Source organism: Terrimesophilobacter mesophilus (genome assembly GCF_014200375.1).
Lineage (GTDB): Bacteria > Actinomycetota > Actinomycetes > Actinomycetales > Microbacteriaceae > Terrimesophilobacter > Terrimesophilobacter mesophilus.
Map to the genome: position 1 here is coordinate 739964 of NZ_JACHBP010000001.1, position 57671 is coordinate 797634.

Consider the following 57671-nt stretch of genomic DNA (forward strand, 5'->3'; position numbering starts at 1 on the left):
ATCACCCGGGATGGGTTCTCACCGGGACGATCGCCGCCTCGCAGGTCGCGACGGAGGAGCTGTTCGCAGGCATCCTCTCCGGACGCCTCTTCGACCCGGCCCCCCTGCTCGAGACACTGCCGGTGGACGCCCCTGGCACCGCATTGCCGGAGCCAGGCTACGCACTCGGCCTCATGACCAGTGGGCTTCCGGAGGCCCGGTACGCCGGTCACGGTGGTGGCGGGCCGGGGTTCACGACCTTCGTGCTGGCGACCGCGGATGGTGGAGCGGCGCGTGCATCGTTCTCACCGGGGGCCGTGGACCAGAACGCGCTGATACGGGACTGTCGGGACGCGCTGGAGGCGCTGGAGGCGCTGGAGGCGCGCGACGGTCGTCTGACCGGCTAGGTGTCGTCCTCGTCGGTGTCCTCCGGGAGCGCTTCGAAGAGGCCGGCGGGCGGTGTCACCGTGATGGTTCCCGCCGCGAGGTCGACCGAGGGCACGATCGCCTTGACGAACGGGACCATGACATCACCGGCATCCGTCTCCACGTGCAGGAGATCCTGTGCCGGCAGGTGATCGAGTCGGCTGACGGTGCCCACCTTCACACCGTCGCGGATGACGGCGAGACCGATGAGCTGGTGGTCGTACCAGGCGTCGTCCTCAGCGGGGGCCTCTGCGGGGTCGTGATCGACGAGCAGGATGCCCTTGATGAGGCTCTCGGCCACAGTCCGGTCGTTCACGTCCTTGAAGAACGCCACCGGATGCAGGTTGTACCACTTGAGTTCCACGAGTTCGAGCGTCTTGCCGAACCACGGCGAGGACTCCGGCACCTGCAGGAAGAACACGGCGCCCGGAACGAAACGTCGTTCCGGGTCATCCGTGTACAACTCGATCTTGATCGCTCCCTTGAGGCCGTGCGCCTTGGTGAGTCGACCCACCCGAAGCCGGGTGTTCTCGGAACGGGGTTCGCTAGAAATCGGTGTCCACCACGTCGACCCGAACCTTGCGGCCGTCCGCGAGCGCGGTCACCAGGGTGCGCAGCGCTTTCGCGGTGCGTCCGGCACGACCGATCACCCTGCCGAGATCCTCGGGGTTCACGCGGACTTCGAGCACGTCGCCCCGCTGGGAGCTCTTTGCGACGACCTGCACATCATCCGGGTGGTCGACGATCCCCTTGACCAGGTGTTCGAGAGCGGCAGCGAGCACGATCAGGCCTTGTCTGTGGCGTCGGCGTCAGCCGCGTCTGCCTCTGCAGTCTCCGCCACGGCAGGAGCGTCCTCGGCGGGCGCGGCGTCGGCTGCGGGTGCTTCGGCTGCGGGCGCCTCGGCAGCGGGCGCTTCGGCTGCGGGCTCCTCGGCTGCGGTCACCTCGGCGACGGCGGATGCCTCGGCAGGAGCGTCCTCGGACGGCGCGTCAGCGTCAGCGGTGGCGGTAGCCTCGTCGGCTGTGGCCGACTTCTCCGACTTCTCCGACTTCTCAGCCTTCTCCGTCTTCTCCGCCTTGGCGGGAGTCTCGGACTTCGGCTTGAGCACAGGCTTCTTCTTCTCGTCGGCCTGGAATTCCGCCTTCGCCTCAGCGGACTTGACGGTGCTCTTCGCACCCTTCTCGCCCTTGAAGGTGCCCCAGTCGCCGGTGAGCTTCAGCAGTGCCATGACCTGCTCGGTCGGCTGCGCCCCGACGCCGAGCCAGTACAGCGCGCGGTCGGACTTGATCTCGATGACCGAGGGCTCCTCGGTCGGGTGGTACTTGCCGATCTCCTCGATGACGCGACCGTCGCGCTTGGTGCGCGAGTCGGCGACGACGATGCGGTAGAACGGCGCGCGGATCTTGCCCATGCGCTTCAAACGAATCTTTACAGCCACAATTCTCCGTAGATTTCTTGTATTGGTCGCGAACGGCCGTGCGCGTAGGGGCACACGCGGCGAAAGCAGTGATGGACTCCGCGGCAGCCGATAGAGGGTCGGGCGGGCCGGGACTCGACTGTCTATTGTGACAGATTTTGCGGCGCTGCGGGAACCAGCGGCGTCTCAGGAGTGAGCAGGCCATCCGACGGGTCGCGATCTCGCTGCGAACGCCGCCTCGACACCGCGACACCGATGAGGCAGATCACGCCGCCGACGATCGCGAGCACGGTGGGGATCTCACCGAAGGCAGCGAAGCCGAGCACGACGACGATCGCCGGTACGACATACGTGGTCACCCCGAGCTGCCCCGCCGGCAGCTTCGACAGCGCGTAGCCCCACGTCGTGAACGCGAGGGATGTCGGAACGGCACCGAGGTAGAGCACACCGAGAAGAACGCTCACGGGTGCCGCCTGGAGCTGCACGACGAGGCTGCCGGCGAACGGCAGGCAGACGAGCGCGCCGAGCGCGCATCCGAGCCAGGTCACCTGGGTCGAAGGGATCCGGCGCATGAGGCGCTTCTGGCACAGCACCCCGATCGTGTAGGCGACGGCGGCGATGAGCGCCCAGAGGATGCCGATTCCGTTCCCGAGTCCGGCCATCCCGGACCCGACGCCGATGAGGACGACCCCGCCGAACGCGATGCCCGCCCCGATGGCGAGCCACTTCGGTATGCCCTCACCGAGGAAGATGCCGGCTCCGAGCGCGATGAGGATCGGCCCGATGTTGACGATCATCGACGTGGTCCCCGCATCGAGCGTGTGCTCGGCGATGTTGAGTGTGACGTTGTAGGCGCCGAACCAGGCGACGCCGTACACGACGATCAGGAGCCACTCCCGCCCGGTCGGGCGAATCCACGGGCGGCCGATGAGCAGGAGCGACAGCAGCACAGTCCCGACGAGCAGGCGGCCGAGTGCGAGTTCCCCTCCGCCGAGGTGCGATCCGACACCGCGGATGACGACGAAGGCACTCGCCCAGGCGATCACGGTGACGACGATGGCGACGACGACCCAGGGGGTCATCACGGTGGTGCGGGCAGGTGCGTTCACGTCCTCACGTTACGCGAGACCGACGACATCCGGACGCCGGCCAGGGCTAGGCGGATACCGCCTGCCGTGCACTGCGGTGCTGGTCGCGCCAGGCGATCCAGTCCCGCACCTTCTCGAGGTCGAACTCCGGGCCGCGCAGACCGAGAGTGAACATCGTGACGCCGAGGCCCACGAGCTCGTCCGCCTCGTCGTGGGTGCGCTGGCGGATCTCGGTCGAGAGCTCGATCTCGGACGTGTCGCGTCCGACATCCTCCCCGTGCGCCGCCAGGATGCCGAGCTTGCGTTCGAGGGTCTCCGCGTCGCTGAAACTGTGCCAGATGTCGGCGTGCTCTGCGACGATGCGCAACGTCTTCTTCTCCCCTCCGCCGCCGATCATGATCGGGATGTCACGGGTGGGCGCAGGGTTGAGCTTCGTCCAGCGGTCCCGGATGATCGGCAGGTCGCGGGCGAGGGCGTCGAGCCGCGAACCCTTCGTACCGAACTCGTAACCGTACTCGTCGAAGTCGCGCTCGAACCAACCGGAGCCGGTGCCGAAGATGAACCGGCCCACCCCGCCGTTCGAGACCGAGCTGATGTGGTCGATCGTTCTGGCCATGTCCGCCTGCAGGTTCGGATTGCGGTACGCGTTGCAGTTGACGAGGCAGCCGAGCTCGACCCCGGTGGTCTGCTCGGCGATGGCGGCGAGCATCGTCCAGGCTTCGAAATGCAGCCCATCCGGTTCGCCATCCAGCGGGAAGAAGTGGTCCCAGTTGAACACGATGTCGACGCCGAGTTCCTCGCACGCCGACACCGTGTCCCTGATGTACCGATAGGTGGCGTGCTGGGGAGCGATCTGCACGCCGAGGCGGAGTGGGCGGTTCGTGGTCATCCGTCAAGCCTAGGCGGAGACACCCCGCCGCCGTGCCAGCAGGAGCACCATCGGACCGAAGGTCGCGACGACGGCCACGAGCTGCACGATGCCGGCAGGGATGCCTCCCACGAAGTTCGCCACGACCATGACGATCGCGGCGACGGGAACCCAGACCGGCACGAGTCTCGCCATCCGCAGGCCGATCGTGAGCAGGATCGGGCCGAGCGAGAAGCCGACGAGGAACCCGTAGAGCAGGACGTTCGAGAGGATGCTCGCATCATCGGCCTGCAGGATGGCCCTCCCCGTGTCGCCGTCGAGTCCGGCGCCGGCTGCGTCGGCGATGAGCCCGAAGAAGATGGCGAGGTGGCCGACGCCGCCCACGAGTCCGGCCGCCGTGAGGTAACCGCCGATCGTCGTGAGCGTCCAGCCCTTCGTGCGGACGAGCATCGTCGTCGAGACGATCCCGGCGACCCAGGCGAGCGGGCCGAGTACGGCGAGGAGCCCGACGAGAAGCCACAGGCCGGGGTTCTCCCCGGTGATGTCGATGGGTGTCCCTGCCGGGTCGCTCGGCTGCACGAACCACTGGATGACGGTCGCGGCGATGAGGCTCAGCATCCCGAGCGCCATGCCGACGATTCCGGCCACACGCCACACCCGTTCTGCCGTCGTGGTGATCGCTGCCGATTCTGTCGTTGCTGTCATTGGCCTTGCCCTTCTCTCGTGGCATCGGATGATGCCCTTCGTGTGATGACGCTCACAGCCTCGCTCCGGGACGAGCCCGCCCGCGTCGTCGGGATGGGCTAACCGGGCGGGCTGCGCGGTGGAATCCTGCCCGCGCGGCGTCGCCCATCCGGATGCCGTCATTCATCCGAATGGGTGACGACGCCCGGCGAGCGCCGCAATAGAGTGGGGAAATGTTGGGTCGAGTCGCGCCCTGGCTGCGCGGGCGGCTCTTCGGGTTTCCGCGGGGGGACCTCCTTCTCTCCGCGGCACTCTGCCTCGTCGCCGTCGTGAGCGTGTTGACCGGCAACCCGGACGAGGGCCCTCTCATCGTCACCCTTCCGGTCGCCGTCGCGACGACCATCGCCCTCGCCTGGCGCACCAGGGTGCCGGTCCTGACGGTCGCGATCGTGCTCGCAGCGGATGTCGCCCAGCTCCTGCTCGCGCAGCCGGCCGGATCGCTGTGGTCCCTCGTGGTCTTCGTCATCGCCATGTACTCCGTGGCCGCCAACTACACCGAGGGGATGGCGGCCGTCGTCGGCGTCGTCATGGTCGCGACGATCCTGATCGAGGAGAAGGTCACCGAGGGTCAGGACTACCTCTTCATCATCCTGTTGTTCGGTGGGGTCTGGCTCCTCGGGCGGGCGAGCCGACTGTGGCGCGGACGAGTGACGAGGGCCGAGCAGCATGAGCGGGACCTCGCCCTTCTCGCGGTGTCCGATGAGCGAGTACGCATCGCTCGGGAACTTCACGACATCGTCGCGCACAGCCTGAGCGTCATCGCCGTCCAGGCGGATGCCGCGGATGCGGCGCTCGAACACGACCCGCCACGCGCCAGGGAGCCGCTCCGGGTCATCCGGGAGACCGCGCGCTCGGCGCTCGGAGAGATCAGGGACATGCTGCAGCTCCTGCGGGCGGACGACGGCGAGACCCGCCCCGCGCCCGGGCTCGCCGCTCTCGACGACCTTCTCGCGTCGGCACGGGATGCCGGACTCGCGGTCGACGCGCACGTGCAGCTGGGCGGGCGGAGTCTGCCGCCCGTCGTCGACCTCGCCGCGTACCGCATCCTCCAGGAAGCGCTCACCAATGTCGCACGGCACGCCGGCGCCGTGCCGGTGACACTGACGGCGGAGGTGACAGACGATACCCTCGAGCTTGCGGTCACCAACGCGCAGGGTCAGTCGGCGCGGAGAGTCGCGAGCGCAGGCGTCGGGCTGCTCGGCATCCGGGAGCGGATCACCCTCCTGGGGGGAAGCCTCGAGGCGGGCGAGGTCGCCGGTGGCGGGTTCCGGCTCGTCGCCCGGTTGCCGTTCGAGGGGAGGACACCGTGACGACCGTTCTCCTCGTCGACGACCAGGAACTCGTGCGCACCGGATTCCGTCTCATCCTCGATCTCGAGCCCGGCATCGACGTCGTCGGGGAAGCGGCCAACGGCGCCCAGGGTGTGCAGCTCGTCGCGGAGCTGCATCCGGATGTCGTGCTCATGGACGTGCGGATGCCCGTGCTCGACGGCATCCGGGCGACCGAACGCATCGTGGCCGGCGGATCGGCATCGCGCGTGCTCATCCTCACGACCTTCGACCTCGATGAGTTCGTGTACGACGCCCTGCGCGTCGGGGCGAGCGGCTTCCTCCTGAAGGATGCCCCGCGGGACCAGCTCGTCTCGGCGGTGCGCGTGGTCGCCGGCGGCGAGTCGTTGCTCGCGCCCCCGATCACCCGGCGGCTCATCGAGCGGTTCATCGGCCAGCCGCCGCCGGGGAGGACGTCGGATGCCATGTCCGCTCTCAGCGACCGCGAGCGCGAGGTTCTCGGACTTCTGGCGCGCGGCTCGTCCAATGCGGAGATCGCCGGCCAGCTGTTCCTGAGTGACGCGACCGTGAAGACGCACGTTGCGCGGCTGCTCGCGAAGCTCGGCGTGCGGGACCGGATGCAGGCGGTCATCCTCGCCTACGAGACCGGCTTCATCCTCCCGGGCGGCAACCCCGCGCCGCCGGTCCGCTAGCCGCGCGCGAGACGACCGACCTCGTTGCCCGCGGTTTCGAAGAGCAATAGCCGGCCGTCGGCGTCGATGCCGGCGGTGGCCGCCTGGCCCACCCAGGCCGGAACGGGCGCTCCTTCGCACGCAATGAGGGTCGACGGGCCGGATGTCGCCAGGAATTCACCGTCACGGCCGACGGCCCAGCGCCCCTGGCCCCCGTTGCACCCGTCGGAGCCCGTCCACGTGCCGTCCGACGCGAACACGACGTGTGGGTCGGTCGAGACCGCGTGGGCGACCGGCACCCACTTGCCGTCGAGGGCGGCATCCGTCGCCGGGCTCAGGCCGGATGGCAGGGTCGCCGCGGCATGGAAGTAGTCGCGAACCTGGACGGTGAGCTCCGGTGGCTGCGCGTAGAACTCGGCGGCGGTCGGGATCGGCTCGGGGCCGCCGTCGATCGAGAGCGAGGCGACGGTGGTGCCCGTCGCATCCACGAGGTCGTAGCCTTCGGGCGAGACCGTGAAGCCGGTCGCACTCTCCAGCCAGAAGACCGTGGGCATGGTGTTGGTGACGCAGTCGCCCATCCCGCCGAACGGGGCCGCGATGAAGAGCGTGTCGCTCGCACGCCAGGATCCCGTGATCATCCCGCAGTCTCGCCAGAGCTGGAATTCGCCCGCGTCGAGGCGCAGCCAGGTCGAGTCGGTCTCGCCCGCAGCGCCGCTGACCCGCCAGAGGTTCACGAGGCCGATCGCCTCGGACTCGCCATCGGCCGGGGTGCCGATCATGGGTGGGGCATCGGGGTTCGGGCCGCTCGGTCCGCCGCCGGGCTGCCCGGCGCAGCCGGTCAGTAGGAGCAGAACGGCCAGCGCGGGGAAAGCCAGGGCCGTCGGGGTCCGGGAGGGCACGGCGAATCGTGTCATGCCACCCACGGTGCCAGAGGCATCCGGATGCCGCCACCCAACGTTTCGCACTATTCGCCCGTCAGCGGCCGGTCTGCGGCCGGCACGCCCGGGAGGGGTCAGCGGCCGAGGAACTTCTGCAGGGCGGCGAGCTCTTCCTCGCTCGGTGCGCCCTTCGCGCCCTCACCGGCCGACGCACCGGCACCGAAGCCGAAACCTGCTCCCGCAGCGGCGGATGCCTTCGGCGCGGCCGCGAGCGCCGCGTCCTCCGCCGCCCGCTTCGCCGGGTTTCCGGAGCGGGAACCCTTCTTCTTCGGCTGCTTCTTCGCGCCGCCCGCGTAGCCCGCGCCGGGTATCGGCCCCATGCCCGGTACCTGGGGAACGCCGCCCTTCGCGACGGTCTTCATCATCTTCGCGGCCTGCTCGAAACGGTTCACGAGGGCGTTGACCTCGGTCACCGTCATCCCCGAACCCTTCGCGATGCGCAGGCGCCGTGAACCGTTGAGAAGCCTGGGCTGCCGGCGCTCGGTGGGCGTCATCGACTGGATGATCGCCTCCGTGCGGGTGATCTCGCGCTCGTCGAAGTTGTCCAGCTGCTGGCGCATGCCCTTGGCGCCGGGCAGCATCCCGAGCATGTTCTTGATCGAGCCCATGTTCTTGAGCTGCTGCATCTGGGAGAGGAAGTCCTCGAGCGTGAAGCTGTCCGTGGCGAACTTCTCCGCGGTCTTGCGCGCCTCCTCCTCGTCGAAGGTCTTCTGCGCCTGCTCGATGAGGGTGAGGATGTCGCCGAGATCGAGGATGCGGCTCGCCATCCGGTCCGGGTAGAACGGTTCGAAATCGCCGAGCCCCTCGCCCGTGCTCGCGAACATGATCGGCCGGCCGGTGACCGACGCGACGGAGAGCGCCGCACCGCCGCGTGCGTCTCCGTCGAGTTTCGTGAGCACCACGCCCGTGAAGTCGACGCCGTCCTGGAACGCTTTCGCCGTGGCGACGGCATCCTGCCCGATCATCGCGTCGATGACGAAGAGCACCTCGTCCGGGTCGACGGCCTTGCGGATGTCGGATGCCTGCTTCATGAGCTCTGCGTCGACGCCGAGACGGCCGGCCGTGTCGACGATGACGGTGTCGTACTGGCGGCGCTGGGCCTCCTTCACGCCGTCCCTGGCGACCTTGACCGGGTTGCCGATCCCGTTCCCCGGCTCCGGCGCCCACACCGGGACGCCGGCCTGCTCCCCCACCACCTGAAGCTGGGTCACGGCATTCGGTCGCTGCAGGTCGGCGGCGACGAGGATCGGCGTGTGCCCCTCGCTCACGAGCCACTTCGCGAGCTTGCCGGCGAGCGTGGTCTTGCCTGCGCCCTGAAGCCCCGCGAGCATGATGACGGTCGGCGGATTCTTCGCGAACTCGAGACGACGCTGTTTGCCGCCGAGGATCGTGACGAGCTCGTCGTTGACGATCTGCACGACCTGCTGGGCGGGGTTGAGCGCCTTGTTCACCTCGTCGCCCAGCGCGCGTTCTCGGACGCTCGCGGTGAAGACCTTCACGACGTCGAGGGCGACGTCCGCGTCGAGCAGCGCGCGCCGGATCTCGCGGACTGTGCCGTCGACATCCGCCGGTGTCAGCTTTCCCTTGCCGCGCAGCTTCTTGAACGCGTCGGTCAGACGGTCGGTGAGGTTTCCGAAGGTGGCCATGATCACCCCAGCTTAATCGAGAAGGACGGGCCTCTCCTCCATCGCGCGAGCGGTCACGCGGGCCGTCGAAGCTAGAGTTGCCCCCATGCGGCACGGCATCGTCATCCTCCCCCAACAGCGCTGGGCCGATGCGCGCGCCACGTGGCAACGGGCAGAGGAACTCGGGTTCGACCACGCCTGGACCTACGATCACCTCTCGTGGCGCAGCCTCGCCGGTGAGCCGTGGGGTGCGACGATCCCGACGCTCACGGCGGCGGCCGCCGTCACCTCGACCATCCGGCTCGGAACGTTCGTGTCGTCGCCGAACTTCCGGCATCCCGTTCCGTTCGCGAAGGATCTCGCGACTCTCGACGACGTCTCCGGCGGCCGATTCCTGCTCGGGGTCGGCTCTGGCGGCACCGGTTTCGACGCGTTCGTGCTCGGGCAGGAGCAGCTCTCCGCCCGCGAACGCCACGACCGCTTCATCGAGTTCGTGCGCGGCCTCGACGCGCTCCTGCGCTTCGAGGAGCCCGGCAGCGGTGGCATCAGCTTCAGGGGCGACTGGTTCACCGCACACGAGGCGAGAATGGTGGGCACGCCCGCACAGCATCCGCGCATGCCTTTCGTCGTCGCCGCCGATGGACCGAAAGGTCTTCGGTTCGTTGCCGAGCTGGCGGACGGCTGGGTCACCCTCGGGCGGGAATCGGACAACCTCGACGCGTGGTGGGCGTCGGTCTCGAACCTCTCACGACGCCTCGACGACGCGCTCGCCGCGCGCGGCAGGGACGCCGGCACCCTCGACCGCTACCTGAGCCTCGACTCCCACGGCTATGCGCTCGCGAGCGTCGACGCCTGGGAGGATGCCATCGGTCGGGCCGCTGAGCTCGGCTTCACGGATGTCGTCACCCACTGGCCGCGCGCCGAGGGCGTCTACGCGGGCAGCGACGACGTCCTCGTCGAGGTGGCGAGCCGGCTGCGCCCTTAGTCGCAACGCCTGTCGGCGGCGGCACACCGATGCGGGAAGGGCCGAACCCGCCTAACGTGGAGGCATGACGACAGCTCTCATCCGCACGTTCGGCGGACACACGCCGGATGTCGACCCCGCGGCCTGGGTCGCACCCAACGCCACGCTCGTCGGCCAGGTCACGCTCGGCCCGGAGTCGAGCGTGTTCTACGGCGCGGTGCTGCGCGGCGATACCGATGCGATCTCCCTCGGCGCCCGCAGCAACCTGCAGGACAACGTCGTCGTGCACTGCGACACCGGCATTCCGACGACGATCGGCACCGGAGTGAGCGTCGGCCACGGCGCGGTCGTGCACGGCTGCACGATCGAGGACGACTGCCTCGTGGGCATGCACGCGACGGTCATGAACGGCGCGGTGATCGGCGCCGGATCACTCATCGCGGGCGGCGCCGTCGTCCTCGAGGGCGCCGTCGTCCCGCCCCGCTCTCTCGTCGCGGGCGTGCCGGCCAAGGTCCGTCGTGAGCTCACGGACGACGAGCTCGCCGGCATCCGCGCGAACGCCGACCACTACGTGGAGCTCAGCCGGGCACACGCTGCGCTGTAGCGGCGGCCTTGCGCCGCTCGAACACGGTGTGGATGGCCCACACCGCCACCGCGACGACCCCGAATACGCAGAAGAGCACGATCCAGCGCACGAAGTCCCCGTCGATCTCGCCCCACGAGTTCGGAATCGTGAGCAGGACGAGCATGAACGCGAGCAGCCCGATCACGTAGCAGAGCAGCCACAGCCACTTGTTGTAGTCGAACAGCTTGTGGCCGTCGAGCGCCAGGAGAGGCAGCAGCGCGAGGGGCAGGCTCGCGATCCCCTCGATCGTGACCGCGCTGAAGAATTCGGATGCCGACACGAGCAGCAGGTTCCCCGGAGCTCCCGCCGCGATCGGCGCGACCACGCTGAACCCGACCCAGGCGAGGAGCGCGACGGCGAGTCCGAACCCCGTGCCGAGGATGACCACCATCGCGTTCTTCGCTTTGGACATGGTCGTGGCGAAGACGAGGCCGGCGACGAGCCCGAAGATGATTCCGGGATGGAATTCGAGCAGGCGCGCGATCAGCACGGCTACCGTGACCAGGATGAGCGACCCCCAGCGGAACTTGACCGTGGCCACGGCATCCGGGTGTCGTCTGCGCATGATCACTCGCACGAGGAACCAGGCGGCGACGTTGAACACGAGGAGCGAGAGGAAAGCCGTCACGAGCAATCTCGCCGACATCGCATTCAGCCCGAACGACGGGTCGACGAATCCACTGATGACGGACGCGATCAGGAGGCCGGGTACGAACAGCCAGCCGAACAGTCGGCTCCTGGCGGGTGTGCCCGCCTGGTCCGGAACCGCGGATCCGGTGCCTCCGGCGCCCGCCGATTTCGACCGGCGCGCGGCCCGTCGTTTGCGCATCCGCTCGACGAACTGGTCGTATCGCGGACCGATGACCGAGTTCAGGAGCGAACCCGGATACCCGATCACGAGAGTCAGGACGACGGCGGTTCCTCCGACGGCCGCGGCTCCCGCCGGGGTCACTGCGACATCGCCGATCGACTTGAGGCCGCTGAGCACGCTCGGGTCGGCGATGCCGTCGCCGGCGAAGGCCTCCGTGAGCGCCACATCGATGACGAGGCTGGGGGTCGTGAACGCGCCGCCGTTGGTCGTGTAGGCGTCCCCGTCGGCGTAGCTGAGGCTGATGATGTCGTGGTTCGTCGCCGCGTTGCCGAACCGACCACCGGCGAAGAGCGGTGGTGAATCGAGCGCGGCAAGCTGGTCCGCCGAATACAGGACGCTGTTCTGCATCCCCTCACCCGTGTCGATCGAGGTGATCGCGGCGAAGTTCGTCAACCAGCCCTGTTCCTCGAAGGCGCGCGCGATCCGCACGACGACGTCGAAGTCGACATCGGCGTAGACGAGCGTGTACTCGACGGCGGAGCCGGTGTCGAGACCGAAGGGACGGTCGGCGTCCCTCACCGCGCAATCCCACGCTGCGACGCGCAGCGGCGGTGGCACGTACCGCAGTTCAGGGGTGAAGAACTCGAACCCGGATTGGTCGTAGTAGCTTCCGGCGCATGCGCTCTCGTCGGCGTAGGCGGGGGATGCCGTGGAGAGTGCCGCGAGCGGAAGCACGATGAAAGCCAGAGCGAGGAAAAGTCGGGTCAACCGATGCACGGATACACGTTAGTGGTCTGCGGCCCACAGTGCGAGAGTTTTATCCGCGGGTCGAGTGCCGTGCGCCGCGCCTAACCGACCAGATTCTGCACGAACACGTGCGGGGTGAATCCGGTCAGGTCACCGATGCCCTCGCCTTGCCCGACGAGCTTGATGGGGATGCCGGTCCTCTCCTGCACGGCGAGCACGAATCCGCCCTTCGCAGACCCGTCGAGCTTCGTGAGGACGAGACCGGTCACACCGGCGTGCTCGATGAACGCCTCGGCCTGGGCGAGCCCGTTCTGGCCCGTCGTCGCGTCGAGCACGAGGAGCACCTCAGCGATCTCGGCCTGCTTCTCGATCACGCGTCGGATCTTCGCCAGCTCGTCCATGAGTCCGCTCTTGGTCTGCAGGCGCCCGGCCGTGTCGATGAGCACGATGTCGATGCCATCGCGCTGCGCCCTCTCCACGGTCTGGAATGCGACGGATGCCGGATCCTGACCCTGCTGCTGGGGCTTCACGATCTGGGCGCCGCCGCGCTCCGCCCACGTCGCCAGCTGCTCGACCGCCGCCGCCCGGAACGTGTCGGCCGCGCCGACCACGACACTGCGTCCGTGATTCGCGAGGAACTTCGCGAACTTGCCGATCGTCGTCGTCTTGCCCACGCCGTTGACCCCGACGACGAGGACCACGGCGGGGCGGGCGGACAGGGTCAGCGTCGGGTCGAGTCGAGCGAGGCGCTCCTCCAGGGTCTCGCGCAGCATCCGCTTGAGGTCAGCGGGATCCGTCGTCCTGAACAGGTCGACGCTCGCGCGCAACTCGGTGACGACTGAGTCCGTGACATCCGGTCCGAAATCGGCCGAGATGAGGGCATCCTCGAGGTCATCCCAGGTCTCGTCGTCGATCGTCTTCTTCGCGAACATGCCGCGAAGCGCGCCGCCGAGCGACCAGGGGTGGGAGCTCTCAGCCATGAGAGAGAGCCTAGTTGGCGAGTTGCCGAGCAGGTGACAGGTGTCGCACCGACCACATCGCCACGACGGCGACGAGCAGCAGGCAGACGATACCGAGTCCGGAGTAGCCGACGAGGGCGAGCACCGGACCAGCCAGCGCGCCACAGACGGCGGCCGTCGAGTTCATGAGCAGGTCGGAGACGCCCTGGAGTCCTGCACGGTCATCGACGGGTGCCGACTCGGCGACGAGGGTCGATCCGGCGATCGTGGACGCCGACCAGCCGAGCCCGAGGAAGATGACGCTCACGATGACGAGCACCTGGGACTCGCTTCCGACCCACGCTGTGAGAAGCGACACCACGAGCATCCCCTGGCCGAACAGGATCGTCGGGATGCGACCCCAACGGTCGGCGAGCCAGCCGAAGACCGGAGACAGCGCATACATCCCGGCGATGTGGAGGCTCAGCGCGAAGCCGACGATGATGAGCGTCGCACCGTGCCCGTAGAGGTGCACCGGTGTCATCGACATCATCGCGACCATGGTCGCGTGGCTCAGGGCGACCGCGGCGACCGCGAACCTGGCGAGCGCGTTGACGCGCAGGGTCGCGAACCCGTGCCGGGGTGGCGCGCCCTCCCGCGCCGGAGCGTTCGCGAGTGCGGTGAGGAGCGGATCGGGCTGGAGCGCGAAGTAGTAAACGAGCATGGCGGCGAGTTGCGCTGCGACGGTGAAGACGAAGGGGCCGGTGAGGGTCGGCAGCCCGATCGCCCCGCCGATCTGCTCGCCCGGTTCGATGAGGTTCGGGCCGAGCACAGCGCCGATCGTGGTCGACCAGACGACGAGCGAGAGCTGCCGTGCCCTATGCAGCGGCACAGCGAGGTCGGTCGCAGCGAATCGCGCCTGCAGGTTCGTGGCCGAGCCGGCTCCCGCGAGCGCGAGGCCGACGAGCAGGAGAGGGAAGGAGCCGAGCGCTGCAGCACACGTCGCCAGCACGGCGCCGAGCGCTGCGACGATCGATCCGATCGAGAGGGCGACGCGGCGGCCCTTCGCCTGCGCAGCCCTCGCGAGCGGCACCGCGATGAGTGCCGCACCGAGCGTGCTCATCGTCGCGGCCATGCCGGACCACGCCGGCGAGCCGCTGACATCCGATGCCAGGAGCGCGCCGACCGACACGGTCGCACCGAGCCCGATCCCGCCGAGGATCTGTGCGACGACGAGGGCGCGAACGACGCGTTTCTGGATGACGGCGGTCTCGATCACCGCGTAAGTCTATTCCGCCGCACCCTCACCCGTGAGTGGTTGATTGTTGCTCTTCCGCGGCCACTCGCTGGCCGACGACGGCGCTCACACCGTCCTGCCGCATCGAGACGCCGTAGAGCGCATCCGCGATCTCCATCGTGCGCTTCTGGTGCGTGATGACGATGAGCTGGGAGTTCGCGCGAAGGTCCTCGAGCACGGTGAGAAGACGGCCGAGATTCGCGTCATCGAGGGCCGCTTCGACCTCGTCGAGGATGTAGAACGGACTCGGCCGCGCCTTGAAGATCGCGATGAGCAGCGCGACGGCAGCGAGAGAGCGTTCGCCTCCGCTCAGGAGAGACAGCCTCTCGATCTTCTTGCCTGCCGGTTTCACGGTGACCTCGATACCGGTCGCGAGCAGGTCCTCGGGGTCGGTCAGCAGGATGTTGCCCGTGCCGCCGGGGAACAGGATCGGGAACACCTCATGGAAGGCGGCCTTCGTGTCCTCGAACGCGCTCGAGAAGATGTCCTGCATCCTGCCGTCGATGTCGTCGATGATCGTCAGCAGGTCCTTGCGCGTGTTCGTGAGGTCGGTGAGCTGCTCTGCGAGGAACTTGTGGCGCTGCTCGAGCGCTTCGAACTCCTCAAGCGCGAGCGGGTTGACGCGGCCGAGCTGGGCGAGCTTGCGCTCCGCCTTCGCGAGGCGCGCCTCCTGCTCCGCGCGCACGAACGGTTTTCCCTGTGCATCCGGCGCGAGGGCATCCGGCGCGAGGGCATCCGGCGCGAGTGCATCCGGCTCGGGTGCATTCGGCGCAGGGGTTGCCGGCACGGGAGTCGCGGCGGACTCGTCCGCAGGGGTGTCGGGCTCAACCGGTGCGGAACCGGGATCGGCGGGCACGGGCACGTCGGGTCCGTATTCGGCGACGAGGACATCCTCGACGAGCCCGAGCTCTTCGCCGGCGCGCTCCAGCAGGCCGGAGAGCAGCAGCTTCTTCTCGTAGATCTGCATCTCGAGCCCGTGCACGCTCTCGCTCACGGCGGCGAGCCGCTCACGCAGCGATGCCTCGTCACGACGAAGCGACGCGAGCTCCTCGTTCTGCTGCGCCCTCTCGCCCTCACGCCCCACCAACTCGACGCGAGCGCTCGACACCGAACGGTCCACGGCATCCAGTACCGCCGGGAGTATGGCGATGACGCGTTGCGCCGAGTCGAGCTGGTGCCGACGGATGACCGCCCGTCGCGCCGCCTCCTGGGCCGCCGCCCGGTCCTCATCCAGCTGGTGAGCGAGCTGTCGGCCGCGCAGTTCCTCCGCGCGCACGCGTTCCCTGGCCGTCTCGAGCTGCAGCCTCGCTTCGACCTCGCTCTCGCGCGCGGCATCCAGCTCGTCGGAGAGCGCGTCCCGCGCGGAGACGTCGAGGATGGGTCTCGGCCTCGACCTGGCCGCCTCCAGTTCGGCGTTCGCCGCCTCGGAAGCGGCGAGCGCATCCGCCACCGCTTCGGTCGCGAGGGCGACACCGCGCTCGAGCCGCTCCGACTCTGCTCCCGCCGCCTCGACCTGGACCCGCGCGCGGCTGAGTTTCTCCGTGCTCGCCGCGAGTTGCGCATCGAACTCGCGCAGCGCGGCGAGCGCGGTGGCAGAGCGCACTTTCGCGGAGTCGAGTGCAGCGCGCTGCTCCGCGAGCGCGAACCGGGCACGATCGATGAGCACCGTGACATCCGCGTGCCTGGACTGGGCCGCATCCCGGTCGGCGACGAGTTCGACGCGCGAGCGTTGCGCGCCGGAACCGCCGCGCAGCACGTACCGGCCCAGAACGTCCCCGGCCCTCGTGATGACGGTGAACGGCGATGCCTCCGGCATGCTCTTCCAGACGCGGCGCGCCGCGGCGAGGTCCTCGGCGATCACGACGTCGGAGAGGATGCCGAGCACGCCATCCGGGGCCGAGACGACGGAGGACGCTGCGACGGCACCGTCGGGTATCGCCGCAGTCGATGTCGGTACTGCAGCGTCGGCGAGCAGGATCTCGACCCGGCCGAGCTCATCGCTGCGGGCCCGGTCGACGGCATCGAACGCTGCGCTGCGACCGTCCGCGAGCACGGCGTCGGCGAGTGTCCCGAGCGCAGCGGCGATCGCCGTCTCGAAGCCGGGTTCGACCTGGATGTGCTCGGCGACGAGGCCGCGGATGCCGCCCAGCTTCTGTGCGACCAGCGCGCTCGAACCGTCCTTCTGGTCGAGTGCGCTCGAAAGAGCGCTCGTGCGCGCCGCGAGGCCGGATCGCTCCCGCTCGTGGCCGTGCAGCTCCTCCCGGATGCGCTCGATCTCGGCCTCGGCAGCCGTCACCTCGGCCTGGGCCGACTCGTAGGCCGCGTCGAGGTCCGTCTCACCCGCCTCGCCGAGCACGGCATCCGTCTCGAGGCTCGCGAACGCGGCATGCGCGGCGGCCCTGCGCTCGACGGCGGCATCCAGCGCGTTCTGCTGCCTCAGGACCTCCCCACGCACGGCGGCGAGGCGGGATGCCGCCGTCTCGGCGTGACCGGTCAGCTTCGAGATCTCGAGTTCATGCTTCGAGACGAGCGTCGCCTGGAGCGCGATCTCCTCGTCGATCGCGTCGAGGTCGGCCTTCGCCTGTGCGCTCGCCTGCTGCGCGAGCTGCCAGCCGTGCTCCGCGGCCGTGACGGCCTCGGTGAGCAGCTCCACCTCATCCGCGGAGTCCTGGATCTGCTGGGGGGTCACGGCGCTTCCGCCGGAGTGGTCGTCGACGTCGGAGCCGAGCAGGGCGAGCCGCTGGTTCGCGAGGGTGAACAGCCCGCGCAGCCGCTCCTGCACCGATTCGAGCCCGAACGCCGTACGCCGGGCGATATCGACGGCGTCGCCGACCTGCTCCTGCTCGAGGTGCAGCTCCCGCAGTTTGTTCTGGTCGAGCTGCTCCTGCAGCACGATGCGTTCGGTCTTGCGCTCAGACTCGCTTCGTCCGTGGAGCGTGAGCGCCGACCGCAGTTCCACGACCTCGTCGGCGAGAAGCCGCGCGCGCGCATCCCGAACGGTGGCCGCGATGGACTGCGCCTCCTTCGCGATCTCGGCCTGGTGCCCGAGCGGTTTCAACTGCCGCCGAAGCTCCCCGGCGAGGTCGCTCAGGCGCGTGAGGTTCGCCTGCATGGCCTCGAGCTTGCGCAGAGTCTTCTCCTTGCGGCGCCGGTGCTTGAGGATTCCGGCGGCCTCCTCGATGAACCCGCGCCGTTCATCCGGGGTCGCGTGCAGCACCTGGTCGAGTTGACCCTGCCCGACGATGACGTGCATCTCGCGGCCGAGGCCCGAATCGCTCAGGAGCTCCTGCACGTCGAGCAGTCGACAGGCCTCGCCGTTGATCGCGTACTCGCTCCCGCCATTGCGGAACAGCGTGCGGCTGATCGTGACCTCGGTGTAGTCGATCGGGAGCGCGCCATCCGAGTTGTCGATCGTGAGCAGGACCTCTGCCCGGCCGAGCGGTCCCTTCGTGGCGGTGCCGGCGAAGATGACGTCCTCCATCTTTCCGCCGCGGAGCGTCTTCGCCCCCTGCTCGCCCATGACCCAGGCGAGAGCATCCACGACATTGGACTTGCCGGAACCGTTCGGTCCCACGACGCACGTGACACCGGGTTCGAAGGCAAACGTGGTCGGCTGGGCGAAGGACTTGAATCCCTTGAGAGTCAGGCTCTTCAGGTACACCGCTGCACCCTCCTCAGCCGGACGAAACTCATTCGACTACGGTACCGGAACCGGGGAGGGCTTCCGTCGATTGCAACGGTTCGGTCTCGTTCGATGAGCATGCAGCACTCGCTGTTGTAGCCTGATCGGCTTTGCACAGTCAACCTGACCGCTGTCCCCCACCACCGCTGCCCCTGTCCGTCGCAGCCCCAACGATGCCGAGGTCTCGCACCATGACCACCTTCACGATCGACGAGCTGGTGATCCCTGCCAGCATCGATGCACCGGATGCCGCCGACTTCATCGACATGACCCATGTCCGCAACGAGATCGAAGCCGACACGGTCGGCAATCGCGACCTCGCGTATGAACCCGCAGAACTTCTGCCGAACTGGCAGGACCCCTACGAGCCCAAGACCTGCCTCGTCGCGCGGGTCGACGGGCGCATCGTCGCCCGCGCCATCTACGAGGCGCCCATCGAAGAGGGAGCGCGAGATGCCTGGCTCTCGATCGAAGTGCTGCCGGCTTTCCGGCGGCGCGGCATCGGGGCTGCGCTCTATGAGCGTCTTGCGGCGAGGTGCGTGACGGAGGGTCGCACCCTCCAACAGGGCTACTTCATCCACAAACGGTCGGATGACTCCGAACAGTTGCCGTCGCCGACCGGCTTCGGCTCGATTCCTCTCGATAACCCGGAGACCCGTTTCCTGCTGGCGCGAGGGTTCACACTCGAGCAGGTGGAGCGGATGAGCCGCCTCGCGCTTCCCGTGGACGAGACCGAGTTCGCACGACTCTTCGACTCCGCCCTCGCTGCCGCCGGCGACGAATACCGGCTCGTGCGGTGGACCGGGCGGACGCCCGAGCAATGGGTCTCCGACATCGCCCTCCTGCACCGACGGATGAGTACGGATGCTCCGGCGGCCGGCCTCGAGGTCGCCGAGGCGAACTGGGATGAGGAGCGGGTGCGCACGATGGACGATCGTTGGGATGGCAACCCGCGCGCGGCCCTCACGGTCGCCGCCGAGCACGCGGCCAGCGGCCACCTCGCGGGTTTCACCGAACTCTCGGTGCCGCCGGAACTCGAGCGCCCGGTCGAGCAACTGGACACTCTGGTGCTCAAGGAGCATCGCGGCCATCGACTGGGGATGCTCCTCAAGCTGGCGAACCTGCAATATCTTGCCGAGACCCACCCGGGGCATCCGTCGGTCACCACGTTCAACGCCGAGGAGAACCGGCCCATGCTCGACGTCAACGAAGCCATCGGCTTCGTGCCGGTCGGCTATGGCGGTGGGTGGAAAAAGGAAGCTGACCGCTCGCCGAGCCGGTGAGTGTTGCAGCGGGATCCACCTGGAGGTCAGCGACGGCGCTGACAGTACGGGCAGAAGTGGCTGCCGCGGTTCATGAACCGTTCGCGCACGATCGGTCGTCCGCAGCGCGGGCACGGACTCCCCTGCTGCCCGTACGCATTGAGCGAGTGCGAGAAGTATCCGGACTCCCCGTTCACGTTCAGGTACTGCGTGTCGAAGCTCGTGCCGCCCTCCGCGAGCGCCTTTGCGAGCACGGCGCGCACCTCGGAGAGGAGGACGATCGCGCGACGGCGGCTGAGGGCATCCGTCGCCTGGTCGTAGTGGATGCGCGCAGCCCACAGCGCCTCGTCCGCGTAGATGTTGCCGATACCGCTCACGAGGGTCTGGTCGAGCAGCGCACGCTTGATGCCCGTGTGACGCCTTCGCAGCGCCGCGAGAAACCGGTCATCGTCGAAGTGCGGATCGAGCGGATCGCGCGCGATGTGGGCGACGGATGCCGGGATCCGCTCCGGCTGCGCGCCCGGCGCGAGATCCGCAACCGCGGTGAGGGCGTCGATGGCCATCGACCCGAAGATGCGCTGGTCCACGAAGTTGAGGCGGGCCGGCCCGTGCTGCGGATGTTCGAGGTCGATCCGGATGCGCGTCAACGCGTCCACGGTGCCCGGCGCCCGCAGCAGCACCTGCCCGCTCATGCCCAGGTGCACCACGAGCGCTTCCCCGGCCGCCGGCGAGCCCAGCGGCAGCCACAAGAACTTCCCGCGACGCGACGGCGCCATGAACGTGGATCCGGTGAGCCGGTCGACGAAGTCCTCCGCCGGTCCTGGATGCCTCCGAAGCGACCGTTCGTCCAGCACATCCACTCGCGTCACCGTCGCACCGGACGCGAACGGCGCGAGGCCGGCGCGCACGACCTCGACTTCGGGCAGTTCGGGCACGGTCAGAGGGACGAGGATGCAGCATCCGGATCGCCGGAATCCGCTGGTGCGAGATGGCGGGCATCCGAATCGGCGAGTTCGACGACGTCCGCGACCGCGACCTCGTCTGCGCCATCCTGCAGGAGCGTCCACGCGCTCAGGGCTGCCGCCATCTCCGCGTGCTTCTTGCTCGACCCGTGCCCCGATGCGATCGGGTCTGTTCCGACGATCACCGTCGCATGGAAGCGCTTCGAATGGTCGGGGCCGCTGTCGGTCACCTCGTAGTGCGGCAGTCCCTTGCCGAGCGCGGCCGCGAGCTCCTGCAGGCTCGTCTTCGGGTCCATGGCGGCGCCGAACCGGTCGGGGTTGTCCATGAGCGGCCGTATCAGCCGCAGCACGAGGTCGGTCGCGACGTCCGGGCCCGCATCCAGGTACACGGCGCCGATGACCGCCTCCACGGTGTCCGCGAGGATGGAGGACTTCTCGCGTCCGCCCGTCTGCTCCTCGCCCTTGCCGAGCCGGATGTACTGGCCGAGTCCGATCCGCCTCGCCACCTCCGCGAGCGCGACACTGCTCACGAGGCTCGCCCGCCGTTTGGCCAGCTCACCCTCGTCGAGGGTCGGGTTCTCCGTGTAGAGCATGACCGTGACGGCCTGGCCGAGGATCGAGTCGCCCAGGAACTCGAGCCGCTCGTTGTGGGCGAGCCCGCCGTTCTCGTACGCATAGGAGCGGTGGACGAGGGCGAGCTCGAGCAGTGCCGGGCTCAGCGGCACGCCGAGGGCATCCGCGAGCTCGCGCGCATCGGGCACGGGGCTAAGCCCGTCCCCGGTGCTGCCCGTCATCCCCATGTTCCAACATTCGGCGGTGTGTCCCAGAACGAAACAGCGGCCGGATCAGACGTCGGCGACCTTGCGGCCCTTGTACTCCAGGTACAGCGGAGTGCCTGCGGAGTCCTCGACGACCTTCGCGCGGTGCGGAAGGCTGTAGACGACCTTGCCGCCCTCGATCGTCTTCACGAGGGTGGGCGGGGTCGCCTTCCACTGTGCGCGGCGCGCGCGGGTGCTGGCGCGGGACATCTTGCGCTTGGGAACAGCCATGGTTATCTCTTCTCTTTATCGTCTTGGGAGAGCTCCGCGAGTGGGCCGAGCGCCGACCACCGCGGATCGACGGGGGCCTCATGTTCATGACCCGGGTGATCCAGGAGTCGCACCCCGCACTGCGGGCACAAGCCTGTGCAGTCGTCCTGGCAGACGGGCTGGAACGGAAGTGACAACACCACCGCGTCCCGGACCACCGGTTCGAGATCCACGAGCGTTTCGTGAACCTCATAGTCGAATGCTTCGTCATGAGAATACGCGAAAACCTCCTGAATTTCGACTTCGACCGCGAGGTCGACGTCGATGAGACATCTCACGCACTCCCCTTTGGCGAGCGTGGAGACGTCTGCGGACACGAGGATGCCGTCGTGGAGCGACTCGAGACGCGCGGCGACGTGGATCGGTTCGCCTTCGCGCACGCCGATGACCGCATTGCCCCAGCCCTCCGGTGCGGTCGTATCGATCACGCGCTCGCGCAGCTCGCCCGGCCGATGGATCAGGTCGACCACGTCGAGGGTGAAGGGGGTCTTCTTCGGATGCGCCACCGCTCAAGCCTAGTTTCTGTCGGTCGATCACGCCCAGCGGGTCGTGAGCGCAGGGGTGCCGACCGGCTCTGCGCTGGCCGCAGCGGCGAGCGCCCGCGCCACGGCGGAGACATCCCCCGAGATCGCGCCCGCCGTCACCCTGATGTAAGCCTCATCCGATTCTGCGGCGAAGAACGGCGTTCCGCCGGCGACCCGGATGCCGCGCGCGGCCAGCTGCAGGATCGCGCCCTGCTCGTCGTCCACCGGAATCCAGGTGTTGATCCCGTCCGCCTGGCGCACATCCATCCCGAACTCGCGCAGCGCTTCGGTGAGGGCGCGCTGGCGGGAGAAGTACACGCGTCGGGCGTCGCTGACCTCGGCGATGCTCTCCGAGGAGGTGAGCAGGTCGTAGAGGATCGTCTGCAGCATCCGGCTCGTCCAGCCCGGCCCGAGCATCCGCCGCGCCTCGATCGCGTTGATGTGGCTCGCCGTGCCTCCGAGCGCTGCGATGCGCAGGTCCGGGCCGTGCGACTTCGAGTAGCTGCGCACGTGCAGCACGCGATCCGGAATCCAGCTTCCGAGGCTCACATCGGGCGACGCCGTGATGTCGCCGGAGTGATCGTCTTCGACGACCATCACGTGCGCGAACGGCGTGTCGTCGCCGATCATTCCGGCAAGGGTCTCCGCGCGTTCGCTCGTCATGGACGCCCCGGTCGGGTTCAGCGCACGCGGTTGCAAGATGACGAGGGACGGCGACATCCGAAGCGCCGCCTCGAACGACTCGGGGACGATCCCCCGCTCGTCGACGTGCACGGGAACGGCCTCGAGTCCGAGGCGCCTGAGCAGGTCGAAGAAGGGCGGGAACCCCGGATTCTCGACGACGACGCGGTCTCCGAATCGCGCGACCTGTTCGATGCTGCGGGAGATCGCGTCCAGTGCGCCGTTGACGATCGTGATGGATTCGACGGTGTACGGCCAGGAGTCGCTGAGCACGCCGACGAGCTCCGGAATCACCGGCAGTTCCATATACGCGGAGGTCTCTGCGCGCTCGGACACGCGGGACAGCGCGCGCCCGAGGCCGGGGAGCAGTTGCGGATCGGGTGTGCCTCGTGAGAGGTCGAGGCCGGGAAGCCCGCTCCCGTCGGAGTGGGGCTGACTGAATGTGGAACGCTCCGGCGCGGCCACCTTGCGCACGAAGGAACCGTTCCTCCCATGCGATTCGATGAGGCCCGCGGCCGCGAGCGCGCGCCAGGCCTGGCTCACCGTCGCCGGGCTCACGCCGAGGTCGGCCGCGAGTTCGCGAACCGTCGGCAACCGGTCTCCAGCGGCGAGTTCCCCCGCAGCGATCAGGCGCCCCAGAGAGGCCGAAATCCCCACCGGGGTCCGGCCCTGGATCCGATCGGCCAAGTTTGCCATTCTGACTTGCCTCACGTCGGTTTGGGCGACAGTATGAAGACTGTACGACATCAGTCGACACAATACCTAAATGTTTAGGCTAGTGAGTAACAAATAGGGCAGGGTCGCCCTGAGCTGGAGGCATCAATGAGCGTCAGTGGATCGAACATCGTTCGCGCAGCAATCACGCAAACGACGTGGACAGGCGACAAGGAATCCATGCTCGACAAGCACGAAAAGTTCGCGAGGGATGCTGCAGCGGACGGCGCGCAGGTCATTAGTTTCCAAGAGCTTTTCTACGGACCGTACTTCGGGATCACCGAGGACAAGAAGTACTACGCCTACGCCGAACCGTCGGATGGCCCCATCGTGCAGCGCTTCGCCAAACTCGCCAAAGAGCTGAACATGGTGATGATTCTCCCCATCTATGAAGAAGAGATGCCTGGCTTGTACTACAACACCGCCGTCATCGTCGACTCGGATGGGACGATCCTCGGCCAGTACCGCAAACACCACATTCCGCACCTCGACCGCTTCTGGGAGAAGTTCTACTTCCGCCCCGGGAACATGGGCTACCCGGTGTTCGACACCGCGGTCGGCAAGATCGGCCTGTACATCTGCTACGACCGCCACTTCCCGGAAGGATGGCGTGAGCTCGGCCTGAACGGCGCGGAGATCGTCTTCAACCCGAACGCGACGAAGCCGGGACTGTCCAACCGGCTGTGGGAGGTCGAGGGGCCGGCCGCAGCTGTCGCGAACGGCTACTACGTGCTCCAGCCGAACCGCGTCGGACGCGAGGACAACGAGTACGGAGAGCTCGCCGTCGACTTCTACGGGACGAGCCAGGTCATCGACCCGCGCGGCAACTTCGTCGGCGAACGGGGATCCGGCACTGACGAGGAGGTCATGATCCGAGACCTCGACATGGACATGGTTCGCCAGATGCGCGACGACTGGCAGTTCTACCGCGACCGCCGCCCCGACTCCTACACCTCGATCCCCAAGCCATAACCACGAGGAGGACCATCATGAAGACCCTCATCAAGAACGGTACGGTCGTCAACTCCACGGGTACGGCCCAGGCCGATGTCCTCATCGACGGCGAGACCATCGCCGCAGTGCTCGCGCCCGGGTCGACCCTGCTCGGCTTCGACCTCGAGCAGAACGTCGACACGGTCATCGACGCCAAGGGCAAATATGTGATCCCGGGTGGGATCGACGCCCACACGCACATGGAGATGCCCTTCGGCGGCACCTTCGCCAGCGACACCTTCGAGACCGGCACGCGGGCGGCCGCGTGGGGCGGAACGACGAGCATCGTCGACTTCGTCGTGCAGTATGCGGGCGAGAACGTGCTCGACCAGTACAAGGCCTGGCACGAGAAGGCCGACGGGAACTGCGCGATCGACTACGGATTCCACCAGATCCTCTCCGACGTCCAGGACTCCTCGCTCACCGCGATGGACGAACTCATCAACGAGGGCGTGTCGAGCTTCAAGCTCTTCATGGCCTACAAGGGCGTCTTCCTCTCGGATGACGGACAGATCCTGCGGGCATTCCAGAAGGGCGCAGAGCTCGGCGCCATGATGATGATGCACGCCGAGAACGGCGCCGTCATCGACGTGCTCGTGCAGCAGGCGCTCGCAGCAGGCAACACCTCCCCCTACTACCACGGACTCACCCGCCCGTGGCAGGCGGAGGAGGAGGCCACCCACCGCGCCATCATGCTCGCGAACCTCACCGGAGCACCGCTCTACGTCGTCCACGTGAGCGCGAAGCAGGCGGTCGAGCAGATCACCGCCGCCCGCGACAACGGCCAGAACGTGTTCGGCGAGACCTGCCCGCAGTACCTCTACCTCTCGCTCGAGGAGCAGCTCGGCGCTTCGAGTGAGCAGTGGGGAGACTTCGAGGGCGCGAAGTGGGTGTGCTCCACGCCGCTGCGGTCCCGTGAAGAAGGCCACCAGCACCACATGTGGCAGAGCCTGCGCACGAACGACATCCAGATGGTCTCCACCGATCACTGCCCGTTCTGCATGAAGGACCAGAAGGACATGGGGATCGGCAACTTCTCGAAGATCCCGAACGGCATCGGGTCCGTCGAACACCGCATGGACCTGCTCTACCAGGGTGTCGTCGACGGGCACATCACGCTCGAGCGCTGGGTGGAGGTGACCTCCACCACGCCGGCCCGGATGTTCGGAATGTGCGGCAGGAAGGGCGTCATCCAGCCGGGCGCCGACGGCGACATCGTCGTGTACGACCCGAAGGGCCACACCTCGATCGGTGTCGGCAAGACCCACCACATGAACATGGACTACTCCGCGTGGGAAGGGTTCGAGATCGACGGTCACGTCGACACCGTGCTCTCGCGCGGCAAGGTCATCGTCGACGACAACCAGTACCTCGGGAAGGCAGGCGATGGAAAGTTCTTCAAGCGCGGCCTCTCCCAGTACCTGACCTGACCCCGACACGGAACGGAACCCATGGATTTCGGAGCAGTACTTCAGACCAACCCGCCGTCGGCGCGCACGGTGCAACTGGCCAAGCTGGCCGAGGCGCACGGTTTCAGCCACGTGTGGACGTTCGACTCCCACCTGCTCTGGCAGGAGCCGTACGTGATCTACAGCAAGATCCTGGCCGAGACGAACCGGATCATCGTCGGACCGATGGTCACGAACCCTGCGACGCGCGACTGGACGGTCACGGCATCCGTCTACGCGACCCTCAACGAGATGTACGGCAATCGCACCATCTGCGGCATCGGGCGCGGCGACTCCGCCGTGCGCGTGACGAACGGGGCGCCCACCAACCTGACGACACTGCGGGAGTCGATTCACGTCATCCGGGAGCTCGCGAACTCCCGGTCGGTCGAATACAACGGCGCGACGCTGCAGTTCCCCTGGAGCACCGGATCCTCGCTCGAGGTCTGGGTCGCCGCCTACGGCCCGCTCGCGCTCAAGCTCGCCGGCGAGGTCGGGGACGGGTTCATCCTGCAGATGGCGGATCTCGACGTCGCGGAGTGGATGATCACGACCGTGCGGAACGCGGCGGAGGCGGTCGGTCGCGACCCCCGGTCGGTCAAGTTCTGTGTCGCCGCCCCGATGTACATCGGCGACACCACAGACGATGCGGTCGCCCACATGCGCGACCAGTGCCGCTGGTTCGGCGGGATGGTCGGCAACCACGTCGCCGACATCGTCGCCAAGTACGGGGAGGGCTCGGCGGTCCCGAAGGCCCTCACCGATTACATCAAGGGCCGCGAGGGCTACGACTACAACCAGCACGGCCAGGCCGGGAACACGCACGCCGACTTCGTACCGGATGAGATCGTCGACCGGTTCTGCGTCCTCGGCACCGCAGCGGACCACATCGAGAAACTGAAGGCCCTGAAGGACATGGGGGTCGACCAGTTCGCCGGATACCTGCAGCACGACAACAAGGAAGAGACCCTTCGCGTGTACGGCGAAACCGTCATCCCCGCCCTCTCCGAGCACATCGTCGCCAAGGCCTGACATGACCGAGACCGCCACCCGGCAGTTCGACGCCGTACCCGCCACCCGGGCAAAGGGTGCGGCCGCGTCGAAGTCCGGCCGGGCTGTCGCCTGGCGGAGGTGGATCCTCGGCGCCCTCGGGATCGTCTTCGTCGGGGTGGCCTGGGAGGTCTACAAACTCGTCGGTCCGGAGAAGGGTTTCACGGTCGGAGAGCTCATCCTCCTTCCGAGGACGAACGACCTGTCGATGCCGCACATCGCGACGATGTTCGAGCGGCTCTCCGAACCGCTCACCGGCGCCTCGAACTCGATCTTCATGTGGCAGGCGGTCGTCGAGGCATCCGAGTTCTCGCTCTATGTCGCCGCCGTCGGCTGGATCATCGGCGTGAGCGTCGGCCTGCTCCTCGCGCTCGTGATGCAGCGCTTCCGCACCGCGCAGTCGGCTGTGCTGCCGTGGATCATCCTGAGCCAGACCGTACCGCTCATCGCCATCGCGCCGCTCGTTCGCCGCTGGGGCGCGCAGATCCAGTTCGGCGACTTCGTCTGGGAGAACTGGATGTCGGTCGCGCTCATCGCAAGCTATCTCGCGTTCTTCCCCGTGTCGATCGGCGCCCTCAAGGGGCTGAACTCCCCCGACACGAACCACGTGGAACTGTTCCGGTCGTTCGGCGTCGGATGGTGGAAGACCCTCGTCAAACTCCGCATCCCCGCGAGCGTCCCCTACCTCATGCCGGCCCTCCAGCTCGCCGCGGCCAACGCCGTGATCGGCACGATCGTGGCCGAGGTGTCGATCGGCCTCAAGGGCGGCATCGGCCGCATGGTCATCGAGTTCGCCGGAGCGGCGGGCGGTGACCCGGGGAAGCCGTGGGCACCCATCTTCGGCGCTGTGGCGATCGGCCTGATCGCGGCGGGCGTCGTGGCAGTTCTCGGACTCTTCGTCCGGCGTTACCGGCGCGGGGAGACGAACGCATGACACGTGAGGATGACAAGGACATGGCTTCAGAACCGACGACGACACCCGCGGTCATCGCCGAGAACGTCGGCAAGGTGTTCCCCGGCAAGAAGGGCGCACAGGTCACGGCGCTCGAGGACATCGACCTCACGGTCGCGCGCGGGGAGTTCGTGTCGCTCATCGGCCCGTCCGGATGCGGCAAGAGCACGCTCATGCGGTTGATCGCGGATCTCGACCAGCCGACGAGCGGTTCGCTGTCCGTATTCGGAAAGTCGGCGAAGCAGGCACGGCTCGACCAGGAGTACGGGATCGCGTTCCAGCAGGCGGGCCTCCTGCCGTGGCGCACCGTGCGCCGCAACATCGAGCTGCCGCTCGAGCTGCACAAGGTGGGCAAGGCGGAGCGTGCGAAACGTTCGAAGGAGCTGCTCTCCCTCGTCGGCCTCACCGACTTCGGCGACAACTTCCCCGACCAGCTCTCCGGCGGCATGCAGCAGCGGGTGGCGATCGCCCGGTCCCTCGCCGAGAGCCCCAACCTCCTGCTCATGGACGAGCCGTTCGGCGCGCTCGACGAGATGACGCGCGAACACATGCAGGGCGAACTCGCCCACATCTGCGCGGAGACGAACGCCGCAGTCGTCTTCGTGACGCACTCGATCCCTGAGGCGGTATTCCTCTCCCACCGGGTCGTCGTGCTGTCGCCGCGGCCTGGACGCATCCGTGCGATCGTGGACGTCGGACTCGGAACCTCGAGCGAGCGCACCGACCACCTCCGCGAGAGCGAGACGTTCTTCGCGGCGGTCAGTGAGGTGCGCGAGCACCTGCACGGGTCGCCGGATGCCGTGCCGATGGGGGTCGACAACCGATGAAGGCGGCATTCGGCGCGACGAGGGGGGTCATCCCTCCCCTGCTGCTCGGCGTCGTCACGCTGCTGCTCTGGCAGCTCGCCGTCGCGGCCTTCGACATCAAGCCGTTCGTCCTGCCGAGCCCGACCGCCATCGGTGACCAGTTCGTGAACAACCTTCCGACGGTGTGGTCGAACTCGCTCGTGACCGGGTTCAACTCGCTCGTCGGCCTCCTCATCGGCGCGGTGCTCGGCATCCTGCTCGCGATTCTCGCCTCGCTCGTGCGCGTCATCGACGAATTGAGTTCCGCGGTCGTCGCAGCGGCGATGGTCCTGCCGATCGTTGCGCTCGCACCCGTGCTGTACAGCATGTTCAGCGCGAGCCAGCAGACCGCTCGCCAGCTCGTCGCCTCGCTCGCCGTCTTCGTGCCGGTGTATGTCAACACCCTGAAGGGTCTCCGGCAGGTGCGGCCGGTGCACCGCGATCTCCTGCGCGCGCATGCGGCGTCGACCGGGCAGACGATCCGCGTGGTCACGCTCCCGACGGCGCTGCCGTTCATCTTCACCGGTGTGCGGATTGCGTCTTCGCTCGCCGTCATCGCCGCCGTCATCGCCGAGTATTTCGGTGGACCCATCGGCGGTCTCGGCAAGTCCATCACGACCGCTGCGGCCGGCAGCAACTACCCACTCGCCTGGGCCTACGTGCTCGGATCCATCCTGCTCGGCCTCGTGTTCTACCTGGCCGTGCTCGGGATCGAGCGGTGGGTGCTGCGCGATCGCGGCACCTGATCCCGAAGCGCATCCGCCACGACGTTCCACCCTGCACCGTCCGATGAATCACCAACAAGGAGGAAGCAATGCACCATCGCAAGAGATTACTGACGGGCGCCGCGGTCCTGGCGACTGCAGCACTCGCCCTTACCGGCTGCACACCGCCCGGTTCAGGGGACACCGACAAGGGCGACGGCGCGCTGACGCCGGTCACGCTCCAGCTCCAGTGGTTCGCCCAGGCACAGTTCAGCGGTTACTACGCCGCACTGGACCAGGGTTTCTACAAGGATGAGGGTCTCGACGTCACGCTCAAGGAGGGTGGCGCGGACATCGTGCCGCAGGATGCCCTCACCTCCGGCGAGGCTGACTACGCGATCTCCTGGGTGCCGAAGGTGCTCGGCTCGATCGAGCAGGGCGCCCACATCACGAACGTCGCCCAGATCTTCGAGCGATCTGCGACGACGCAGATCTCGTTCAAGGACAAGAACATCAACTCGATCGAGGACCTCAAGGGCCACACGGTCGGAAGCTGGGGTTACGGCAACGAGTGGGAGATCTTCGCGGGCCTGCAGAAGGCGGGCCTGTCGGTGGATGACATCACTCTCGTCACGCAGGCCTTCGACATGCTCGGCATGCTCCAGGGGGACATCGACGCAGCACAGGCGATGACCTACAACGAGTACGCGCAGGTGCTGGAGAGCGTCAACCCTGCGACCGGCAAGCTCTACCAGCCGGATGAGATCAACGTCATCGACTACAACAAGGTCGGTGTCGGTATGCTCCAGGACTCCATCTGGGCGGATGCCGACCGACTGGCGAGTGACCCCAAGTACGAGGAGACCACCGTCAAGTTCCTGAAGGCGTCCATCAAGGGCTGGATCTTCGCCATGAACGACCCGCAGAAGGCTGCGGACATCGTCACGGCGGCGGGTTCGACCCTGGGTACCAGCCACCAGCTGTGGATGGCCAACGAGGTCAACAAGCTCATCTGGCCCTCCACGAACGGCATCGGCTTCATCGATGAGGCGGCCTGGAACCGCACCGTCGGTATCGCCAAGACGACGAAGAACGAGACCGGTGCGACCATCCTCACGAAGGACCCGCCGGCCGACGCCCACACCAACAAGTACATCCAGCAGGCCCTCGACGAGTTGAAGGCCGAAGGAGTCGACGTGATGGGAGCGAACTACCAGCCCATCACGGTCACCCTCAAGGAGGGCGGCAAGTAGTACCACCCCGGTCGGGCGGCCATTCGAGTGGCCGCCCGACCACCACCCGGCACCCTGTGTTGCACAACAGGGGGGTGCTGATCAACAGTTGAAACAAGAAAGAAGCACGATATCCCGTGACCGACACCACCACCCGGAACGACCCCGGCAAGGCAGGCATCGACCTCGATGCCAGGGCTCTCGAACTCGACGCCTACGTCTTCCATTCCTGGTCCGCGCAGGCGAAACTGAATCCGTTCGTCATCTCGGGCGGTCTCGGATGTCGCGTGTGGGACAACTCCGGGCGCACCTATCTGGACTTCTCCAGCCAGCTCGTGAACGTGAACATCGGGCACCAGCATCCTGCGGTCGTGGCCGCCATCCAGGAGCAGGCCGGAATCCTGGCGACGATCTCCCCTCCGACCGCGAACCTGCAGCGCGGTGAGGCCGCCAAGCGCATCGTCGATCGCGCTCCGGACGGATTCAACAAGGTCTTCTTCACGAACGGCGGCGCGGATGCGAATGAGAACGCCATCCGCATGGCCCGCCTGCACACCGGTCGGGACAAGATCCTCTCCACCTACCGCTCGTATCACGGCAACACCGGTGCTGCGATCGTGTCGACCGGCGACTGGCGTCGTGTGGCGAACGAGTACGCCCGCGGTCACGCGCACTTCTTCGGCCCGTACCTGTACCGCAGCGAGTTCTGGGCGCAGACCCCTGAGGAGGAGTCGGAGCGCGCGCTCCACCACCTGGAGCGCGTCATCCAGAGCGAGGGTCCTTCGGGTATCGCCGCGATCCTCCTCGAGACGATCCCGGGAACCGCCGGAGTGCTGATGCCACCGCCCGGCTATCTCGAGGGTGTGCGTGCGCTCTGCGACAAGTATGACCTCGTACTCATCTTCGACGAGGTCATGGCCGGTTTCGGCCGCACCGGGAACTGGTTCGCGTTCGACGGCTACGACGTGGTCCCCGATCTCATCACGTTCGCGAAGGGGGTCAACTCCGGTTATGTTCCCGCCGGTGGTGTCATCATCTCGGATGCGATCGCGCACGACTTCGACGAGGTCGTCTTCCCGGGTGGACTGACTTACAGCGGACATCCGCTCGCGATGGCGTCGATCGTGGCGACTCTCGACGCCATGGAGTCGGAGGGCATCGTCGAGAATGCGGCGAGGATCGGGCGGGATGTCCTCGCGCCGGCGCTGGCGAAGCTCAAGGCGGACCATCCGATCGTCGGTGATGTGCGCGGGGTGGGTGTCTTCTGGGCGGTCGAGCTGGTTTCCGACCAGGCGAGCCGTACTCCGGTGAGTGCCGCGGTCATGGCGAGGGTGAAGTCCGAGCTTCTGGCGCGGAATCTTCTTCCCTTCCTGTCTGAGAACCGCATCCATGTCGTTCCGCCGTGCGTTGTCACCGATGCCGAGGTCGCTGAGGCGATGGCGATCTACGACGAGGTGCTCTCGCTCGACCTGCTGTCCTGAACGCTTCCGCGTCTCCACGCTTCACACGGAGACATCACATCAACCTTTCATACCGAATCTTCACGAGCACTCACAGAATCGAATCGATACGTCATGACTGACACACTCAACCACTACATCGATGGGGCATCGCACACTGGTGACTCGACCCGCACCTCGCCGGTGTTCAACCCGGCCACGGGTGCGGTCGCCAAGAATGTGCGGCTTGCGAGTGTCGCGGATGTCGACACGGCGGTTGCCGCCGCGACGGCAGCATTTCCGGCCTGGCGAGACACGTCGCAGGCCCACCGGCAGGCGATCCTGTACCGCTATCGCGAGCTCTTGAATGCGCGCCGCAACGACCTGGCCGACATCCTCACTGCCGAGCACGGCAAGGTGACGTCGGATGCGAGGGGCGAGGTCGCGCGCGGGATCGAGGTCGTCGAGTTCGCGCTCGGTATGCCTCACCTCGTGAAGGGCGATTTCTCGGAGAACGTGTCGACCGGTGTCGACGTCTACACGCTGCGCCAGCCGCTTGGTGCTGTCGCGATCATCAGCCCGTTCAATTTCCCGGCGATGGTGCCGATGTGGTTTTTCCCGATCGCTATCGCGGCGGGTAACACCGTGGTGCTGAAGCCGTCGGAGAAGGACCCGTCGGCGGCGAACTGGATGGCTGAACTGTTCACGGAGGCGGGGCTCCCGAAGGGTGTCTTCAATGTCGTGCATGGGGATAAGGAGTCGGTCGACGCGCTCCTGGAGCACCGGGACGTCAAGGCGGTTTCGTTCGTCGGTTCGACTCCGATCGCCAAGTACATCTACGAGACGGCGTCGAAGCACGGCAAGCGTGTGCAGGCGCTCGGTGGCGCGAAGAATCACATGCTCGTGTTGCCGGATGCGGACCTCGATCTGACCGCGGATGCTGCGGTCAATGCCGGTTTCGGTTCGGCCGGTGAGCGGTGCATGGCGATCAGTGTCGTCGTGGCCGTCGAGCCGGTGGCCGACGACCTCATCGCGAAGATCACCGAGCGGATGAGGGGCCTCAAGGTCGGTGACGGTATGCGCAACTGCGACATGGGGCCTCTCATCACCGAGGCTCACAGGGACAAGGTCGCGTCGTACATCGATCTCGCGCACACCGATGGTGCGGATGTCGTTGTCGATGGGCGCGGGATCGCTGTCGATGGGGAGGCGAGTGGTTTCTGGCTGGGCCCGACGTTGCTCGACAAGGTCAGTACCGATTCGGCCGTCTACAAGGATGAGATTTTCGGGCCGATTCTCGCCATCATCCGGGTGCCTTCCTTCGAGGAGGGTGTCGCGCTCATCAACCGCAGCCCGTATGGCAATGGGACGGCGATCTTCACGAACGATGGTGGTGCTGCTCGGCGTTACCAGCACGAGGTGGAGGCCGGGATGGTGGGTGTGAATGTGCCGATCCCGGTGCCGGTCGCGTATCACTCGTTCGGTGGCTGGAAGGATTCGGCGTTCGGCGACGCGAAGGCGTATGGCCCGGCGGGAATCGCGTTCTATACGCGCGAGAAGGTTGTGACGAGCCGTTGGCTGGATCCGAGCCACGGTGGGATCAACCTGGGCTTCCCGCAGAACCAGTAGCGCTCGATGTGGTGTGCCGGCGCTTTGGTCGGGAGGCAGCTGGTTCAGGAGACTGCTCGCTCAGGTGGCGATCAGTTCTGGCAACGGTGCACCCGATGGGGGTGAGCCGGGTCGCTGTCGACTTCGTTGTCGCGCTCGGGTGAGGAGGTTCTTGCTTTCGAGCTGTACGGCAACCCGATCGGAGTCGACGGCGGCGGGCGGCGTCAGCCAGTATCTTCCCTCGGCATCGCGGTGGAGTTCCCAGTGGTTGTTGTGCAGGAGCAGGTGGTGGAACCGGCACAACAGGATGCCGTTCTCGAGATCCGTCCGCCCTCGGTCACGTTTCCACTGTTCGATGTGGTGCGCTTCGGTGAAGGAGGGCGGCTGCAGGCACTCCGGCCACATGCATCCGCCGTCACGTACCGCGAGAGCCTCACGCTGCCTCCGGTCGAACAGTCGGCGGGTCCGGCCGACATCGAGCGGATTCCCGCATGTGTCGATCGTGATCTCCTGCCACCGTGAATCGCACAGACCGGCTTCGGCGGTGCCGACCGCAATGGTCGTGCCGGTCGACTCGATGACCCCGAATCCCTGTGGCGGCAGTTCAGCCTCGTCCGCCTCGGCGTGCTCCACCGACGCCGCCGGCACGAGCACCTTCACGAGCGTGTGATCGCCGGAGGGTATCGTCTGCGGGTCGAGTCCGCCGGCGGCCTTCACAAGGGCGACGAGACCATCGAGCGTGATCCGCTCTGTCGTGCGCGGGTCGTCGACGATGGCTTTGGCCCGGGCAATGTCCTCCGGCCGGGTGAAGCGGGGCCCTCCTCGGCGCGGACTCGTCAACGGATCAAGCGCTCCCATGAGCACGGCAGCGGACTCGGGGTCGGCCTGCCCGGCATACCCAAACATGCCATTGGCTTTACGGAACAGGCGGAATCCACCCTGCAGGTACTGCTCCTGCTGTCGCGCGGCGATGCCGTCGAGGTCGTTCAGGTCCCGCTCGGCCCTCGCTCGCTGGAACAGCGCATCCGCCGGAAGCTCCCCGTATCCGCGAAGAAGCTCGGTCGCGAGCTCGCGCAGCCTCTCCGCCGTGATGTCGCCGTCGGGCTTGCCGAGTCCGCGCCGGAGTGCGTCAGCGCACTCGACGCTGAGCGCCCCCGTCGTCACAGCACGGCAGATCGGCTCATCCCACGCCGTCTCAACCGGTACCCCGCCGATCTCGGTCACTCCGTTGTCGAGGAGTTCGCGCGCGGCCTCGGCCTCACCGATGGCATTGCCGAGATTGACGAGCTGGCCAGCCTCCCGCGCTGTCACCTTGGTGACCTGCTGCAGGAGTTTCTGCGGGGAGGCGAACCCATTGCGGGCGGCCAACCCGGTGTGCCCGAACTCGCGGCGCGAGCGCCTCGCCACCTGAGCGGCGTGCTGGGCCTTCACCAGGCCGAAGGCTCGCTCGTGGGCGGCGATCGCCACGCCGAGCTCGAGCACCCGGTCATCCGGGAGCGCGTCATAGTCCCGCGTGCTCACACCAAAGGCCGAGACCGCGGCCGCGGACCCTTCGAGTGTTTGTGCGAGGAATGACATGTATAGATTCTTTCAAACCCGAATGCATGTCTACAACTGTTTGCCAAAATCTGTGGAGAAGTCCTTTCTACGGGGCCTGTGGAGGAGTGGAGGGCGCATGCGCTCCGGCGACCGCCGGGCTCTCCCTCGGAATCCAACACCAGGCGAACAGCCCGCTCCTTCAACTCACTCGGACAATGCTTCGTCAAAACTCTCATCCTCTCGGGGACAAAGAGCCTCCACCAAACCCGGGGCGCAACAGACACCTTTCACCACCACCACCGGGGATCGCGTCAAAGTGCGCGCGTGTGAATCGTTCGCTGCTTGGCCACCGCTCACGAGTTGGCATCGTCATCACGGTGTTGAGTCGGGCGGACATGCTCCAACACCAAGCGCGCTGCGCGCTGCTTTGTCTCCTCAGGAATCCTCTTCGGCATGATCAACATTGTCCTTTCAAACTCGAAAGGAAACGGCATCAAACCGGGGACGGTTCACCAGGCCGTTCACCCGAGTCGATCTGCGCCCGCTTCATCCACCCCCGCAGCGTGTCCGAGTTGACTCCGACACGCTGCCCGATCCGAACCACTGCCGCGTTCAACGACAGCTCCGGATCTTCCTTCCGAGCCTCATAAACGAGCCGAACAGCCCGATCCCGCAACTCCTGCGGATACTTCCGTAATGCTGGCATGATCATCATCCTTCGGGGAATCAGACCCTCCACACAGCCCGGGATGCTTCACGTCGCCGCGTTCATCGAAGGCGCACTCCTGCGTCACCACGCCCGCCAAGCATTCAGCGGCCAGGCCAACTGATCAGGCCTCGTCAGCCTTCTCGGCAATCTCGTAGTAACGATCGAACACAGAGAGCGCTTCAGGCTCCAGCTCCTGGAGCGCGCCAGCGTGTCCGTGCTCTTCGACAAGTTCCGGATAGCCCCAGACCGCAACGCCGGGTGACGTCCAAAGATCTCGACCCGATGCATGGACGCCGGCCCTCAGGCCGAACAGCCAGCCCTCGGGAATCGGCGCCGTGAGCAGCTCAAAGAACCCTGCCGGAGCGAAGCACGGGCCATCCCAGTCATCACGAACGAGAAACTCGAAGACGTTCTCCCAGATGCTCATGCCCAGCACGACGTAGGTCTTGCCCACCGTCAGCGGGTATTCGCTTTCGAACTCCGCAGCTCGACCCCGCTGGTGGTCAGCCAGCCGCTTCGGGTCGTTGGAGACGCAGACGGCTCTCATCGACGCATCACGAACCTGAAGTCGTCAACCGCACCAGTCGCCGTGTTGCGGACGTAGTGGACGTTCACGCCGTTGACGATCTGCTGCATCTTGACCCAGCCGTCGACGCAGGCCACCGCGGATCGGTCATCGTGACCTTTGAGAGCACCCGCCCACCTGGCGCCGAGCGGACCTCGGTCATCGCCAACTGCTCAGTCAGATTCTGAGGCGCCGTCCTACCCGTAGACCCAAGTCCCAATGGCTTCGGTGCCGACGCCGGCAAACCCGGAAGCAGGTTGTCTGCTGCCTTTGCCGCTGTGCTGACTGCCTCTTCGGCGGCTTTAACCCCGCGGACACCTTTCAACACCCCGCCACCGGGGATCGCGAAAGCTCCTACCGTGACCACACTCCCACCGAGGGCATGACCAGGATTGTTCGCCCAGTCATCGACGATCGGTTTCGTGATCGCATCCCACACCGCTCCCGGACCAGCGGCAAACAACGCCTGCTGCGCCTGAGCCTCCGCGTACTTCCGTGCGTTGTAACCGTCCCAGTCGGTGAACATGTCGATGTTCTCCACCGTCGACTCCACCGTCGTGCACAGCACACAATCAATCGAGGGCTTCTGCGACAGAGCGCTCGGCTGGATAGCCCACCATGTGCCGACCGACGCCCCAAGAACTAAAGCCAGGGCCCCGGCAACTACAACACCCCCATGGGTCGCAATCCCAGCCTTCACAAGCGGACCTCTCGGCTCACTGAGCACTTACGGCCGCTCAGTCCTTTCAACCTGCACCACACGCGCCAGATGCACATGAGAGGACAGCGGCAGACACCCACTCCGACTACCCCCAAATAGGGCACACGCGGAGGGCGACCCCGCCACCGCGCCCGCACGATGTCGCCGTGCGCTGCGACTACAGTGGAACCCTGACCCCCTCACCGGATGTGGTGTGGTGTGCGTGCCCGTGATCTGGGCTGCGTGGTTGCCTCGCCGAATGCTCGCTTCGGCTCCCTTGACCACACTCGACCACATCCGGAGATTTCGTGCCCCGTCCACTGCTGACTCTTTCCCTGCTCGCCAGCGCCGCTCTGCTGCTCACCGGCTGCGCCACTGCGGCGGGTGCGCCATCACCGTCCACCACGAATGCGGTGCCGATCGACAATTGCGGAGTGCGGGTTCCGGTCACTGCCCCGCCGAAACGCGTGATCACCATCAAGTCCACCTCCACGGAGATGCTCCTCGCGCTCGGCCTCGGCGACCGCATCGTCGGTACCGCGTTCCAGGACGGACCGGTGCCGGCGAAGTGGGCGGATGCCGCGGCCGGCCTTCCCGTGCTCGCCGACAAGGTGCCATCCCAGGAGGTCGTCCTCGCCGCGAACCCCGACTTCATCTACGCCGGATGGGAGTCGAACTTCTCCGCGGACGGCGCAGGCACCCGCCCCGACCTCGCCGCGCTCGGCATCCGCACCTACGTCTCCCCTGCCGCCTGCAAGGAGTCCGCGTACAAGCCAGCACGGTTGACCTTCGGCGACATCGACGAGGAGATCGGCGAGGTCGCCGACATCTTCGGGGTCAACGACGCCGACCTCATCGTCGAGCAGCACGCCACCCTCGCCTCGATCACGAAGGACACCCGCGGCCTGAGCGCGCTCTGGTTCTCCTCCGGGTCCGACATCCCCTACGTGGGTGCCGGCATCGGGGCACCTCAGCTCATCCTCGACACGGTCGGCCTTCGCAACATCGCCGCCGACGTCAAGGACACCTGGGCCAGCTACAACTGGGAGAGCGTGATCGCGGCGAACCCCGACGTGATCGTGCTCGTGGACGCCAGCTGGAGCACGAAGGAGAAGAAGATCGCCGTGCTCGAGGGCAACCCGGCGACCGCGAAGCTCAACGCGGTGAAGAACCATCGCTACCTCATCGTGCCGTTCGCGGCGAGCGAGGCCGGCGTGAGGACGGTGGATGCCGCGGCGGACCTCGCGCAGCAACTCGCAGCGCTGAATCTTGGCTAGGTCAGCCAACGCCATCGTGTGGACCGTCGTGCTCACTGCGGCGGTCCTCGCGTCGATCACGTTCGCCGTCACTTTCGGCCCCGCGAACATCACCCCGGTGGATGTCTGGGGCTCGATCCTGCACCACCTCGGGCTCGGCCCCTCGCCGCTTGAACCGCTGCGTGACAGCATCGTCTGGGACCTTCGCCTTCCACGGATCCTCACCGCCGGAGCGGTCGGCGCGGGCCTCGCCATCGCCGGCGTCGTCATGCAGGCGATCACCCGCAACCCGCTCGCCGACCCCTACCTGCTCGGCCTGTCGTCGGGGGCGTCCCTCGGAGCGGTCGCCGTGCTCCTCCTCGGCAGTGCGCTGCTCCTGCCGTTCGCGGCCTTCCTCGGCGCCATGATCGCCCTCGCGGCGACGCTCGTACTCGCCGGGGCGTTCGGGCGGATCACCCCCGGCCGCACCATCCTCGCCGGCATCGCCGTCTCCGCTCTCGCCGGCGCAGTGACGAGCCTCATCATCTTCTGGACGGTCACCGGCGACTCGTATCGCGAGATCCTGGGCTGGCTTCTCGGCTCCCTCGCGGGGGCGCGCTGGCCCGCCGTCGGGATCGCCGCGGTCGCCATCCTCGTCGCGGGGGTGCCGATCACGCTGAGCGGACGGGTTCTGGATGCGTTCGCGTTCGGCGACACCTCCGCCGCGACGCTCGGCATCAACGTGCAGGCGACCCGCTGGATCATGCTCACCGGCGCGGCGGTGCTCACCGGAGCCATGGTGTCGGTGAGCGGCGCGATCGGCTTCGTCGGCCTCATCCTGCCCCACGCCGTCCGGCTGCTCGTCGGGCCGAGACACCGGCTCCTGCTCCCGCTTTCCGCCCTCGTCGGGGCGAGCTTCCTCATCTGGGCGGACACCGCCGCCAGGTCGCTGTTCGACCCGAGGGAGCTTCCCGTCGGCATCGTCACGGCGATCATCGGCGCCCCCGTGTTCGCCGCACTCCTGGCGCGCAGGAGGGTCAACTCGTGAGCGTCCCCGCAATGAACGGCCTCGACGCGCAGCGGGTCACGGTCCGGCTCGACGGCAGGCTCATCATCGACGGCATCGACTGTTCCGCCCCATCCGGCGCCGTCACGGCCCTCATCGGCCCGAACGGCGCGGGCAAGTCGACGCTCCTCCACGCCCTCGCCACGATCCTGCCCACCGAGGCCGGGGTCATCCGGTTCGGCGACGACGACCTCCTGGCCATGAAACGTCGGACGAGGGCGCGCACGATCGCGCTCGTCGAACAGGATGCGACCACCGAGCTTTCCCTCTCGGTGGCGGATGTCGTCTCCCTCGGTCGCATCCCGTACCAGGGGATGTTCTCCGACGAATCGGTACACGACCGCGCGATCGCCCGGAACGCTCTCGACACGGTCGGGATGAGCGCGTTCGCCGAGCGGGATGTCACCGAGCTCTCCGGAGGGGAGCGCCAGCGGGTGCTCCTCGCGCGGGCACTGGCCCAGGAACCCCGACTCCTCCTCCTCGACGAGCCGACGAACCATCTCGACATCTCGGCGCAGCTGTCGACACTCGCGCTCCTGCACGACCTCGCCGCCGGCGGCGTCACCGTCATGGCAGCACTGCACGACCTCACCCTCGCGACCGGCTGGAGCGACCACGTGATCGTGCTGTCCGGAGGCCACGTCGTGGCGTCGGGGCCGACCGGCGCGACCCTCACTCCGCGACTCATCGAGGACGTGTACGGCGTGCACGCCGAGATCATCGAGCGGCAGGGACACCGGCCGACGATCGCGTTCAGTCCGCGCGACTGAGGGACAGTCGGGACCAGATCGAACGCGGCGCGAGCGCGGCGACGATTCGACGACGCCATCCGAATGCTCTCCGCACTCGGTCGAGGATGTCGGACACGCGATCATCCGCGCCGCCCGGTACTGCTCCGTGCGCGAGCCCCGATTCCGCCCGCCTCCTCGAGAAGCTCTGCCGCTCGACGAGGGCGCGCAGCGAATCGAGGCCCACCCTGTCCGTCTCGCCGAGGCGGGCCGAGTCCGCGATGGCGGCCGCGGCCTCGCGCGGGGTCGCGGTCGGACTGATGTCCACCCCGAGGTCGTGCATGCTCTGCAGCACTTCCTTCCAGCCGGTCTGCGCAGCCGGGAAACCTCTCGCGAGCCGGCGCAGCCGAAGCGCGCGCTGTATCCCGCGAATGAACGCGGGGAGAAGCAGCAGCAGGATCACGCCGAGGAGGCTGAGCCCCGTCCACAGCCAGCCGAGCGACACCGCCGCGGTGCTGGAGTTCGCCGCAGGGTCGTTCGGATCGATCGGGGCCGCGGTCGCCGAATTGGTCGGTTCCGGCGTCGGAGTGGGCGTCGCGGTCGGGGTGGTGACCGGCGGGACGGGGACGCCGGGCGTGGCCTCATCCGCATAGGTCGGAACGAAACCTCTGCCGGGAGTGGGCTCGAACCGGGTCCAGCCGATCCCGTCGAAGTACAGCTCGGGCCAGGCGTGCACGTCCTGCGTCGTCACGCGGTACGACGTGCGCCCCTCGACCGTCTCCGCCTGCTTCTCGCCGGGAAGGAAGCCCACCGCGACGCGGGAGGGGATGCCGAGCGTGCGCGCCATGATCGCCATGGCCGAGGAGAAGTGGATGCAGTAGCCGCTCTTCGCCTCGAGGAACTGCGCGATCGCCTTCATCCCGTTCGAGTCGTAACCGAAGTCGGCCGGCGCCGTTTCCGAATAGTCGAAGGTGCCGTCGCGGAAGTACTCCTGCAGCGCCACCGCCCTCCCGTAGTTGCTCGTGGCAGACGATGTGACTCGCTGCGCGGTGCTGCGGATGATGCCGGGCAGGTCGGCCGGAAGGTCGAGGTAGTTGTCATCCGGGTTCGGCAGGGTGCTGTTCGCCACATCCAACTGTGCGGGCGTCGGTTGCACGAGAAGGCTCGACACCCGGTACTCCTCGCCGCGCGCCACCCGGTCCGGGCTCGTGAAGGTGAGGTCATCCGCATCCCAGAACCAGTTCCCGCGCAGGCCGCTCACGTCGGTCGCCGGGTACGGTACCGGCAGCCACGGGCTCCCGAGATTGTTGACATCCACCCACGTGGTCTCGTTCTCGACCGGGATGTCCGCCTCCAGCCCGGGAGGCGGCCCGACGGCGGCGGGTGTGTTGTCGCGGTCGATGGTCGGCGGATCGGGTTCCCAGGTCTCCGCGAGGAAGTTCTGGAGGCTCACGAGTCGCAGGTAGGTGGGCTGGTCCGACAGCGTGCTGTAGGTGAGGATCGTGCGCGGGAGCTCTCGCCGCAGTTCGTCGCCGAGCGACAGCACAGGGTTGACGCTCGCGAGGTATCCGCCGAACGCGTCGCCGCTCGCCGTCGATTCGTCGACCGTCGGAAGCGCGAGCGGAACGAGAAGCGCGACAACGACGGACACCGCGCCGATGCCGACTGCCCGGGAGGTCTGCGGGAAAGGCTCTCCGGCACGCAGCAGTACGAGCCAGGCCACGGCCGAGAGAACGAAGACGAACACGTCGGCGAGCTGGATGCCGACGAAGGTCGGGATGCCGAGGAGAACGGCGATGGGGATGGCGGCGAGGGCCGGCCTGCGCCACGTGACCGCAAGGAGGTCCGCCAGGATCGCAAGCGACCCGGCGCCCACCGCCAGGAGGAAGGAGATCCCGAGGGTGACGTCGGCCGGCACCGCCTGATTCGCGATGGCGAGGGATCCGGCCTGCGCGAGATCACCGAACACGGCGAAGGACTCGAACGTCGGAATCACGAACAGGAACGCCGACCGGGAGGCGAAGAACACCGTGATGAGCGTGACGAGAACGGCGGATGCCACGAGCGTCGGCAACCAGGCGCGGCGGCCGGGCGACCTCGTCCCCTGCGACCGTGCACCCAGTGCGCGCGTGATGCCGGCGGCGGCGAGAACGGCGAACACGATTCCCGTGATCTGGAACCACCATCCGAAGCCCTGCAGCACGGTGTGGAGCGCCGCAGCGGAAATGGAAAGGCAGAACAGCAGCGCGACGCTCACGCGCCATGCGCGGCGGTGATCCAGCCGATCCCGGCGGCGTTCAGGCGCGCGCACGGTTCGCCTCCCTCAGTTCGATGGCCGCGAGCCACACCGCAGCGAGGTCATCGGTCGGGCGGACGGCGACGCACGTCCAGCCTGAGGCGCGCAGCGGCGCGATCACGAGGTCGCTGTGCGGGTTGACGACGAAGGCGATCGCACTGTCGAACTGCGGGCGCTGGGCGACGAGCCGCTCGACCGTGTGCGGCTCGGCATCCGCCACGACCGCGAAGATCGAGCCGAGCGATCCCTGATTCGGAAGGGAAACGACCATGCGTCGGGGCGGTCCGTCCACGAGGGACGCTGCGGCGAGCGATTCGAGGAACTCCTCGGGATGATCGGGAAGCGTGAGTTGTCGATCCCCGGTCTCGATCACCTCAACCGTATAGCCGATCCGCTGCAGGTGGAACGTCAGCGATGCGGTGAACGCGATCGCCCACTCGAAGCTGTCGCTCTCCGGTTCGTCGACCGACTTCGGCACCGCGTCGTGGTAGCCGGTCTTGCGGGTGTCCAGCACGATGCGCGCCTGCGCGTGGCTGCGCTGCTCCTCCTGGCGCACCATGAGCTCGCCCTGCCGCGCCGTGGCCTTCCAGTGGACGCGACGGAGCGGATCGCCGTGCCGGTACTCGCGCGTCATGAGGTCGTCGCCACCGCCGACGTTGCGTCGCTGCAATGCCCGCGCCGTCCCGTCATCCGCCGGCATGGACTGGCCGACGATGGGAAGCGCGACGACTCGGGGCGTGACGACGAGCTTCTGGGTGGCCCCGACGACGATCTCGCCGCGCGCGAGGGCGAACGGATCCGACACCTCGACGACGAGCGGCCCGACGTCGAACACTCCGCGCATCGGCGGCTGAAGCACGTAGTCGACGGTCGTCGCGCTCGAAGCCCCCAGCACGCCTCGGTTTCGTTGAAGGGGGGCGAGCCTGGCCGACGGCGTACCGTGCGGCGCCCAAGGCCACTCGTCACGCCACGTCGACTCCCCCGTGGGCGTGGACGCGAGGTTGCGAACTTCGACGGTCACCGCCACCGGAGAGCCGGCCTCGGCGACCGGCGGGCTGAACCGTCTCGCGACACCCCAACTTCGCCGACGGAATCGGATGAAGGCGAACGCGAGGAGAGGAAGCCCGATGAGAAGCGACCCGGCGTAGAGGAGTTCGCTGCGCGGCACGGAATAGGCCGCGATCAGGAGAACGACGCCGATGATCACGAGCGCGAGCCCGCGGCGGTCGAGTGTGACGCGCAGACGCCTCCTCGTCCCCGGTCGCGCGTGCCAGCGACCCCGTGGACCCTGTGACCGCCGCATGCCGGAGATCAGGCCCGATCGCCGGCGCCAAGGGGCACGGGGGTCGCCGCGACGATGCGGTGGATGATGTCCGCGACACTGTTCGACTGGAACGCAGAACCGGCCCCGGCGACACGTGCGGCCGCGATGAGCCGGTGGCCGAGCACGGGCACGGCGAGCGCGTCGATGTCGTCCGGCAGCACGAACTCCCGCCCGTCGAGGGCTGCGCGGGCTTTTGCGGCGCGCACGAGGTGCAGCGTCGCCCGCGGACTCGCGCCGAGGCGGAGCTCGCGGTCGCGGCGGGTGTCCTGTGCGATGCTCACGGCGTACTGCTCGACCGCCTGCGAGACGAAGATTCCGCGCACCATGGCGATCATCCCGGTGAGCTGTTCGAGCGAGACGACAGGGGTCAGGGCATCGAGCGGGCTCGAGAGCTCGCGGGTCTGCAGCATGGCCAGTTCGGCCGCGTCATCCGGATAACCCATCGAGATCCGCACCATGAACCGGTCGCGCTGCGCCTCGGGGAGAGGGTACGTTCCCTCCATCTCGACGGGGTTCTGGGTGGCGACGACAGTGAACGGCCTGGCGAGCGGATACGTCGTCCCGTCGACGCTCACCTGGCCCTCCTCCATGCTCTCCAGGAGCGCGGACTGGGTCTTCGGGCTCGCCCGGTTGATCTCGTCGCCGATCACGATGTTCGCGAACACGGGTCCGGGCTTGAACTCGAACACCCTCTCGCCCTGGTTGAACACGGACACGCCCGTGATGTCCGAAGGGAGCAGGTCCGGGGTGAACTGGATGCGGTTGACGGTGCAGTCGATCGAGCGGGCGAGGGCCCGCGCGAGCATGGTCTTGCCGACCCCCGGAACGTCCTCGATGAGCAGGTGACCTTCGGCGAGCACCGTCGTGAGCGCGAGCTCGACCGCCTCGCGCTTGCCGTCGATGACGGTTTCGACGCTTCGCACGATCTCCCTGCTCAGCGCATGGAAATCTCCGAGCTGCGTGTCAGTTGCTGCGGCCACCGTTCACCTCACTGTTGAATCGTTGCTCGGGCGGATGCCCCGATGTTGTTCGTTCGAATCTATCCTGCGTCACCCGAACCGTGCGACGGAGGTCGAAATGCGGCTCACGAGGGAGCGGGGAAGCATGGTCGCCTTCGCGCGCGCGTTCGCATCCACGCTCGCGGACAGGCAAGACAGTACCGCGGTCACGTCCGCGGCGAGCGCCCGACGCTCTTCGGCGGACCGGGCGCTCACACCGCCCCCGGGGCCATAGCCTTCACGTTCGAGGGCGAGTCCGACGCGGGCGAGGGACTCGCCTGCTCCCCCGGACATCCCGCGCACCCGGTCCAGTCTCGCGACCGCCTCCCGTGGGGTGAGGGTCGGCGGGATGACGATGCCGATGTCCTCCGCCGTCTCGATGATCTCGCGCCAGGCGGAGGCGACGGTTCCCCGGCCGCTGGCGAGGCGAGAGAGCCGGCGACGACGTCGCAGCGAGCGCACGAGGGCGGGAAGGAAGATCAGGAACACGAGGAGGGCGAGGATGCCGGCGATCGCGAACCACGCCGACCAGTCCCCGCTCGTCAGCCACCGCGTGACGGTCGGGCCCTCGTCGATCTGCGGTGCGCCGGAGTGGTCGCCCTTCGACGGGGATGACGGCCCCGATCCGCCGACGGTCACCGGAGGCACACCCGCGGTGGTCTGGTTCGCGTAGTCGGGCACGGACCCGCGGCTCGGGGTCGGTTCGAATCGAACCCAGCCGATCCCGCTGAAGTACAGTTCCGGCCAGGCATGAAGGTCGTGCGTGGTCACCGCGTAGATCTTCCGGCCCCGGTCTTCGCCGTTCTGGAGGCTCCCCGGCTGGAATCCGACGATGATCCGGCTGGGGATGCCGAGCTCTCGCGCCATGACCGCCATCGCGGAGGCGAAGTGGATGCAGTATCCGCTCTGCTCCTTGAGGAAGGCAGCGACGTATTCGACCCCCGTGCCGTCGTATCCGTCCGTGACGGGCGCGGTCTCCGAGTAGTGGAACGGCGCGGACCTGAGGTACTCCTGGAGCGCGAGCGCCTTCTGGTAGTTGCTCGAGTCCCCTGTGGTGACCTTCGTCGCGGTCGACGCGATGATCTCCGGAGTGTCGGGGGGAAGCACCAGGTAGTTCGCGAGGTCGGCCGGCACGCGCGTGCCCGCCGCGAGAAGCTGCTGCGGAGTCGGTTCGAGCTTCACGCTCGCCACCGTGTAGTTCTCCCCTCGCGCGAGAGTGAGGTTGCTGGCTACCGTGAACGACTCCGGCAGGTACTGCCACGAGCCGGTGAGCCCCGTGACACTCGATGCCGGATACGGCACCGGCAGCCACGGGCTCACGAGGTTCGCCACGTGGATGTAGCTCACTTCGCGATCCGTCGTCACGCCCACGTCAAGCCCAGGCGGGCGCGGGAACTCGACCGGACGGTTCCGGGGGTCCAGGTTCGGCTGGCTCGGCCCCCAGTCCTTGCTGAAGAAGTCCGAGATCTCTGCGAGCCGCAGGTACTCCGGTTCCCCGGAGACGGTGCTGTAGGTGAGGGCGATGTGCTTGTCGCCCTGCCGCAGGTCATCGCCGAGATGCAGCACGGGGTTGACCCCGGTCGACACGCTCGGGCCGAGCCCGTTGCTCGTGGCGGTGATGTCCGTGCTGGGCAGCGCGCCAGGCAGGATGAGCCCGCTCACGACGGCGATCGCCCCCACGGCGACAGCGGGGATGACGTGTCGTGGTCGCCCGGCAATGAGCAGGGAGAGGTAGGCGAGAGCGCTCGCCGCGAAGAACCAGCCGTCGGTCTTCCCCTCCGGTGTCATGCCGGGGACGAGGAAGATCACGGCGAGCGGAATTCCGACGAGTGCGGGAAGCCGGAGCGAGAACGCCGCGATCTCCGCGACGACCGCGAGTGCGATGACCCCGAGTGCGAGCACGAAGGAGATGGCATCGTCGGCGTTCGCGGGAACGTTCTGCCAGGTGATGGAGTACCCGGCATCCCGGATGAGTTTGCGGAACACCTCGACGGTGTCCGACGTGGGAAGGACGCCGGCGATGCCCGATCCGGATCCGAATCGCACCATGACCACGACCGCGGCGACGAGCAGTCCGGCGACGGGCGCGAGAATGCGGGCCAGGATACTCCCGGCCGCCAGCACCGTCCGTACGATCGTGCCCGCCCCGAACACGGCGAGGCACAACACCGTGCAGAGGATCCACCACGCGACGCCGTCGAGGATCGTGTGCAGACCGCCGAGCGTCACCGCGAAGGCGAGCAGGATGAGGGCCGACCGCCGGAGGTCCGTTCGATCCAGACGCGACGCGGCGCGAGCCGGCTTCCGATCAGGCACTGCTGACCTCCGCATCGCGTTCCGTCGCGGGCTGCGCCGGGCTCGCGGCCCCGAGCGACTGCCAGGCGCTCAACACGGTATCGCCGTCGGGCACGCGCAGGACGCTCCACCCCGCGGCCACGAGCCGTTCCTCCGACGCTCCCCGCGCGGCGCCGCGAGCAGCACCGTGTGTCGCGCCGGAGGACGCCGGCCCGAGCAGGAAGGCGACGGCGAGGTCGAATCCGGCGCGCTGTTCGACGAGCGCGTCGATGGTTTCGGCATCCGGCGCGTCGAGAACCGTGAAAAGGGAACCGACGCTGTCCGCGCGAGGTTCGGCGAGCCGCAGTTTCGGTCCGTCCTGGTAGCTGAGCCGAACGCGCGCGAGGCTCTCCACGAAGTCGTCGGCGTGCCCGGCATCCGCGAGCTGGCGCACCGCCGTTTCGACGACGTCGACGCGCAGGCCGCCCCGGATGAGGTAGTCGCGCAGGGAGGCGATCATGCTGAGCGCCCATTCGAAGCGGTCGCTCTCCGGCCGGTCGGGCGACGGTGACCGCGAAACGTCGCGCCAGTTGCCGCGCCGGGTGTCGACGAGCAGGAGTGCCTCGGCGTGGCTGCGTTTCTCGTCCTCTCGCACCATGAGCTCGCCGTGATGGGCGGATGCCTTCCAGTGCACTTTGCGGAGCGCGTCCCCCGGGCGATAGTCGCGCGTCATGATGTCGTGTTCGCCGGCGAGGGCGCGGTGCTGGAACAGTCGCGCCGATCCACTGTCGGAGGCGATGTCGACGGACCCCTGATCGAGGTCGACGGTTTCGGGAGCGACGATCACGCGGTTGCGGTCCCCCACCGGGAACTCGCCTCGCGCGAGTCCGAACGGGTCGCCGAGGCTGATGACGAGCGGTCCGAGTTCGGAGACTCCCCGTCGCGGCGGTACGAAGGCGTAGCGGAGGGTGAGGCTTCCGCCCGGACTCACTGCGGCGAGCTCGAGCGACCTGGTGCGACCCGTCCCCCACGGGAGCGTGTCGCTCCATTGGGATGCCGGGGTCTTCGAGTTCGCCAGGTTGCCGAGTCGCAGGCTTGCGGAACCGGTTGCACCGGCACTGACGATCGCCGGGGCGGCGAATCGCGCGACGCTCAGCCGTGGGCGCATCCTGGCGACGAGCCACAGGGCGAGCAGCGGCGGGATGGCGCAGAACGACGCGAGGACCAGCAGCTCCGGCCAGCCGGCGATGTAGGCGGCGCTGAACGATACGACCGCAGCGCCGAGGAGCGTGCCCCCGCGCAGGGTCAGGGTGATCACGCGGCGGCGAACTGCTGTGTCCATAGCCACTCCATCGGGGAACGCGACGATCCCGTGCGTCAAGTCTTACAGTTTCCGTCGACATTGGGCAGGGAGTTCTCCGATACCCTGACTGCATGCGCCTGCGCCGAGCTGCAGCATCCGCCGTCTCCGCCCTGGTGTTGCTCGTTCCTCTCGCCATTGGCGGGCTCGCCTCCAACGCTGCCGCGTCGACCCAGGATTTCTCGTTCACGTCGATGTCGTCCGATTTCTTTCTCGGCCGGGATGCCGGCGGGAACGCCACGCTCCGCACCGTGGAGACGCTCGTCGCAGAGTTCCCGGACTTCGACCAGAACCACGGCATCGAGCGCGCGATCCCCGATCGGTACGGTGAGGCCCGCCTCGAGCTCGCGATCGTGAGCGTGACGGATGCCGCGGGGAACGCCGTCGAATATTCGACGAGCCACGAGGACGGGTTCACCGTGCTGCGCATCGGAAGCGCCGACGCCTTCGTGCACGGGACGGTCACCTACCGCATCGAGTACACGCAGCGGAACGTCGTCGGTTCCTTCGCCGACACCGACGCGGACGAGTTCTATTGGGACGTCAACGGCACCGGGTGGGGCCAGCCGTTCGGTTCGGTCTCGGCGACGGTGCACCTCGAGAATGGGATCGCGGGCTCCCTCACCGGAAATCTGGCCTGCTACCAGGGCTACGAGGGCAGCACGGACACCTGCGACATCACCCGCACCGGCGACACGATCCGCGCCTCCGTGAGCGACCTCGCGCCGTACCAGACCATGACGATCGCAATCGGATTCGACCGGGCGACGTTCGTCGACCCGCCACTGCTCAAGAACAACTGGCTCTTCGCTGTGCTTCCGTGGGTGCTCATCGCGCTCACGGTGGCGGCCTTCCTGTTCATCATCGGGGTGCGGGTGTTCCTCTGGCGCGATGCGCGAGGCAGGGGCATCATCATCCCCGAATACTCCTCGCTGCCGGATGTGTACCCCATGCTGGCCGCGGAACTTCTGGGGAAGACGAACGCCGCGCTTCCGGCCCAGATCGTCCGTTTCGCGGTCGCGCGCATCCTCGCGATCAGGGAGCACCCTGCCAGACCCACGGATGCCCGCTACGAGCTGGAACTGCTGGCCGGGTGGCCCACGGTGTCGCATGATGAACGCTGGGTTCTGAAGGTCCTTTTCGGCAAACTCGCGGTGGGGAAGCGCGTCACGCTCAACTCCAGCGACACGGCGATCGGCGACCGCTTCGCCTCTCACACGCTCGACATGTTGACGGAGGTGCGAACCCGCCGGTGGCGGGCGCAGCCGAAGTCTCGCATTCCGCGCATCGTACGCTGGTCCACGTTCGGTCTTGCCGGCGCCGCAGTCGCTCTGTGGTTCGTGTCGATCGGGCTGGATGTCGAAGCACCCGGACTCGGTCCCGCGGCCGTCGTCTGCGTCGTCGGGTGGGTCGTGGTCGCTTCGCTCGCCTCACGCCCCTACCTGATCACCGACAAGGGCGCCGTGGTGCGCGACCACTTCTTCGGCATGCGGGACTACATCTCCCTCGCGGAAGCCGACCGCATCCGGGTGCTGCAGGCGCCGGGGACCGCCGAGCGCGTGGATGTGACCGACGAGTCCGCGGTCATCAAGCTCTACGAGAAGCTGCTGCCGTACGCCATGATCTTCGGGCTGGAGCGCGAGTGGATCGCTGAACTCGGGCGCCACTACGACGTGACCGAGCAGCCGAGTTGGTACTCGGGCAGCACGGACCTGGCCGCCGTCAGCGTCTTCACGAACAGTCTCGCGAGTACTCATTTCGCCACGACGCCACCACCACCATCGAGCAGCTCGTCCTGGGGCTCATCCGGCGGCAGCAGCTTCTCCGGCGGCTCCAGCGGTGGAGGCTTCTCCGGCGGAGGCGGCGGTGGAGGCGGAGGGGGCGGCTGGTAGAGGGGTGCTCCACGAGTGTTGCTCCCCGAGGCGTCGTAGAGGCTCCGATCATCCAACAGTCAACGCACTCACGCAACCAATTCCGCGCATACCATTCTAGTCCTGCGCACCGCCGTTCGGATCAGCGCGGCCATCACGCAAGCCCTCGGCATACGCCTCGTCGGCACCGAGCCGGAACAGGTCGTCCCCACTCAGGCGGACGATCGATCGGGCTCCAGGCTCGTCCAGATCACCCACGAGGTCCCCGCGCCCGCGGATGACGGCGACGGGCATCCCGGTCGCCTTCCCCTTGACCAGGTCCGCGGCCCCTGCCAGCTCGTCCGCCACCGCGATGATCGTGGCATCCAGGCGGCGGCCACCGGCATCCGTCGTCCCTCGAAGATCGTCCAGAACCCGCAACCCCGCAGCACCGATGGCGATGTCGGTCTGGCCGAGCCGCCACGCGCGACCCAGCGTGTCGGAGATGACCACCCCCACCCGCACACCGTTCTGCAGGCGCAACGCCGTGCAGATCGCCCGCGCGGACGCATCCGGATCCACCGGCAGAAGAAGAATCGTGCCTTGCGGTGTGTTGCTCGAATCGACCCCGGCAGCGGCCAGAACGAGCCCCAACCTGTTCTCGACGATGCGTGTCACACCACCCGCATGAGCCTTCGTCGCGACCACCCGCACGGTCTCCGCGGTGATGGCATCCTCGCGGTCGTCGGCCGGAATCTGGCGCCCCTCCGCCTTCGAAACGATCTTGCTCGTCACCACCACGATGTCGCCGTCCTCGAGCACACCCACCGCGCTCGTGACGATCGACGGGAGATCATCGCCCGCCACGATCTCCGGGATGCCCTCGACGGCCCATACGGCGAGCGGCGTCATGACCGCAACCCCGGCAGAACCTCGCGCGCGAAGACCTCGATCCACTCGGCCTGGTTCCTGCCGACATTGTGCAGGTAGATCCGGTCGAAACCGAGATCCAGATACCGCTGGATGCCCGCGCGGTGCACGTCGGGGTCGGCGGACACCATCATGCGCCCCTCGAAATCCTCTGGCCTCACGAGTCGCGCGAGCTGCTCGAATTCGAACGGCGAGCGGATGTCGGAGCGCGGGAACCGCAGGCCGCCATTCGGCCATTCCCGCACCGCGTTCGCCATCGCCTCCTCATCGGTCAGCGCCCAACTCAGGTGGAGCCGCAGCACGCGCGTACCGCGCCCGCGACCGACCTCCCTCGCCCCCTCATCGAACCGGGAGAACAGGTTCGCGATCTTGTCGATCGGCGCCCCGTCCACGATGATCCCGTCCACCGTGCGCCCCGCCCGTTTCGCGGTCACCGGGCCGGACGTCGCAACGAGGATCTCCGGCGCGACCGCCGGCATCGTCCACAGCCTCGTCGACTCGAGGGTGAAATGCTGGCCGGTGTGCTTCGTGTCGCGGCCGGCGATCGAACCCGCGAACAGCTTGTGGATGACGTCGACGGCCTCGAACATCCGGTTGATGCGCTCCGCCGTCTCCGGCCAGTACGACCCGGTGACGTGCTCGTCGATCGCCTCCCCCGAACCGATACCGAGCCAGTGACGCCCGGGGTAGAGGGCGGCGAGCGTCGCACTCGCCTGCGCGACCATCGCCGGATGCCAGCGGTAGCCGGGCACGGTCATCCCGGTTCCCAGATCTCCCGCAGTCGCCTGCCCGAGCGCGCCGAGCACCGTCCACGCGAAGGCGGCGTTGCCCTGCTTCGGCACCCAGGGCTGGAAGCGGTCGGCCGCCATGACACCGCGGAAGCCCGCCTTCTCGGCGAGCGCGGCATGCTCGATCACCTCGGCCGGCGCGAACCGGTCGAGCGCGGCGGCGAGACCGATGTGGGCGGGTGTGACGGACACGGGTCTATTGTCCCGGATTGTCGGCGTGGGCGTTGGCGCCGATCAGGACTCCGACCCCTTCTCCCTGCGCTTCGCCTCGAGCTCCTCCTCGAGGTGACGGATGCGCTCCGCCCGCTCGTGGGCGGCGATCTCGCGATTGAGCGCCGCCAGCTGCGCCTCCGTGTCCCCGCTGTCGGCCATCCGATCGGCACGCGCCGCACGACCGAAATCCATGGTCGGCGCCGTCGACTGCTCGCGGCGCCGAGGATCCCCGAATCCGCCGCGGTCCACCACCTGCACGTACTCGCGTCCGATCACGAACCACAGGATCGAGCCGATGAGGGGCAGGAGGATGGCGATGATGATCCACCCGAACTTCGGCAGATGCTTCACCCGCGACGGGTCGATCGTGATGAGGTCCACGAGCGCACCGATCATGAGGAGCAACGGCAAGATCGAGAGCAGGAAGTACATACAGCGAGTCTAGGGAATAACGGATGCGTAACTCCCGCCCCCGAAACGCGCCGCGCTGTTGCATCACCGCGCCGCATGGCAGTACGGTGATAGCCGCGCAACAGACGAAAGGAGGCCAGCGTGTTCACAAAATTCATTCCGGGAATCTCCCGTGACACTGCCGGCTTCGTGCGCTCCTTCACCGCCTGATCGACTCACCCCCGATCCCGTCGGTGGTGGTGCTCTCGAAGCCCCGACCGGCGGACGCGAATCGTTCGGCGTGATTTTCGCGCCCCGATGCTCGCTGGTCGACAACCCCGCCCGCGGTGAAGCCGCGTCGCTCGTCGAGCGCATGCACCGCGTCACTCTCATCACTCACCAGTGACCTCATCAGTGAAGGAAGACCATCATGCATACCGTCGTGACGACGCAGCGCTCCAGCCAGGAGCAGCCCCGTCAGCAACATCGATCGCACACCGCGATCACCCAGCACACCGCACCGGCGCGCCGCGTCGGACTCGTCGATCGCGTCGCGCTGCACGTCGGCGTCGCGCTCATCACGTGGGGCCGTCGGCCGATCCTGGTCGAGTCCCGCGAACGACGGGCGAACCGGGTCGAACAGCACCTCGCAACGCTCGAGCGCGAGCTCGCAGCCGAGCGGATGCACCACCTGAACGCTCCACGATCGTGAAGCGTGCCCAGCGCGGGCCGCCATACGACCACGAGAGCGAGGCCGCCACGGGAGACCATTCTCCCGTGGCGGCCTTCTGTCGTTGACGACCCGCAGCGACTTTCGACGCGCCGCCCGCGTCAGGCGCGAAGCCGTGGCGCGATGTCGCGCTCGAACAACTCGAGGAAACGGCCCTGGTCATCCCGCGGATCGTGGAACACCAGGTGGTTTAGGCCCGCGTCGATGTATTTGCGGATATCGGCGACAACCGCATCCGGGTCGGACCCGACGATCCAGCGCGAGGCGATCTGCTCGATCGGCAGCGCATCCGCCGCCTTCTCCATCTCGATCGGGTCGTCGATGTCGTGCTTCTGCTCCTTGCTGAGCGCCAGCGGCGCCCAGAAGCGAGTGTTCTGGAGCGCGGCATCCGGATCGGGGTCGTAGGACAGCTTGATCTCGATCATGTGGTCGACCTGCTCCGGGTCCCGCCCATTCGCCGCCGCGCCCTCGGCCACCGCGGGAAGCAACTCGTCCGTGTAGAGGCCCATCCCCTTTCCGGAAGTGCAGATGAACCCGTCGCCCTCGCGGCCGGCATAGCGCGCCACCATCGGGCCGCCCGCGGCGATGTAGACGGGAATGGGAACCTCCGGCCGATCGTAGATCGAGGCGCCGTGCGTCGAGTAGTACTCGCCGTCGAAGTCGACGCGGTCCTCGGTCCAGAGCTGTCGCATGAGTCGGATGGCTTCACGCAGCCGTGCGAACCGCTCCTTGAACTCCGGCCAGTCCTGCTCGCCGGCGCCCCGGAATCCGGTCGCGATCTCGTTGAGGGCCTCACCCGTTCCGACCCCGAGCAGGATGCGCCCCGGGTAGAGGCAGCCCATCGTCGCGAACGCCTGCGCGATGACGGCGGGGTTGTAACGGAACGTCGGAGTCATGACCGACGTGCCGATCGTGATCGTGCTCGTGCGCTCCCCGACCGCCGCCATCCAGGCGAGCGAGAACGGCGCGTGGCCGCCCGCGTGCCGCCACGGTTGGAAGTGGTCGCTCACGGTCACCGACTGGAAGCCGTGAGCCTCGGCCGCGACCGCGTACTCGACGAGGTCGCGGGGGGAGAACTGTTCTGCGGAGGCTTTGTAGCCAAGCTTCAACGGGAGCATCGTCAACTTTCTGCGGTCGGAATTCGGAGGTAATCGGCGACGGCCGGCGGCACGTAAGGGGTCACGTCACCGCCGAGCGCGGCGACCTGGCGGACGAGCGAGCTCGAGACGTGGGCGTGGGCGGGATCCGGCAGGAGGAAGACCGTCTCCACGCCGGCGAGGTTGCGGTTGACGATCGCCATCGGCGTCTCGTACGCGACGTCGAGCTGCGACCGCACTCCCTTGACGAGCACGCTCGCGCCGACATCCGTGCAGTAATCGACGAGCAGGCCGACGCTCCAGGACATGACCCGGATGTCGCCCTTCAGTCCGGCATCCGCGATCGCCTTCTCGATGAGGGAGACGCGCTGCGCGACCGGCAGGAGCGCCGTCTTGTCCGGGTTGTGCACGACGAGCACGTGCAGCTCGTCGAACAGCCCTGCCGCACGGTCGATCACGTCGAGGTGCCCGAGGGTGATCGGGTCGAAAGACCCCGGAACGACGGCGATCCTGTGCATACCCCAACCCTATCGTCCGACGCAGCGCTCACGACTTGGCGAGGAAATCCCTCTCCGTCTCGTCGAGCCGGGCGTCGAGGGCTTCGCGCAGCGCCGGATGCCGTGCGAGCGTCGGGTCGTCGGCGAGCACCCGTTCCGCGATCGCCCTCGCCTCGAGGATGAGGTCGCCGTCCTTCACGACCCGAAGCAGCCGAAGGCTCGAGCGGCCGCCCGACTGGATGCTGCCGAGCACGTCGCCCTCCTGGCGAAGCTCGAGATCCTTCTGCGCGAGCTCGAACCCGTCGAGGGTCGACGCGACTGCCTCGACCCGGTCGCGGGAGATGCTTCCCTCCTCGGCCGCCGTCACGAGCAGGCAGAGCCCAGGCACCGGGCCGCGACCCACCCGGCCACGCAGCTGATGCAGTTGGGAGACGCCGAAGCGGTCGGCATCCAGCACGATCATCGCCGACGCGTTCGGGACATCCACACCCACCTCGATGACCGTTGTGGCCACGAGCACGTCGAGCTCACCGGCGGCGAACGCACGCATGCGCGAGTCCTTCTCCTCGCTCGACAGGCGCCCGTGCAGTGCTTCGACGGTCCGTGACGCGAACCGCGGATCCGCCCGGAGCATCGCGAGAACATCGGTGACACTCGCCATCGGGCGTTGCGAAGCGGCGTCGTCGCTCACATCGGGCGGAACGTCGTCCGACTCCGGACGACCTGGGTCGATCGCGGGGCACACGACGAACGCCTGCCTGCCCTGCGCGAGCTCTTCGGCGAGGCGCTCCCACACCCGGTTCATCCATCCGGGGCGATCCGACAGGGGAACGACGAAGGTCTCGATGGGCTGGCGTCCGGACGGCAGCTCGGCGATCGTGGAGATTTCGAGGTCGCCGAACACCGTCATCGCGACGGTACGCGGGATGGGCGTCGCGGTGAGGACGAGGACGTGCGGCGGTGTCGCGCCCTTGCGCCGCAGGGCCTCACGCTGGTCGACCCCGAATCGATGCTGCTCGTCGACGACCACGAGACCGAGATCGAAGAACCCCACCGACTCGCTCATGAGCGCATGGGTGCCGATGACGATGTGAGCCTGGCCGGTCACCGCCGCGAGCAGCGCGCGTCGCCGGTCGGCGGTCGGCATGCCGCCCGTGATGAGCGTCGGGCGCAGCCGCGCCGCCAGTTCCGGCCCGAGCGCCGCGACGATCGAGCGGAGGTGCTGGCCCGCGAGCACCTCGGTCGGGGCGAGCAGCGCGGACTGCCCACCGGAATCGGCGACGGCGAGCATGGCGCGAAGCGCGACGACGGTCTTGCCGGAACCCACCTCGCCCTGCAGCAGCCGGTTCATCGGCCGGGTCGTCACCATGTCCTCGGCGATCGCCGAGCCGACGACCTGCTGATCCGCCGTGAGGGTGAACGGAAGCCTCTCATCGAACCCCTCCAGGAATCCGCCCGCGACGGGCGTCCGAGGCGTCGCCGCCTGCTCCCTGAGCCTCTGGCGCTGCTCCAGCAGGGCGAGCTGGAGTACGAAGGCCTCCTGGAATCGCAGCGACTTCCTCGCCGCGCCCCACTCGGCATCCACCGTCGGGCGATGGATGAGCTCGATGGCCCGCCGAAACGGAAGCAGCTTTCGCGAGGCCCGCACGTCATCCGGCACGGGGTCCGGCAGCTCCGGGAGCGTATCCAGCACGACGCCGATCGCCTTCTGCACCTGCCAACTCGCGACGGATGCCGTGGCCGGGTAGATCGGGATCGGCGTGAGCGCCCACGCCTCAGCGGCATCGCCGTCGCCCGCATTCTCGTCGTCGAAGAGCTCGTAGTCCGGATGCGCGAGCTGGCGGCTGCCGCGATAGTCGCCGACCTTGCCGGCGAAGATCCCGCGCGCCCCCGGGCGGAGCTCCTTCGCCCGCCACGCTTGGTTGAAGAAGGTGAGGGTCAGCACACCCTTGCCATCCGTGATCGTCACCTCGAGGATGGACCCCTTGCGGGCGCGCATCGGACGCTCGCGAACCTCGATGACATCCGCGACGATCGTGACGTTCTCGTCGAGCGGCAGGTGCACGAGTTCGGTGAGCTCGCCGCGCCGCGCGTACCGCCGCGGGTAGTGGGTGAGAAGGTCCCTGACCGTCTCGACGCCGAAACCCTTGGCGAGGGCGGACGCCGTACGGCCGCCGAGCACCCCGCTCAGTTTCGCGTCGAGAGGTGAAGGCACACTCCGAGGGTACCTTTGCAGGGTGACACGAATCATCGCCGGTTTCGCCGGATCGCTCCCGTTGCTCGTGCCCGGCGCAGGCACCCGGCCGACGAGCGACCGCGTGCGTGAAGCCGTCTTCTCCGCGCTCGAATCACGGGATGCGGTTCGCGGTTCGCGCGTCGTCGACCTCTACGCGGGATCCGGCGCGCTCGGCCTCGAGGCCGCCTCGCGCGGCGCCGCATCCGTCACCCTCGTCGAGCGCGCCCCGGCGGCGGTTCGCGCGTGCCGCGACAATGTCGCGCGCGTGCTCCGGAACGCGCCGAAGAATGCCCAACCGACGATCTCGGTCGCATCGCACAGCGTGCAGCCGTTCCTCGACTCGAGCACCGCGGTGTGGGACATCGCGTTCATCGACCCGCCCTACGAGGTGGGAGGAGTTGAACTCTCTCGCGTACTCGGCAGCCTCGTCCCCCGGCTCGCACCGGATGCGATCGTGGTGCTCGAACGGGCCTCGAAATCCCCGGACCCCGTCTGGCCGGACGGCCTGTCGCTCGATCGGAGTCGCAAGTACGGC

52 protein-coding genes and 1 pseudogene (2 of these 53 running past the window's edge) are annotated in these 57671 nt (G+C 67.7%); 21 read left to right on the plus strand and 32 right to left on the minus strand.

The annotated features are described in order from the left end of the window. Window positions 1-386, plus strand: partial view of a serine hydrolase gene (locus BKA04_RS03680; protein ID WP_167309653.1) — the final stretch only. 460 nt of this gene lie to the left of the window's left edge; 386 of the gene's 846 nt are visible here — the last part of the coding sequence; its start codon lies off the left edge, out of view; the stop codon is at window positions 384-386. Here the strand turns inward: BKA04_RS03680 and rimM are convergent. The 6 genes and pseudogenes from rimM to BKA04_RS03710 form a co-directional block, all read right to left on the minus strand. Further along, window positions 383-919 (minus strand): ribosome maturation factor RimM, encoded by a 537-nt coding sequence (gene rimM, locus BKA04_RS03685; protein ID WP_104095199.1) that lies wholly within the window; start codon window positions 917-919, stop codon window positions 383-385. The genes BKA04_RS03680 and rimM overlap by 4 nt on opposite strands. A gap of 31 nt (window positions 920-950) precedes the next feature. Further along, entirely contained in the window at window positions 951-1187 is a 237-nt protein-coding gene (locus BKA04_RS03690; protein WP_104095200.1) for an RNA-binding protein, read from the minus strand. Between the two features lie 245 nt (window positions 1188-1432). After that, a pseudogene (gene rpsP, locus BKA04_RS03695) lies at window positions 1433-1843 on the minus strand (30S ribosomal protein S16); the annotation flags it as partial. 122 nt (window positions 1844-1965) lie between these two features. Beyond that, complete coding sequence (locus BKA04_RS03700) at window positions 1966-2931, minus strand: DMT family transporter (protein WP_232841950.1); 966 nt, start codon at window positions 2929-2931, stop codon at window positions 1966-1968. Window positions 2932-2977: 46 nt separating this feature from the next. Continuing rightward, on the minus strand, window positions 2978-3799 hold the full coding sequence (locus BKA04_RS03705) for an LLM class F420-dependent oxidoreductase (RefSeq protein ID WP_104095202.1): 822 nt from the start codon (window positions 3797-3799) through the stop codon (window positions 2978-2980). A gap of 9 nt (window positions 3800-3808) precedes the next feature. Then, entirely contained in the window at window positions 3809-4483 is a 675-nt protein-coding gene (locus tag BKA04_RS03710; protein ID WP_104095203.1) for a hypothetical protein, read from the minus strand. Window positions 4484-4695: 212 nt separating this feature from the next. Here BKA04_RS03710 and BKA04_RS03715 point away from each other — a divergent pair, with 212 nt between their 5' ends. Both BKA04_RS03715 and BKA04_RS03720 read left to right on the plus strand, forming a co-directional pair. Continuing rightward, window positions 4696-5832: a sensor histidine kinase gene (locus BKA04_RS03715; RefSeq protein WP_104095204.1), complete on the plus strand. Its 1137-nt coding sequence runs from the start codon at window positions 4696-4698 to the stop codon at window positions 5830-5832. Beyond that, window positions 5829-6503, plus strand: a complete 675-nt coding sequence (locus BKA04_RS03720) for a response regulator (protein ID WP_104095205.1) — start codon at window positions 5829-5831, stop codon at window positions 6501-6503. The genes BKA04_RS03715 and BKA04_RS03720 overlap by 4 nt, the downstream gene beginning before the upstream one ends. Here the strand turns inward: BKA04_RS03720 and BKA04_RS12230 are convergent. Then, a complete protein-coding gene (locus BKA04_RS12230) occupies window positions 6500-7447 on the minus strand; it encodes an META domain-containing protein (RefSeq protein ID WP_134542228.1) in 948 nt (315 codons plus the stop codon). The genes BKA04_RS03720 and BKA04_RS12230 overlap by 4 nt on opposite strands. Window positions 7448-7494: 47 nt before the next feature. Next, the gene (gene ffh / locus BKA04_RS03730) at window positions 7495-9066 is read right to left on the minus strand and encodes a signal recognition particle protein (protein WP_104096613.1); all 1572 of its coding nucleotides are present in this window, start codon (window positions 9064-9066) and stop codon (window positions 7495-7497) included. Window positions 9067-9151: 85 nt separating this feature from the next. Between ffh and BKA04_RS03735 the strand changes: the two genes are divergently transcribed. Both BKA04_RS03735 and BKA04_RS03740 read left to right on the plus strand, forming a co-directional pair. Beyond that, window positions 9152-10030 (plus strand): LLM class flavin-dependent oxidoreductase, encoded by an 879-nt coding sequence (locus BKA04_RS03735; RefSeq protein WP_104095207.1) that lies wholly within the window; start codon window positions 9152-9154, stop codon window positions 10028-10030. A 64-nt stretch (window positions 10031-10094) separates the two neighbouring features. Further along, a complete protein-coding gene (locus BKA04_RS03740) occupies window positions 10095-10613 on the plus strand; it encodes a gamma carbonic anhydrase family protein (protein WP_104095208.1) in 519 nt (172 codons plus the stop codon). On the opposite strand, the gene BKA04_RS03745 is transcribed toward BKA04_RS03740, so the two are convergent. The 4 genes from BKA04_RS03745 to smc form a co-directional block, all read right to left on the minus strand. Further along, window positions 10588-12213: a hypothetical protein gene (locus BKA04_RS03745; protein ID WP_134542229.1), complete on the minus strand. Its 1626-nt coding sequence runs from the start codon at window positions 12211-12213 to the stop codon at window positions 10588-10590. The genes BKA04_RS03740 and BKA04_RS03745 overlap by 26 nt on opposite strands. An 80-nt stretch (window positions 12214-12293) precedes the next feature. Next, the gene (gene ftsY, locus BKA04_RS03750; RefSeq protein WP_104095210.1) at window positions 12294-13172 is read right to left on the minus strand and encodes a signal recognition particle-docking protein FtsY; all 879 of its coding nucleotides are present in this window, start codon (window positions 13170-13172) and stop codon (window positions 12294-12296) included. Window positions 13173-13182: 10 nt separating this feature from the next. Then, window positions 13183-14409, minus strand: coding sequence for an MFS transporter (locus BKA04_RS03755; protein WP_104095211.1), 1227 nt, complete (start codon window positions 14407-14409; stop codon window positions 13183-13185). Window positions 14410-14434: 25 nt separating this feature from the next. Then, on the minus strand, window positions 14435-18088 hold the full coding sequence (smc, locus tag BKA04_RS03760; RefSeq protein WP_104095212.1) for a chromosome segregation protein SMC: 3654 nt from the start codon (window positions 18086-18088) through the stop codon (window positions 14435-14437). 212 nt (window positions 18089-18300) lie between these two features. On the opposite strand from smc, the gene BKA04_RS03765 reads away from it, so the two are divergent. Further along, window positions 18301-19392 (plus strand): GNAT family N-acetyltransferase, encoded by a 1092-nt coding sequence (locus BKA04_RS03765; RefSeq protein ID WP_167309655.1) that lies wholly within the window; start codon window positions 18301-18303, stop codon window positions 19390-19392. 26 nt (window positions 19393-19418) lie between these two features. Here BKA04_RS03765 and mutM read toward each other — a convergent pair whose 3' ends face one another. From mutM to BKA04_RS03790, 5 genes are read right to left on the minus strand one after another with little or no spacing between them, the layout of a single operon-like run. Beyond that, window positions 19419-20306, minus strand: coding sequence for a bifunctional DNA-formamidopyrimidine glycosylase/DNA-(apurinic or apyrimidinic site) lyase (mutM, locus tag BKA04_RS03770; protein WP_104095214.1), 888 nt, complete (start codon window positions 20304-20306; stop codon window positions 19419-19421). 2 nt (window positions 20307-20308) lie between these two features. Further along, window positions 20309-21127 (minus strand): ribonuclease III, encoded by an 819-nt coding sequence (gene rnc, locus BKA04_RS03775; protein WP_104095215.1) that lies wholly within the window; start codon window positions 21125-21127, stop codon window positions 20309-20311. A 51-nt stretch (window positions 21128-21178) separates the two neighbouring features. Next, window positions 21179-21382 carry a 50S ribosomal protein L32 gene (gene rpmF / locus BKA04_RS03780; protein ID WP_104095216.1) on the minus strand — a complete coding sequence of 68 codons (204 nt, stop codon included), beginning with the start codon at window positions 21380-21382 and terminating at the stop codon, window positions 21179-21181. 2 nt (window positions 21383-21384) lie between these two features. Next, complete coding sequence (locus tag BKA04_RS03785) at window positions 21385-21927, minus strand: YceD family protein (RefSeq protein ID WP_104095217.1); 543 nt, start codon at window positions 21925-21927, stop codon at window positions 21385-21387. A 27-nt stretch (window positions 21928-21954) separates the two neighbouring features. Continuing rightward, on the minus strand, window positions 21955-23322 hold the full coding sequence (locus BKA04_RS03790) for an aminotransferase class I/II-fold pyridoxal phosphate-dependent enzyme (protein WP_104095218.1): 1368 nt from the start codon (window positions 23320-23322) through the stop codon (window positions 21955-21957). Between the two features lie 126 nt (window positions 23323-23448). Between BKA04_RS03790 and BKA04_RS03795 the strand changes: the two genes are divergently transcribed. From BKA04_RS03795 to BKA04_RS03835, 9 genes are all read left to right on the plus strand, one after another. After that, on the plus strand, window positions 23449-24312 hold the full coding sequence (locus BKA04_RS03795; RefSeq protein ID WP_104095219.1) for a nitrilase-related carbon-nitrogen hydrolase: 864 nt from the start codon (window positions 23449-23451) through the stop codon (window positions 24310-24312). A 14-nt stretch (window positions 24313-24326) separates the two neighbouring features. Beyond that, on the plus strand, window positions 24327-25763 hold the full coding sequence (gene hydA / locus BKA04_RS03800; RefSeq protein ID WP_104095220.1) for a dihydropyrimidinase: 1437 nt from the start codon (window positions 24327-24329) through the stop codon (window positions 25761-25763). Window positions 25764-25784: 21 nt separating this feature from the next. Next, window positions 25785-26813, plus strand: a complete 1029-nt coding sequence (locus BKA04_RS03805; protein ID WP_104095221.1) for a TIGR03842 family LLM class F420-dependent oxidoreductase — start codon at window positions 25785-25787, stop codon at window positions 26811-26813. A 1-nt stretch (window position 26814) separates the two neighbouring features. After that, window positions 26815-27765, plus strand: coding sequence for an ABC transporter permease (locus tag BKA04_RS03810; protein WP_104095222.1), 951 nt, complete (start codon window positions 26815-26817; stop codon window positions 27763-27765). Beyond that, window positions 27762-28610 carry an ABC transporter ATP-binding protein gene (locus tag BKA04_RS03815; RefSeq protein WP_104095223.1) on the plus strand — a complete coding sequence of 283 codons (849 nt, stop codon included), beginning with the start codon at window positions 27762-27764 and terminating at the stop codon, window positions 28608-28610. Before BKA04_RS03810 ends, BKA04_RS03815 begins: the two co-directional genes overlap by 4 nt. After that, entirely contained in the window at window positions 28607-29374 is a 768-nt protein-coding gene (locus BKA04_RS03820; RefSeq protein WP_104095224.1) for an ABC transporter permease, read from the plus strand. Before BKA04_RS03815 ends, BKA04_RS03820 begins: the two co-directional genes overlap by 4 nt. Before the next feature lie 68 nt (window positions 29375-29442). Continuing rightward, the gene (locus tag BKA04_RS03825; RefSeq protein WP_104095225.1) at window positions 29443-30585 is read left to right on the plus strand and encodes an ABC transporter substrate-binding protein; all 1143 of its coding nucleotides are present in this window, start codon (window positions 29443-29445) and stop codon (window positions 30583-30585) included. Between the two features lie 116 nt (window positions 30586-30701). Then, window positions 30702-32045 (plus strand): aspartate aminotransferase family protein, encoded by a 1344-nt coding sequence (locus BKA04_RS03830; RefSeq protein WP_198413289.1) that lies wholly within the window; start codon window positions 30702-30704, stop codon window positions 32043-32045. 93 nt (window positions 32046-32138) lie between these two features. Continuing rightward, entirely contained in the window at window positions 32139-33632 is a 1494-nt protein-coding gene (locus BKA04_RS03835; protein ID WP_104095226.1) for a CoA-acylating methylmalonate-semialdehyde dehydrogenase, read from the plus strand. 60 nt (window positions 33633-33692) lie between these two features. On the opposite strand, the gene BKA04_RS03840 is transcribed toward BKA04_RS03835, so the two are convergent. From BKA04_RS03840 to BKA04_RS03855, 3 genes are all read right to left on the minus strand, one after another. Then, on the minus strand, window positions 33693-35189 hold the full coding sequence (locus BKA04_RS03840; RefSeq protein WP_104095227.1) for an HNH endonuclease signature motif containing protein: 1497 nt from the start codon (window positions 35187-35189) through the stop codon (window positions 33693-33695). Between the two features lie 791 nt (window positions 35190-35980). Further along, entirely contained in the window at window positions 35981-36313 is a 333-nt protein-coding gene (locus BKA04_RS03850) for a hypothetical protein (protein WP_134542231.1), read from the minus strand. 157 nt (window positions 36314-36470) lie between these two features. Continuing rightward, window positions 36471-36965, minus strand: coding sequence for a hypothetical protein (locus BKA04_RS03855; RefSeq protein WP_167309657.1), 495 nt, complete (start codon window positions 36963-36965; stop codon window positions 36471-36473). Window positions 36966-37432: 467 nt separating this feature from the next. Here BKA04_RS03855 and BKA04_RS03860 point away from each other — a divergent pair, with 467 nt between their 5' ends. Genes BKA04_RS03860 through BKA04_RS03870 form a run of 3 tightly spaced genes read left to right on the plus strand, consistent with a single transcriptional unit; the run spans window position 37433 to window position 40195 of the window. Further along, entirely contained in the window at window positions 37433-38401 is a 969-nt protein-coding gene (locus BKA04_RS03860) for a putative F420-0 ABC transporter substrate-binding protein (RefSeq protein WP_104095230.1), read from the plus strand. Further along, window positions 38394-39407 (plus strand): putative F420-0 ABC transporter permease subunit, encoded by a 1014-nt coding sequence (locus BKA04_RS03865; RefSeq protein WP_221234031.1) that lies wholly within the window; start codon window positions 38394-38396, stop codon window positions 39405-39407. The genes BKA04_RS03860 and BKA04_RS03865 overlap by 8 nt, the downstream gene beginning before the upstream one ends. Beyond that, entirely contained in the window at window positions 39404-40195 is a 792-nt protein-coding gene (locus BKA04_RS03870) for an ABC transporter ATP-binding protein (RefSeq protein WP_232841951.1), read from the plus strand. Before BKA04_RS03865 ends, BKA04_RS03870 begins: the two co-directional genes overlap by 4 nt. Here BKA04_RS03870 and BKA04_RS03875 read toward each other — a convergent pair. The 5 genes from BKA04_RS03875 to BKA04_RS03895 form a co-directional block, all read right to left on the minus strand. Beyond that, entirely contained in the window at window positions 40179-42464 is a 2286-nt protein-coding gene (locus BKA04_RS03875; protein WP_104095232.1) for a transglutaminase TgpA family protein, read from the minus strand. The two genes, BKA04_RS03870 and BKA04_RS03875, sit on opposite strands and share 17 nt — an antisense overlap. After that, window positions 42451-43752 (minus strand): DUF58 domain-containing protein, encoded by a 1302-nt coding sequence (locus BKA04_RS03880; RefSeq protein WP_104095233.1) that lies wholly within the window; start codon window positions 43750-43752, stop codon window positions 42451-42453. Before BKA04_RS03880 ends, BKA04_RS03875 begins: the two co-directional genes overlap by 14 nt. An 8-nt stretch (window positions 43753-43760) precedes the next feature. Continuing rightward, on the minus strand, window positions 43761-44753 hold the full coding sequence (locus tag BKA04_RS03885; RefSeq protein WP_104095234.1) for an AAA family ATPase: 993 nt from the start codon (window positions 44751-44753) through the stop codon (window positions 43761-43763). A 69-nt stretch (window positions 44754-44822) separates the two neighbouring features. Then, entirely contained in the window at window positions 44823-47087 is a 2265-nt protein-coding gene (locus tag BKA04_RS03890; RefSeq protein WP_167309658.1) for a transglutaminase TgpA family protein, read from the minus strand. After that, a complete protein-coding gene (locus tag BKA04_RS03895) occupies window positions 47080-48387 on the minus strand; it encodes a DUF58 domain-containing protein (RefSeq protein WP_104095236.1) in 1308 nt (435 codons plus the stop codon). Before BKA04_RS03895 ends, BKA04_RS03890 begins: the two co-directional genes overlap by 8 nt. A gap of 92 nt (window positions 48388-48479) precedes the next feature. Here BKA04_RS03895 and BKA04_RS03900 point away from each other — a divergent pair, with 92 nt between their 5' ends. Beyond that, complete coding sequence (locus BKA04_RS03900; protein ID WP_167309659.1) at window positions 48480-50297, plus strand: DUF2207 domain-containing protein; 1818 nt, start codon at window positions 48480-48482, stop codon at window positions 50295-50297. Window positions 50298-50393: 96 nt separating this feature from the next. On the opposite strand, the gene cofE is transcribed toward BKA04_RS03900, so the two are convergent. The 4 genes from cofE to BKA04_RS03920 all read right to left on the minus strand — a co-directional run bounded on the left by cofE (window position 50394) and on the right by BKA04_RS03920 (window position 52976). Beyond that, window positions 50394-51167, minus strand: coding sequence for a coenzyme F420-0:L-glutamate ligase (gene cofE / locus BKA04_RS03905; RefSeq protein ID WP_104095237.1), 774 nt, complete (start codon window positions 51165-51167; stop codon window positions 50394-50396). Beyond that, window positions 51164-52165 carry a TIGR03557 family F420-dependent LLM class oxidoreductase gene (locus BKA04_RS03910; RefSeq protein WP_104095238.1) on the minus strand — a complete coding sequence of 334 codons (1002 nt, stop codon included), beginning with the start codon at window positions 52163-52165 and terminating at the stop codon, window positions 51164-51166. The genes cofE and BKA04_RS03910 overlap by 4 nt, the downstream gene beginning before the upstream one ends. Window positions 52166-52207: 42 nt before the next feature. Beyond that, window positions 52208-52618 (minus strand): PLDc N-terminal domain-containing protein, encoded by a 411-nt coding sequence (locus tag BKA04_RS03915; RefSeq protein WP_104095239.1) that lies wholly within the window; start codon window positions 52616-52618, stop codon window positions 52208-52210. Window positions 52619-52796: 178 nt separating this feature from the next. Next, the gene (locus BKA04_RS03920) at window positions 52797-52976 is read right to left on the minus strand and encodes a hypothetical protein (RefSeq protein ID WP_134542232.1); all 180 of its coding nucleotides are present in this window, start codon (window positions 52974-52976) and stop codon (window positions 52797-52799) included. 30 nt (window positions 52977-53006) lie between these two features. On the opposite strand from BKA04_RS03920, the gene BKA04_RS03925 reads away from it, so the two are divergent. Further along, a complete protein-coding gene (locus BKA04_RS03925) occupies window positions 53007-53288 on the plus strand; it encodes a hypothetical protein (protein ID WP_134542233.1) in 282 nt (93 codons plus the stop codon). A 119-nt stretch (window positions 53289-53407) separates the two neighbouring features. Here BKA04_RS03925 and fgd read toward each other — a convergent pair whose 3' ends face one another. From fgd to BKA04_RS03940, 3 genes are read right to left on the minus strand one after another with little or no spacing between them, the layout of a single operon-like run. Continuing rightward, complete coding sequence (fgd, locus tag BKA04_RS03930; RefSeq protein ID WP_104095241.1) at window positions 53408-54424, minus strand: glucose-6-phosphate dehydrogenase (coenzyme-F420); 1017 nt, start codon at window positions 54422-54424, stop codon at window positions 53408-53410. A gap of 2 nt (window positions 54425-54426) precedes the next feature. Beyond that, window positions 54427-54921 carry a pantetheine-phosphate adenylyltransferase gene (gene coaD / locus BKA04_RS03935; protein ID WP_104095242.1) on the minus strand — a complete coding sequence of 165 codons (495 nt, stop codon included), beginning with the start codon at window positions 54919-54921 and terminating at the stop codon, window positions 54427-54429. A gap of 28 nt (window positions 54922-54949) precedes the next feature. Continuing rightward, window positions 54950-57151 carry an ATP-dependent DNA helicase RecG gene (locus tag BKA04_RS03940; RefSeq protein WP_104095243.1) on the minus strand — a complete coding sequence of 734 codons (2202 nt, stop codon included), beginning with the start codon at window positions 57149-57151 and terminating at the stop codon, window positions 54950-54952. Between BKA04_RS03940 and BKA04_RS03945 the strand changes: the two genes are divergently transcribed. After that, window positions 57138-57671 carry the 5' portion of an RsmD family RNA methyltransferase gene (locus BKA04_RS03945; protein ID WP_104095244.1) on the plus strand. 33 nt of this gene lie beyond the right edge of the window, so the window shows 534 of its 567 coding nt (coding positions 1-534); its start codon is at window positions 57138-57140; the stop codon falls past the right edge of the window. The genes BKA04_RS03940 and BKA04_RS03945 overlap by 14 nt on opposite strands.

Coding starts and splice junctions, on each gene's coding strand:
- BKA04_RS03705 (WP_104095202.1), bottom strand. CDS start 3,799: ATGACCACGAACCGCCCACTCCGCCTCGGCGTGCAGATCGCTCCCCAG.
- BKA04_RS03710 (WP_104095203.1), bottom strand. CDS start 4,483: ATGACAGCAACGACAGAATCGGCAGCGATCACCACGACGGCAGAACGG.
- BKA04_RS03715 (WP_104095204.1), top strand. CDS start 4,696: ATGTTGGGTCGAGTCGCGCCCTGGCTGCGCGGGCGGCTCTTCGGGTTT.
- ffh (WP_104096613.1), bottom strand. CDS start 9,066: ATGGCCACCTTCGGAAACCTCACCGACCGTCTGACCGACGCGTTCAAG.
- BKA04_RS03735 (WP_104095207.1), top strand. CDS start 9,152: ATGCGGCACGGCATCGTCATCCTCCCCCAACAGCGCTGGGCCGATGCG.
- BKA04_RS03740 (WP_104095208.1), top strand. CDS start 10,095: ATGACGACAGCTCTCATCCGCACGTTCGGCGGACACACGCCGGATGTC.
- ftsY (WP_104095210.1), bottom strand. CDS start 13,172: ATGGCTGAGAGCTCCCACCCCTGGTCGCTCGGCGGCGCGCTTCGCGGC.
- BKA04_RS03765 (WP_167309655.1), top strand. CDS start 18,301: ATGACCACCTTCACGATCGACGAGCTGGTGATCCCTGCCAGCATCGAT.
- rnc (WP_104095215.1), bottom strand. CDS start 21,127: ATGACGGGCAGCACCGGGGACGGGCTTAGCCCCGTGCCCGATGCGCGC.
- rpmF (WP_104095216.1), bottom strand. CDS start 21,382: ATGGCTGTTCCCAAGCGCAAGATGTCCCGCGCCAGCACCCGCGCGCGC.
- BKA04_RS03790 (WP_104095218.1), bottom strand. CDS start 23,322: ATGGCAAACTTGGCCGATCGGATCCAGGGCCGGACCCCGGTGGGGATT.
- BKA04_RS03795 (WP_104095219.1), top strand. CDS start 23,449: ATGAGCGTCAGTGGATCGAACATCGTTCGCGCAGCAATCACGCAAACG.
- BKA04_RS03805 (WP_104095221.1), top strand. CDS start 25,785: ATGGATTTCGGAGCAGTACTTCAGACCAACCCGCCGTCGGCGCGCACG.
- BKA04_RS03810 (WP_104095222.1), top strand. CDS start 26,815: ATGACCGAGACCGCCACCCGGCAGTTCGACGCCGTACCCGCCACCCGG.
- BKA04_RS03815 (WP_104095223.1), top strand. CDS start 27,762: ATGACACGTGAGGATGACAAGGACATGGCTTCAGAACCGACGACGACA.
- BKA04_RS03820 (WP_104095224.1), top strand. CDS start 28,607: ATGAAGGCGGCATTCGGCGCGACGAGGGGGGTCATCCCTCCCCTGCTG.
- BKA04_RS03825 (WP_104095225.1), top strand. CDS start 29,443: ATGCACCATCGCAAGAGATTACTGACGGGCGCCGCGGTCCTGGCGACT.
- BKA04_RS03835 (WP_104095226.1), top strand. CDS start 32,139: ATGACTGACACACTCAACCACTACATCGATGGGGCATCGCACACTGGT.
- BKA04_RS03840 (WP_104095227.1), bottom strand. CDS start 35,189: ATGTCATTCCTCGCACAAACACTCGAAGGGTCCGCGGCCGCGGTCTCG.
- BKA04_RS03880 (WP_104095233.1), bottom strand. CDS start 43,752: ATGCGGCGGTCACAGGGTCCACGGGGTCGCTGGCACGCGCGACCGGGG.
- BKA04_RS03895 (WP_104095236.1), bottom strand. CDS start 48,387: ATGGACACAGCAGTTCGCCGCCGCGTGATCACCCTGACCCTGCGCGGG.
- BKA04_RS03900 (WP_167309659.1), top strand. CDS start 48,480: ATGCGCCTGCGCCGAGCTGCAGCATCCGCCGTCTCCGCCCTGGTGTTG.
- cofE (WP_104095237.1), bottom strand. CDS start 51,167: ATGACGCCGCTCGCCGTATGGGCCGTCGAGGGCATCCCGGAGATCGTG.
- BKA04_RS03915 (WP_104095239.1), bottom strand. CDS start 52,618: ATGTACTTCCTGCTCTCGATCTTGCCGTTGCTCCTCATGATCGGTGCG.
- BKA04_RS03925 (WP_134542233.1), top strand. CDS start 53,007: ATGCATACCGTCGTGACGACGCAGCGCTCCAGCCAGGAGCAGCCCCGT.
- fgd (WP_104095241.1), bottom strand. CDS start 54,424: ATGCTCCCGTTGAAGCTTGGCTACAAAGCCTCCGCAGAACAGTTCTCC.
- coaD (WP_104095242.1), bottom strand. CDS start 54,921: ATGCACAGGATCGCCGTCGTTCCGGGGTCTTTCGACCCGATCACCCTC.
- BKA04_RS03940 (WP_104095243.1), bottom strand. CDS start 57,151: ATGATTCGTGTCACCCTGCAAAGGTACCCTCGGAGTGTGCCTTCACCT.